25 protein-coding genes are annotated in these 40,415 nt (G+C 69.8%); 10 read left to right on the top strand and 15 right to left on the bottom strand.

Features of this window, described 5'->3' with window-relative positions; all coding sequences use genetic code 11:
• The coding region (locus CR470_RS10415) for a short-chain dehydrogenase (RefSeq protein ID WP_179892205.1) at positions 1–832 on the top strand (832 nt) is incomplete at its 5' end.
• Positions 833–862: 30 nt separating this feature from the next.
• Here CR470_RS10415 and CR470_RS10410 read toward each other — a convergent pair.
• Positions 863–2,371 carry an MFS transporter gene (locus CR470_RS10410; protein WP_097867290.1) on the bottom strand — a complete coding sequence of 503 codons (1,509 nt, stop codon included), beginning with the start codon at positions 2,369–2,371 and terminating at the stop codon, positions 863–865.
• Between the two features lie 18 nt (positions 2,372–2,389).
• Between CR470_RS10410 and CR470_RS10405 the strand changes: the two genes are divergently transcribed.
• The 3 genes from CR470_RS10405 to CR470_RS10395 all read left to right on the top strand — a co-directional run bounded on the left by CR470_RS10405 (position 2,390) and on the right by CR470_RS10395 (position 4,791).
• Complete coding sequence (locus tag CR470_RS10405) at positions 2,390–3,331, top strand: helix-turn-helix transcriptional regulator (protein ID WP_218923761.1); 942 nt, start codon at positions 2,390–2,392, stop codon at positions 3,329–3,331.
• Positions 3,332–3,409: 78 nt separating this feature from the next.
• On the top strand, positions 3,410–3,913 hold the full coding sequence (locus CR470_RS10400; RefSeq protein WP_257138555.1) for a MarR family winged helix-turn-helix transcriptional regulator: 504 nt from the start codon (positions 3,410–3,412) through the stop codon (positions 3,911–3,913).
• Entirely contained in the window at positions 3,910–4,791 is an 882-nt protein-coding gene (locus CR470_RS10395; RefSeq protein WP_097867281.1) for an SDR family NAD(P)-dependent oxidoreductase, read from the top strand. Before CR470_RS10400 ends, CR470_RS10395 begins: the two co-directional genes overlap by 4 nt.
• Positions 4,792–4,816: 25 nt before the next feature.
• Here CR470_RS10395 and CR470_RS10390 read toward each other — a convergent pair whose 3' ends face one another.
• Genes CR470_RS10390 through CR470_RS10375 form a run of 4 tightly spaced genes read right to left on the bottom strand, consistent with a single transcriptional unit; the run spans position 4,817 to position 10,393 of the window.
• Complete coding sequence (locus CR470_RS10390; RefSeq protein ID WP_179892204.1) at positions 4,817–7,309, bottom strand: beta-glucosidase; 2,493 nt, start codon at positions 7,307–7,309, stop codon at positions 4,817–4,819.
• The gene (locus CR470_RS10385; RefSeq protein ID WP_097867280.1) at positions 7,306–8,127 is read right to left on the bottom strand and encodes a carbohydrate ABC transporter permease; all 822 of its coding nucleotides are present in this window, start codon (positions 8,125–8,127) and stop codon (positions 7,306–7,308) included. The genes CR470_RS10390 and CR470_RS10385 overlap by 4 nt, the downstream gene beginning before the upstream one ends.
• Complete coding sequence (locus CR470_RS10380) at positions 8,124–9,059, bottom strand: carbohydrate ABC transporter permease (protein ID WP_257138554.1); 936 nt, start codon at positions 9,057–9,059, stop codon at positions 8,124–8,126. The genes CR470_RS10385 and CR470_RS10380 overlap by 4 nt, the downstream gene beginning before the upstream one ends.
• 32 nt (positions 9,060–9,091) lie before the next feature.
• Complete coding sequence (locus CR470_RS10375; protein ID WP_097867279.1) at positions 9,092–10,393, bottom strand: ABC transporter substrate-binding protein; 1,302 nt, start codon at positions 10,391–10,393, stop codon at positions 9,092–9,094.
• A gap of 140 nt (positions 10,394–10,533) precedes the next feature.
• Here CR470_RS10375 and CR470_RS10370 point away from each other — a divergent pair, with 140 nt between their 5' ends.
• Positions 10,534–11,565, top strand: a complete 1,032-nt coding sequence (locus tag CR470_RS10370; protein ID WP_097867278.1) for a LacI family DNA-binding transcriptional regulator — start codon at positions 10,534–10,536, stop codon at positions 11,563–11,565.
• A gap of 168 nt (positions 11,566–11,733) precedes the next feature.
• On the opposite strand, the gene CR470_RS10365 is transcribed toward CR470_RS10370, so the two are convergent.
• Together CR470_RS10365 and CR470_RS10360 are read right to left on the bottom strand one after the other, a co-directional pair.
• Entirely contained in the window at positions 11,734–13,116 is a 1,383-nt protein-coding gene (locus CR470_RS10365; RefSeq protein ID WP_179892203.1) for a cellulase family glycosylhydrolase, read from the bottom strand.
• Between the two features lie 41 nt (positions 13,117–13,157).
• Positions 13,158–15,755 (bottom strand): glycoside hydrolase family 9 protein, encoded by a 2,598-nt coding sequence (locus tag CR470_RS10360; RefSeq protein WP_179892206.1) that lies wholly within the window; start codon positions 15,753–15,755, stop codon positions 13,158–13,160.
• 638 nt (positions 15,756–16,393) lie between these two features.
• On the opposite strand from CR470_RS10360, the gene CR470_RS10355 reads away from it, so the two are divergent.
• Positions 16,394–17,488, top strand: coding sequence for a lytic polysaccharide monooxygenase (locus CR470_RS10355; RefSeq protein WP_097867277.1), 1,095 nt, complete (start codon positions 16,394–16,396; stop codon positions 17,486–17,488).
• 217 nt (positions 17,489–17,705) lie between these two features.
• Positions 17,706–18,719 (top strand): LacI family DNA-binding transcriptional regulator, encoded by a 1,014-nt coding sequence (locus CR470_RS10350; protein WP_097867276.1) that lies wholly within the window; start codon positions 17,706–17,708, stop codon positions 18,717–18,719.
• 72 nt (positions 18,720–18,791) lie between these two features.
• Here the strand turns inward: CR470_RS10350 and CR470_RS10345 are convergent, their stop codons facing one another.
• The 6 genes from CR470_RS10345 to CR470_RS10320 all read right to left on the bottom strand — a co-directional run bounded on the left by CR470_RS10345 (position 18,792) and on the right by CR470_RS10320 (position 29,179).
• Positions 18,792–21,068 carry a glycosyl hydrolase family 95 catalytic domain-containing protein gene (locus CR470_RS10345; RefSeq protein ID WP_097867275.1) on the bottom strand — a complete coding sequence of 759 codons (2,277 nt, stop codon included), beginning with the start codon at positions 21,066–21,068 and terminating at the stop codon, positions 18,792–18,794.
• Entirely contained in the window at positions 21,065–23,035 is a 1,971-nt protein-coding gene (locus CR470_RS10340) for a beta-galactosidase (protein WP_097867274.1), read from the bottom strand. Before CR470_RS10340 ends, CR470_RS10345 begins: the two co-directional genes overlap by 4 nt.
• Before the next feature lie 43 nt (positions 23,036–23,078).
• A complete protein-coding gene (locus tag CR470_RS10335; protein ID WP_097867273.1) occupies positions 23,079–25,322 on the bottom strand; it encodes a sialidase family protein in 2,244 nt (747 codons plus the stop codon).
• Positions 25,323–25,494: 172 nt separating this feature from the next.
• Positions 25,495–26,424, bottom strand: coding sequence for a carbohydrate ABC transporter permease (locus tag CR470_RS10330; RefSeq protein ID WP_097867272.1), 930 nt, complete (start codon positions 26,422–26,424; stop codon positions 25,495–25,497).
• A complete protein-coding gene (locus CR470_RS10325; RefSeq protein ID WP_179892202.1) occupies positions 26,421–27,476 on the bottom strand; it encodes an ABC transporter permease in 1,056 nt (351 codons plus the stop codon). The genes CR470_RS10330 and CR470_RS10325 overlap by 4 nt, the downstream gene beginning before the upstream one ends.
• A gap of 35 nt (positions 27,477–27,511) precedes the next feature.
• A complete protein-coding gene (locus tag CR470_RS10320) occupies positions 27,512–29,179 on the bottom strand; it encodes an extracellular solute-binding protein (RefSeq protein ID WP_097867271.1) in 1,668 nt (555 codons plus the stop codon).
• A gap of 365 nt (positions 29,180–29,544) precedes the next feature.
• On the opposite strand from CR470_RS10320, the gene CR470_RS10315 reads away from it, so the two are divergent.
• Positions 29,545–32,361: a glycoside hydrolase family 3 C-terminal domain-containing protein gene (locus CR470_RS10315; protein ID WP_097867283.1), complete on the top strand. Its 2,817-nt coding sequence runs from the start codon at positions 29,545–29,547 to the stop codon at positions 32,359–32,361.
• A gap of 108 nt (positions 32,362–32,469) precedes the next feature.
• Here the strand turns inward: CR470_RS10315 and yicI are convergent, their stop codons facing one another.
• On the bottom strand, positions 32,470–34,749 hold the full coding sequence (gene yicI, locus CR470_RS10310; protein ID WP_097867270.1) for an alpha-xylosidase: 2,280 nt from the start codon (positions 34,747–34,749) through the stop codon (positions 32,470–32,472).
• Positions 34,750–35,942: 1,193 nt separating this feature from the next.
• Here yicI and CR470_RS39475 point away from each other — a divergent pair.
• Entirely contained in the window at positions 35,943–36,119 is a 177-nt protein-coding gene (locus CR470_RS39475; RefSeq protein WP_179892201.1) for a hypothetical protein, read from the top strand.
• A gap of 340 nt (positions 36,120–36,459) precedes the next feature.
• Here the strand turns inward: CR470_RS39475 and CR470_RS10300 are convergent, their stop codons facing one another.
• A complete protein-coding gene (locus CR470_RS10300) occupies positions 36,460–37,926 on the bottom strand; it encodes a non-reducing end alpha-L-arabinofuranosidase family hydrolase (RefSeq protein ID WP_097867269.1) in 1,467 nt (488 codons plus the stop codon).
• 564 nt (positions 37,927–38,490) lie between these two features.
• On the opposite strand from CR470_RS10300, the gene CR470_RS10295 reads away from it, so the two are divergent.
• Entirely contained in the window at positions 38,491–39,924 is a 1,434-nt protein-coding gene (locus CR470_RS10295; RefSeq protein ID WP_097867268.1) for an endo-1,4-beta-xylanase, read from the top strand.
• Positions 39,925–40,415 lie beyond the last annotated feature (491 nt).

The raw sequence follows: 40,415 nt of genomic DNA, 5'->3' as shown, positions 1-40,415 counted from the left end.
GCTCGGCGCGGGCGGGCACACCGTCTCGCACGTCGCGGCGGACCTCGGCTCGCCGGCCGACGTCCGCTCGGCCGCCGTCGCGATCCGCGACCGCCTCGACCGCGGTGAGCTGGCGCCGCTGCGCGGCTTCGTGGGCAACGCCGGCACGCAGTACACGAACGCGCTGACCGAGGGACCCGACGGGTTCGAGGCCACCTTCGCCGTCAACGTGCTCGCCAACCACCTGTTCGTCCGGCTGCTCCAGGACCGCTTCACCGCTCCCGCCCGGATCGTGATCACCGCCAGCGACACCCACTTCGGCGACTTCAAGCACAACATGGGCATGGTGCCCGGCCCGGTCTGGAAGTCCCCCGGCATCCTCGCCCGCACGGGCGCCTTCCCCGAGCCGCACACCGCGGCCGCCGGGCGCACCGCGTACGCGACGAGCAAGCTGGCCGCGATCTATCTGGTCCACGAGTACGCGCGCCGGCTGCCGGCCGGGATCGACGCCGTCGCCTACAACCCGGGGTTCGTCCCCGGCACCGGCCTCGCCCGCAACGCGGGCCCCGCCTCCCGGTTCGCGATGCGCCGCGTCATGCCGGTGATGGCCCTCACCCCGTTCGCGACCAGCCGCAGCGCCGCGGGCCGCTACCTCGCCGACATCGTCCTCGGCACGACCCGGGCGCCGACCGGCTCCTACGTCGACCGCGGCCGTGCGGACCGCTCGTCGCGGGAGTCCTACGACCCGCGGCGCGAAGGGGAGCTCTGGGACGCCGCCGAGCGGTTCACCGCGGCGTACGCGGCCGGGGCGGACACGTGCTCGGACGACGTGCCGAGCGGTTCACCCCGATAGACCGGGCGGCGGCCGAACGGTCCGCCGCTGTCAGCGCCGGGGCAGGGCGAGCGCGCACAGGGCGAAGGCGATGGCGAACGCCGCCTGGACGAGCATGCAGATCGCCAGCGCGCTCGTGTAGGCCTGACCCGCCGGGGCTGTGGAACCGGCCAGGGCCGCCCCGAGCAGACCTCCGGCGACGGCGACGCCGAGGCCCATCGCGGCTTGCTGCGTGGTCTGAAGCACTCCGGACGCTGCTCCCGCCGATGCCGGAGGGACCTCGGCGATCATCGCTCCGACGAGCGGCCCGAACATGAGGGCCTGACCGACACCGACTCCGACGAGGAGCGCGGCGAACGCCCACGGGTTCAGACCGGCGCCCTGGACGCATACGGAGACGGCGGTGACGCTCAGGAGTGCGGCTTGGACGAGTCCGCCGATGGCGAGGAGCCTGCGGAACCCGAAACGGGGTGCGAGTCTGCCCGACCAGATCGACACGGTGAGGAAGCACAGGGAGAACGGCAGCAGCACGAGGGCCGCGTGCAGGGGGGACCACCCGAGACCCGTCTGCGTGGAGATCGCGTAGAGGAACGTGAACCCGCCGAACGCCGACTGGAGCATCAACGCCATCACCAGCCCGATCCGGTAGGAGCCGAGCCGGAACAGGGGCGGCGGTACGAGCGGAACGCGGTCACTGCGGTGCAGCCGCGACTGCCGCCGCCAGAACGCTGCGAACAGGACGGGCGTCGACCCCAGCAGCGCCCAGCACCAGACCGGCCAGCCCAGTGCGCCGCCCTGGGAGATCGGGATCATGAGTGCCAGCAGGGCGAGTCCGAGCAGGGCCGTCCCGATCAGGTCGAGCGACCGGTGGCCGGGGGCACGGGTGTCGGGGAGCCAGCGCAGCGCGGCGCCGAACGCGATCACGCCCATGAGCGTGCTCATCGCGAAGACCATGCGCCAGGGAGCGCCGAGCAGGGGGACGGACAGCAGCACGCCGCCGAGGACCTGACCGATCGCCGTGGCCCCGCCCGCCGTCGCACCGAACAGCGCGACAGCCCGGGCACGTTCGGTTCCCCGGGTGGACGCGGTGATCGTCGCCAGCACCTGCGGAACCATGGCCGCCGCGGAGACTCCGGTGAGGGCCCGCGCGGCGATCAGCACGGTGATGCTCGGGGCCAGGGTTGCGACCAGGGAGAACAGGGTGAACCCGGCCATACCGAGCAGGAAGAGCCGGCGTCGCCCGTACAGGTCCCCGAGCCTGCCCCCGAGGACCATCGGAATGGCGAACCCCGACGCGTACACCGACACCACCAACGACTGCTCGGCCGCCGTGGCGCCCAGAGACGCACCGATGTCGGGCACGGCGATACCCGCCGCCGCGAAACCGACCACCGACAGCAGCAGCGCCGACAGGGTCGTCAGGAGCCGGGCCGTCCCCAGCCCCGGAGGCGGAGGCTCGGACAGGCCCCGCGCGGGCGGCGGCGCGGCGCGGTCGTCCTCGCTGCCGGGTTCGCCCGTACGCGGAAGTGGACGGTCATGCGGTGCGGAAGATGTGGTCATGCCGTCGATCATCGAGCGATGCTTATCCTGGAACCAGGAGTCCGTTTATGGGGGTACTGCCACTACCTGGATACCCGGCTCTCCGTACAGGAGGATGAAGACATGACAGAGACCGGGCCCGCCGCGATCCGGCGGGAGGTCGGTGACTTCCTCCGCAGTCGGCGCGAACGGGTAACGCCGCAGCAGGTAGGTCTCCCGGCCACAGGGCGACGGCGGACACCCGGACTACGGCGCGAAGAGGTCGCCGTCCTCGCGGGGGTCGGCGTCACCTGGTACACCTGGCTCGAACAGGGCAGGCCCATCAACGTCAGCACACAGGTCCTGCAGGCGGTCGCCCGAGCCCTGCGACTGGATGACGCCGAGACGCGGCACCTGCACCGGCTCGCCGGATCACGTACGCCGAAAGCCGAGCCCTCCGCATGCGCCCCGGGGCTCATCGAGGCTTTTCAGCCTGTCCTGGACAAGCTCGATCCGTTCCCGGCGTGCCTGCAGACGCCGCTGTTCGATGTGGTGGCGTACAACCGTGCCTACCGGTTTCTGTTCACCGACATGGACCGCATCCCTCCCGGCGAACGCAACTGCGCGGTGCAGTTCTTCACCGACCCCGACTGGCGCAGCCGCTATGTCGACGTCGACCTGGTTGCCGCCCGGATGGTCGCGAGACTGCGCGCCGAGGCGGGCGCCGACATCGGCGCGCCCGCCGCTGCCGGAATCGTGGACGACCTCCGGGAACGATCAAAGGAATTCGCCCGGCTGTGGGCTCGTCACGACGTCCTGCCTCAGCAGTACGAGACGAAACGTCTGGACAGCCCTCTCGTCGGGCAGCTCCAGCTGAACTTCGTCGTCACCGGTGTGGCGGAGACGGGACACCGGATGACCGTGATGACGCCGGCGGACGAGTCCACCTCCCTGCGCCTGACCCGGATGGCAGGCCTCACGGTCACGCCCGAGCGCGCGTAACACCGCCTCGAACCCCGGACGGGGTGGCCGGAGAGCTCGGGGTGGCCGGAGAGCCTCCCGCGATACATGGAATGTCCCATGATTGGATTCTCCATGTATTGTGTGGCCATGGATGATCGAAAGCTGACCGAAGAGCTTTACGACTGCCTGTTCGCGATCCGCGTCCAGGTGCACGCCGAGCTCAAGGAGCTGGCCCGGGAAGTGGGGCTGACCGACACCCAGGCCGATGCGTTGTGGAGGCTGAGTCGCGGGCGGGAGATGACCGCGCGCCGTCTGGCCGACCTCCTGCAGTGCGACGCCTCCACCGCCACGTCCATGATCGACCGGCTGGAGAGGCGCGGCCTGGTCCGCCGTGTGCCCCACCCCACCGACCGCCGCGCGAAAGTCATCCAGCTCACCCCCGAGGGGTGCGCGCTGCGCGATCGCGTCGTCCAGCACACCACCGAGCACTCACCCTTCGCCCTCCTCGACCACGAGAGCAGGCTGCGCCTGCACACGCTTCTCCGCGAAGTGATCGACGGCCCCCGCCCGACAGGTGAGGCCGCCGGCGTCGAGGGCGCCATGAAAGAGGAGCAGCAATGAGCAGCGCGACCGCGGTCATCACGGGCGGAGCCTCGGGCCTGGGCCTGGTGACGGCACGCCACCTGATCAAGGCCGGTCAGAGCGTCGTCCTCGTCGGCCGGGACGCGACGCGCACCCGGGCCGCCGCCGACAGCCTGCGCGCCCTGGCCCCCGCGGGCAGTGACGCGGCACCGCCGAGGACGTACACCGCTGACCTGGAACAGTGGTCGCAGGTACAGGCACTGGCAGCGGGACTGGCCGCCGACGGACACCCGGTGGACGTCCTCATCAACAACGCCGGAGCGGCGTTCCCCCGGTACGAGCAGACGCCGGACGGCGTGGAGCGCACCTACGCGCTCAATCACCACGCCCCGTTCCTGCTCACCCACGCCCTCCTGGCCGCAGGAGTGCTCACGCCCGAAGCGCGGATCATCAACATGTCCTCGTTCGTGGAGAAGCGCGGCAAGCTCGATGCCACCGATCCGGATGTCGCGGGAACATCGTGGAGCAATCGCTTCTACAACCAGATCAACGTCTACGCGACGAGCAAGCTCGTCAGCCTCCTGGCCGCGCGAGAACTCGCGCACCGCCTGCCTGAGGGCATGAGCCTCTACAACGCCAATCCCGGCATGGTCAAGGGCACCGCGATGAACAGCAACGCCGGCGGTCTGATGCGGCTGACCGCCCCGCTGTTCCGTCCGTTCGCCATCACCCCGGACGAAGGCGTCCAGACCCCGGTATGGCTCGCCAACTCCTCCCCCGCACCGCGCCCCAACGGCGGCTTCTTCAGCGAGTCGCGGCCGGACACCCCCTCGCGCCTGGCACTGGACGACACTCTCGCCCGGACCGTCTACGCCAGAACCGCGGCCCTCCTCGGGGTGGAGGCCCTCACGAGGTAGGGCCGCGAAGCGGGGCTGAAAGTCCTCACCGCGGTGCGCCGGACCACGGCGTCCCCGTGAGGGTCTCCGTCGCGACGCTCATGTGCAGCCGACGGGTGTGGTCGACCGTTCGTACCGGCCCGGTCAGCGTGACCCGGGCCACGAGGCGCGCGTCGGTGCTCGACGCGCTCAGCAGCAGTTCGAGATCGCCCGGCTCGACGATCCGGTGGCCGTCGCGGCCCGTGAAGGACGCGAGGTCCGCCGGGACCTTCATCCGCACCCTGGCCGCCCGCCCGGGATCCAGGCCGAGGCGTACGTACCCGATGAGGCGCCGCACCGGCTGGACCACGGAGGCGACCGGGTCGTGCAGATACACCTGAACCACTTCGGTCCCCTCCCGCGCACCGGTGTTGCGGACGGTGCAGGAGAGCGTGAACTCCCCGTCCGTGGACGCCCGTCCGTGCTCCACGACGAGGTCGCTCCACTCGAAGGCGGTGTACGTCAGACCGTGGCCGAAGCCGTACGCCGGGGTCGGGTCGACACTGGACACATCGCTGGAGTGGCCCAGCCGAGCCGCCAGGTAGGTGGAGGGCTGGGAGCCCGGACGGCGTGGCACGCTGACGGGCAGTCGGCCGGACGGTTCGGTGCGGCCGCTGAGCACCGAGGCGATGGCCCTCGTTCCCTCCTCGCCGGGGAAGAACGACTGCACGACCGCGGCTGCCTCGTCCACCGCACGCCCGAGGGCGTAGGGGCGTCCGGCGAGCAGGGTGACGACGACGGGGGTGCCCGTGTCGAGGAGGGCGTCGAGCAGCTGCTGCTGGACTCCGGGAAGCGCCAGGTTCTCCGCGTCGCAGCCCTCCCCGCTCGTCCCCCGGCCGAAGAGACCGGCCCGGTCGCCGAGTGCGACGATCACGAGGTCGGCGCTCCTGGCCAGTTCGACGGCCTCGCCGAAGCCGCCGGCGTCCGGGCCATCGATGTCCGCACCCTGCGCGGAGAGGATCTCGCTGTCGGGGAACTCCGCCGCACATGCCTCGCGCAGGGTGGGGAGTTCGATGCCGAGCGGGGTCTCGGGATACTGGCCTCCGACGTGGACGGGAAAGGCGTAGCAGCCGAGGACGGCCGTCGGGGTGTCGGCGTTGGGCCCGATGAGTGCGATACGGGCAGGGGCTCCGGCGGCCGCGTCCGCCGCCAGGGGCAGGGTGCCGTCGTTGCGCAGGAGCACGACGGCCTGTTCGGCGACGCGGCGGGCGAGCGCGCGGTTCTCGTCGGTGTCGAGAGCGACGGTCCCGCGCAGCGCCTCCGAGTCCCCGTCCGCCGAGCCGTCCGCACCCGCGGCGCCCGCGAGCACCGGTGGCACCGGCCTCCAGTCCGCGTCCAGAAGGCCCAACCGGGCTTTCTGGGCCAGCACTCGGCGTACCGCACGGTCCACCAGCGCCTCCGGTACGAGGCCCTCGGCGATCGCGTCGGCCAGCGGGCTGCCGAAGGTCCTGACGGTCGGCAGTTCCACGTCCACACCCGCGCCGAGCGCGGCGCCGGCCGCTTCCCCGAAGGTCTCCACCACGCCGTGCAGCGTCTTCAGGAAAGCGATGCCGAAGTAGTCGGCGACCACGGTCCCGTCGAAGCCCCAGGTGTCACGGAGCAGGCCGGTCAGCAGAGGCCCGTCGGCCGCGGAGGGGATGCCGTCGGTGTCGGTGTAGGCGTGCATGACGGACCGTACGCCGCTTTCGCGTACGGCCATCTCGAACGGGGGCAGGATGATGTCGGCCCGCTCCCGCGTGCCCATGCCGACGGGGGCGAGATTGCGGCCCGCCCGTGAGGCGGAGTAACCGGCGAAGTGCTTGAGCGTGGCGACGATCCCGGCCGACTCCAGTCCCCGCACATAGGCGGTGGCGACCGTTCCCACCAGGTACGGGTCCTCGCCGATCGTCTCCTCGACACGGCCCCAGCGTGCGTCGCGTACGACGTCGAGGACAGGGGCGAGGCCCTGGTGCACGCCGACGGAGCGCAGGTCGCGGCCGATCGCGGCGGCCATCTCACGGACCAACTCCGGGTGGAAGGTGGCGCCCCAGGACAGCGGCACCGGGTAGGCGGTCGCGCCCCAGGTGGCGAAGCCGGCGAGGCATTCCTCGTGGGCGAGCGCCGGTATGCCGAAGCGGTTCGCTCCGGCGATGCGCTCCTGGGTGCGCGCCAGCGAGAGGGCGCCCACGGCCGGGTCGACGGGGGCCGTTCCGAACGGGCGGGTCAGCTGGCCCAGTCCGTGCGGAAGAAGGTCGTCGAGGTCGACGGCCTCCTCCATGTCGTGCTGGAACGGCGCGACTTCGGCGCCCTCGTCGGAAGCGCCCACCCAGACGCCGAAGAGCTGGGCCACCTTCTCCTGGAGGGTCATGGCGGCGATCAGGGTGTCGGCCCTGTCCTCGGGAGCGAGGGCGGGATCGCGCCAGGGCCCGGTGCGGTGGCCCGTGGCGCCGGACACCGGCGCCCGGGAGCCGGTGGCCTCGACGGGTGTCCGGACGCCGGTGTTGGCGATGTTGGCGGTCACTTTCCTCCCACTCCCATCAGCCCCTGTACCAGGGCGCGGCGAGCGAACAGATAGACGATCAGGATGGGGAGCATGGACAGGACGACCGCGGCGAGCAGGCCAGGGGTGTTGACTCCGTGCTCCGTCTGGAAGTCGTAGAGCCCCAAGGTGATCACCTTGGTCTCCGCCGACTGCGTCAGAACGAGGGGGAACAGGAAGCCGTTCCAGGCCTGGAGCGCGGAGAAGACGACGATCGTCGAGATCCCGCCCCTGGACAACGGCAGCACCAGCTGGAAGAAGACCCGTCGGGGCGAGGCGCCGTCCATCGTCATCGCCTCGTACAGATCGGGGGTGATGTCCCGCATCACTCCCGTCAGGATCAGGGCGCACACCGGCATGGCGAAGGCCGCCGTCGGCAGGATGACGCCGATGAGGTTGTCGTAGAGACCGGCCTCGCTGATGACGAAGAACATCGGGACGATGACCGCCTGCGAGGGGATCGCCAGGCCCAGGAGGAACAGCCGGAAGACCGTGGTGGTGGCGCGCCCCCGGCTCCTGACGATGGTGTACGCCAGCGGCGGGACGAGGAGCAGCACGATGCCCACCACGCACACGGTGACGATGACGGTGTTGAGGAAGTACTGCGCGAAGCCGCTGTTGAGGTCGTCGATGTAGTTGTCGAGCGTGAAGTGCTCGGGAAAGGACAGCGGGCCGTTCGCCGCGTAGTCGGGGCGCGTCTGGAACGTGGCGACGAGCATCACGTACAGCGGCAGCCCCACCACGAGGAGCCAGACCAGGGAGCCGAAACCGGCGACATGGTTGGGACGGTTCTTCCTCACAGTCCCTCCATGGTGCTGCGCATCTTGTCGTAGCCCGAGAGCCGCACCACGATCAGCGAGATGACCGTGGAGACGAGGACGAGGAGGAGGGCGATGGCGGAAGCCCCTCCGTAGTCGAAGCTCTTGAACGCCTTCTGGTACATGTAGTACGCGCTGATGGTGGTGTCGCTCCCCGGTCCGCCCTGGGTCAGGATGAGCACGGTGTCGAAGGTCGTGAGTCCGCCGACCACCATCAGGATCATCGAGGTGATGATCGCGTTGCGCAGCTGCGGCAGCGTGATGTGGAAGAACTGCCGCACCGTGCCCGCGCCGTCGATCTGCGCCGCCTGGTAGAGGACCTGCGGCACCGCGCGCGCCGCGCCCTGGTAGATCAGCGTGTGCAGGGGGGTGAACTGCCAGGTGCTGACGAAGACCAGGACGCCGATCGCGGTGGCCTGCTTCCCGAACAGGTTGCCGTCGCCGAAGAGCCAGGTGGCCTGCGCGGGGACGCCCATGTTGGGGTCGAGGGCGGCGCGCCACAGCACGGAAACGGCCGCGACGGACAGCAGCATCGGGACGAAGTAGATGGCGGACAGAACGGCCCGGTTGCGCTGGTGTCCCGCCGCCCAGACCCCGAGCAGAATGCTCAGCGGTGTCTGGACGGCGACCCCGAGCACCGTGAGCAGGACGCTCAGCCAGAGGCTCTTGATCATGACGGGGTCGTCGAGGAGCTTCCTCCAGTTGTCGAGGCCCGCGAACTCCGGGTCGCTCAGTCCGTCCCAGCTGGCGAAGGAGAGTACGGCGACCATGATGAGCGGGACGAGGGCGAAGAGGCCGAAGAAGACGGCGGCGGGGACCGCCCAGAGAAATCCCGGGCGGCCCGCTCCGATGCCGGACGAGCCGTCCTTCTTGACCGTCTCGCCGTCCGGGGAGGTGGCTGCGGTTCGGGTCATGTCGTGTGTTCCGGGTCCGGATCTCCGTGGGCTCACGAGGTCGGCAGCGCCTGCATGGCCTTGATGAAGGCGTCCTCGTCCATCGAGCCGTTGAAGAACTGCTGGAGGGACTGGTACATCGCGGTGGCCGCCGACTGCGGGTACGCCTGGTCCCAGGAGAGCTGGAACGCCGGGGCCGCCTTGACCATGTCGTACTGGAACTTCGCGAACCCGGGGCTGGCGGCGGTGTCCAGGAAGCCTTCGGTGTTCGTCGTGGTCGGCAGGTTGCCGATGGCGAGCTGCGCCTTGACGAATTGGTCCGAGTACATGAGCTTCAGGAACTCGGCGGCGGCCCGCGGGTGCTTCGTCTTCTTCAGCACGGAGTAGAAGTTGTTGGTGTTGCCGACGACGTTCGCCTGGTCGCCCTTGCCGCCTTCGACGGAGGGGAAGGCGCTGTATCCGAGGTCGCTCTTCGCGAACTCGGGGTGCGCGTCCTGCTGCGTCGAGTACTCCCACGAGCCCATCAGCTCGAAGCCGGCCCGGCCGGTCGCCAGGAGCGTGGGGGAACCCTGGTCGGTGAACTTCACCGAGTCGTAGTTGGTGCCGAACGCACCGGCGTCCACCAGCTCCCTGATCATGCTCAGCGCCTTCCGGCTGTCCGGGCTCGCCCAGGCGTCCTGGTCGCCGTCGAGGGCCTTCTGGAAGAGCTCCGGGCCGGCGATACGGTCGTACAGGTACTCGAACCACATCAGCGTCGGCCACCGGTCGCCGCCACCCAGCGCGATCGGGGTGACGCCGTCGGCCTTCAGCGCCTTGACCGCCGCCAGCAGGTCGGCCCAGGTCTTCGGGGGTTCGACGCCCGCCTTCTTGAGGACCTTGCCGTTGCTGAACAGCAGGACGGGCTGCGTGCCGCGCATGGGGACCCCGTAGGACGTGCCGTCGACCACCGCGCTGTTGAACACGGACGGCAGGAACTTCGCCTTGAGGTCGGGGTCCTCGGCGATGAAGGGGTCCAGCGGGAGGAGCAGGCCGGCGTCGACGAAGGGCTTGATGCTGCCGCCGCCCCAGTTGAAGAAGACATCCGGCGCCTGCTTGCTGTTGATGATCGTCTGCAGCTTGGCCTGGTAGTCGGCGCCCGGGATCGTGTCCAGGACGGCCTTCACCTTCGACGTCTTGTTGAAGGTGGCGACGATCTCCTTCTCCACCTTGTTCGCCGCGTCCCCGTAGACCAGGACGCGGAGGGTGTCGCCGCCGGCCGCATCCGGGTCCCCTCCGCATCCGGACAGGGACAGCACCAGGGCCAGTGCGGCACCACCGACGACAACGGTCCGCGAGAACCGTGCGCGTTGTTTCATCGGCACACCTTTCGAAACTTTTTCGATCCAACTACCGAAACTTCCTGAGTCCGGACGCTAGAACCCCTCATCTGGGGGGTCAACCCTCGGTCATGGCGTTATCAAAGCGTTACGCCTGGGCGTCAGCCGTCCCGTGCTTTATGCTCCTGGCCATGCGCGATGACGAGAGAACGGGCCGCATCACCCTGGCCCAGGTGGCCGAGCGGGCCGGCGTCTCCATTTCGACAGTTTCGAAGGTCCTCAACGGGCGGCAGGACGTGGCGACCCCCACGAGGGTCAAGGTGGAGCGTCTGCTGGAGGCCCATGCGTACCGGCGCACCACACGGTCGGCCAGCGAGACGCCGCTCATCGAGATCGTGTTCCACGAGCTGGAGAGCATCTGGGCGATGGAGCTGATCCGGGGGGTGGAGAACGTCGCCAAGGCCCACGGCGCCGGGGTCGTCCTCACCGAAAGCGGAACCCGCCACTCGCCCGGCCCCGACTGGATGGAGGCGATGCTCCAGCGTCGGCCGCTCGGTGTCGTCCTGGTCTTCTCGACCCTGCCCGACGAGGTGAAACAGCAGCTCAGGGCGCGTTCGATCCCCTGCGTCATCATCGACCCCGCGGGCGACCCCGACCCCGACGTGCCCTCGGTCGGCTCGGCCAACTGGAACGGTGGACTGGCCGCCACCCGGCACCTCATCGAGTGCGGGCACCGGCGCATCGGTGTCATCACCGGACCCGAGGACATGCTCTGCTCCCGCGCGCGGCTCGACGGCTACCGGTCGGCGATGACCATGGCAGGACTGGAGGTGGACCCCGGCCTCATCCTGTTCGGCGACTTCCACGTGGAGGGCGGATACGACCGCGCCGCCGAGATGTTGTCCCACCCCCAGCGGCCCACCGCGATCTTCGCGGGCAGCGACCTCCAGGCACTCGGCGTACTGGAAGCCGCCCGGGTGCAGGGCCTGCGCGTCCCCCACGACCTGTCGGTGGTCGGCTACGACGACGTGCCCATCGCCCGTTGGGCCAGCCCGGCCCTGACCACGGTCCACCAGCCGCTGCGCCAGATGGCGGAGGAGGCCGCGCAGATGCTGATGCGACTGCGGGCGCAGGAACCGGTGGCCACGCGGCTGGAGCTGGCCACGAGCCTGGTCGTACGCAAGAGCACGGCGTCGCCGCCCGGGAGCTGAGGGGCGGCTTGTGGAGCACCGAGGACGCGGTGGCGTGCGCTGGCCGGGGATCGCTGCCCGAACGCGAGACCGCGGCGGTCGGGGCCCCTCATGCCTCCCGCTCGGTTCGACGAAGGCCGACCACGGGCGGGGCTCCGGTCGTCCGGAGCCCCGCCCGTGGTCGGGTGGTCAGCCCGTGGGGAAGGAGTCGGGGGTGCTGATGCGGTTCTTGAGCAGCGCCCCCGATTCGGTCAGCACACCGCTGCTGCTGTAGTCACCGCCGTCGCAGGTGCCCGGTCTGAAGGCCGCGCTGCTCTCGTCCGCGTCGGAGTAGGTCCAGTTCGCGTAGCCGATCTTCAGCTGGTCGAGCAGGTCCAGCCAGGCCGTCGTGCTCGCCCGGTCCATCGCCCCTCCGCCGGTGGCGCTCACCGTGCCGAACTCGGTGACGAAGAGCGGCAGTCGCGAGGCGGCGCGGCTCAGCGTGGCGCGGTAGGAGTCCTGGTGACTCGCGGCGTAGAAGTGGAAGGCGTACATGATGTTGTCCGCTCGGACGGGGTTGTCGACGACCTCACTCTCGTTGGAGCCGTCCGAGACGCCCAGGGAGGACCAGCCGCGGGTGCCGACGATGATGACGGCGTCCGGGTCAGCGGCCCGGATCACCGGGATGACCTGCTCGGCGTAGTTCTTGATGGCCGTCCAGCTCACTCCGTTGGGCTCGTTGGCGATCTCGTAGATCACGTGCTTCTTGTCGGCGTTGCGGGCCGCGACGGACGCGAAGAACGTCTTGGCCCGGTCGAGGTTGTGGTTCGGATCGCCCGGCGTCAGGGTGTGGAAATCGATCATGGCGTACATGCCACGTGCCTCGGCCATGTCGACGAGGCCGTTCACCCGGCTGGTGAAGCCCGCCGGGTCGGTCTCGTAGCCGCCCTCCTGGACGTACATGGCCACGCGCAGCAGGTCCGACTTCCAGTCCTCCGCGAGCGCGTCCACGGACGCGGTGTTGTAGCACTTGCTGAACCACTGGATGCCGTGGGTGCTCATGCCCCGCAGCTGTACGGGACGGTCGTACTGGTTGCACAGGTGCACGCCGCAGACGTGGAGCTCGCCGTTGACGTCCACGGGGGTGCCGGTGCCCGGCAGGGGCGGGTCGACTGGCGGGGGCTCCTCCACGGAACCCGTACAGGCGACGCCGTTGAGCGTGAACGCCGTCGGCTTCGGGTTGGCGCCCGTGAAGGAACCCACCATCCCCAGATCGGCCGACGCACCGGTGGACAGGGTGCGGTTCCAGTCGACCCCCACTGCGGAGACCGCGGAACCGGACTGCGACCAGGTGGCGTTCCAGCCCTGGACGAGTCGCTGCCCCGCGTCGGGCATCGTGAACCTCAGGGTCCATCCGGTGACGGGGTCGCCCAGGTTGGTGACCTTCACCCCGGCCTGGAAACCCCCCGCCCACTGGCTGGTGACCGTGTAGTCGACCTTGCATCCGGTGGCGGCCACCGCTGGGGGGCTGAGCAGGGCGGTGAGGCCCAGGACCATGGCGCAGGTGGCCAGGAGGGCCAGGAAGCGTTTCACAGCGATTCTCCTCCTATGACGCGGTAGGACGGGCCGGCCGCTCACCGTCGCGATGTCGTCCCGCAGGCCTGGCCGTTCAGCCTGAAGACCTGGGGGTCGTGCACGAGGCCGGTGGGCCGGCCGTTGAAGCCGAACCGCACGGTGTCGCCGGGCGCGAGATCGGCGTTCCAGCTCAGGGCCTCGGCGGTGACCCGGGGCCCGGTCTGCCCGATGTCGGCGCGCCAGGCGTCGGTCACCCGCTGCTGGTCGGCGAACGTCCAGTCGAGCCGCCAGGGCTGGACGGGGCGGTCACCGGTGTTCTTCAGCACGACGTGGGTGGTGAAGCCGTTGCTCCAGCGCTGCGAGGTGTACGTCACCTCGCACCGCGTCCGCACGGGCTCACCGCCGCCCAGATCGTCCACGTAGGACGCGACCCAGGCGAGCGGGGCGTTCCAGTTGATGGTGATCTCGTTCGTGGCCCAGGACTCGATGTCGTCGATGTAGCACATCGCCGGTGCGCAGCCCTTCAGCTTGGCCTGCGCGACGGGGTCCTCGATGGAGGCGTTCGGTCCGCCGGCCAGGGATCCCGGTGCGGGGTTCGGCAGGGCCGGGTCGAGCTGGTTGGCCCAGAACCGGTGGTGCTGGTTGCGCGAGTCCCGCTCGCCGTACCCGGTGACATAGGACTGGTTCAGCGCGTTGCGGCCCAGCAGGTAGTCGAGTCCGCGCAGTACGGCGTCACGGTAGGCGGTCCTGCCGGTCAGGTCGTGGGCGGAGCCCAGGACGACCATGTTGTTGGCGACCTGGCTGTTCGAGCCCCATACGTAGTGCCCGTCGTCGGGGGCGTACGGGAGGCCGTACGCGGCCCCTGCCGAATCGGCCGCGTATCCGTCGGCGGCTTCGGTCACCATGCCGCGCACGATGGCGAGCTGATCGGCGGACAGCTTGCCCGGCACACGCGCGAGGTTCAGGGCGCCGAGCCCGGCTACCGAGCCCCAGGACATGCCGCCGCGCGGGAAGACCGCGTCGGTGTCACCGTGCAGCGGGGAGCGGAGGACTTCCTGACGGTAGCTGTCCTCACCGGTGGTGAGGAACAGTTCCGCCGCCGCCCAGTAGAACTCGTCCCTCACGTCGTCGTCGTTGTAGGCGCCGCCGCCCGTGGCGTCCTGCGGATCGGCGAGGATGTCCGGGTGGGCCATGGCCGCTGTCCACGCGGACCGCGCGGCCGACCGGCACTGCGCGGCGAAGTCCGCGTCGTAGACCTGGAAGAGGCGGGCGCACTGGGCGGCGGTGGCCGCCAGGTTGAGGGTGGCCGCCGTGGTCGGCGGATGCAGTTCCCGGGGCTGGGGGTCACGGTCCGGCCGGAGCGGCAGTCCGGTCCACGCCTTGTCGTGCAGCTTGTGGTGGGCCATACCGGCGAGCGGCTCCCCAGCGGGCACCTGCATCCGCATGAGGAACTCCAGCTCCCAGCGCGCCTCGTCGAGGATGTCGGGGGTGGCGTTCCCGTGCTCGGGCAGCCGGAGCTCGCCGTCGCCGAGCGGCCCGGCGTCGGCCGTCTCCTCGTACAGGGTCCGTTCGAACGTGGACATCAACTGGGCTACCGATATACCGCCGTTGACCACGTACTTGCCGTGGTCGCCGGCGTCGTACCAGCCCCCCGCCGCGTCGAGACGGTAGTCGCACACGCCCGGCTGGCAGGGCACGTCGTTGTCGCCCTGGTTGGGGCTCACGCCGAGGTGGCCGGCCGGCCGCGCGTACTGCTCGCCCACGATGTCCGCGTCGATCTCGATGCCGCTGCGGTTGTGGTAGAAGTACGCCAGCGCGTCGGTGCGCAGCGACGCGTAGAGGTCGTCACCGATGGCGAACGGCTCGCTCCTCTCGCCCGCGACCGTGACGGTGTATCCCTCCCCCGCGGTCGCCACCGCGCTGAAGTCGAAGGTGTGGACGTTGTGCCGCGAGGCGGTGTCCACGCCCGCCGGAGTGGTGGTGCCACCGGCCACGCGCGTACCGGCGGCCGATTCGAGTGTCCAGGGCAGCGGGTCGGTCCCGTCGGTGACGACGGTGCCGGCCTTGGGGCCGTGGGTGAGGTACCCGACCTGGTTGACCCGGACCGGGGAGCCGGTGTCCGGTTCGTACGGCGGCGGCGCGGTCCCGCCGCGCAGCGACACGTCGTCGACGCAGAAGGTGAGGGCCTCGGCGCTGCCCCCGATCTGGAAGGCGAGCTGCGCCGCGTCGTGGTCGGCTCCGGCCGTGAAGGTCTCCGTGACGCGTTCGGCGGTCGCCCCGACCGGCTGCGCGGTGGCGAGTTCCGTGGTCCACGGTTCGGTCGCCATCTGCACGTTGGTGTGGATGGTGACCGGCACGGTGGACGTCGCGGTGTAGCTCAGGGTGTATTCCTCGCCGGCGGTGAGGGCGAGCCCGTTCTGCCCGACGATGGCGTCCCACGCGTTGACCGTGCCCCCGGGGACGTCGGCACAGAGACGTCCGTCCGAGACGGCGACGGGACTGTTGGCCGTCGACCACCAGGGGGCGGTGCCCGCGGAGAAGTCCCCGTTGACGATGATCTCGGGGCTCTCGGATGCCTCGTTGACGGGTTGGGCCGCACCGGCGGGTGCGGCGAGTGCGCCCGCCAGCAGCCCGGCGGCGGCGACGGCGCCCACCAACACGCTGACGCGTCTGGAGCGGTCCGGTCGGCGGAGCGTGCGGGAGGGGCGGGTTACGAGTGGCTGATGTCGCGGCACACCGAAGTCCTTACGGGAGGGGGAAGGGCACACAGTGACGGGGCACCGGATTTACGTCCGGCAGAGTGCGGGCAATAGTGGGAGCGCTCCCAAAATCGGGGTCGCGAGGCGTGCCGTCAAGCGGTTGGACAGGATTCGCCGCGATGGGTTGTCAGGGACACAGCAACACTCTTACAGTCCGTGGTACCAACGGATGGGAGCGCTCCCAGCACGACGTGGCCGGGCGCTTCCCCTTCCGTGATCGCCCGCCCCATCCGGTCCCCCCTCCCGGAGAGGCCCCGCATGCGAGCGTCACCGCACTCCCCCAGCAGCACGCGCAGCCCGCTCATCACCCCTGTCGGCGTCGGTCCGACGCGGCCCGGTCGACGCCGGATCCCGCGTGTGCGGGACCGACGGCAACCGCCGCACACCAGGCACGGCGATCCCACCCGCCTCGCCACCGCGCCCGCCCCACGACAGCGCCCTCCTGATCCAGGCGCCCCCAGACTCCTCGCCCGACGGCGGCCGCAGGAGAGAGAACACGACCGGAAGACCATCCCCACACAGGCACAGGAGACCTCATGGCCCGACGCAAGAAGCTGTTCACCTCCCTGGCGGCGGTGCTCGCGACGCTGCTCGGCGGAATCGGCCTGACCTTGATGGGCCAGGGCGACGCGCAGGCGCACGGCGTCACGATGACGCCGGGATCACGTACCTACCTCTGCATGCTGGACGCCAGGACCGGCACCGGCGCCCTGGACCCGACCAACCCGGCGTGCAAGGCCGCGCTCGCCGAGAGCGGCGCGACCGCGCTGTACAACTGGTTCGCCGTGCTCGACTCCAACGCGGGCGGACGGGGGGAGGGGTACGTCCCGGACGGAAAGCTGTGCAGTGCCGGTGACCGGTCGCCGTACAACTTCACCGGTTACAACGCCCCACGCTCCGACTGGCCCCGGACGCACCTGACGTCCGGGGCAACCATCCAGGTCAAGCACAGCAACTGGGCGGCGCACCCGGGCTCCTTCCGGGTGTACCTGTCCAAGCCCGGCTACTCACCCAGCACCGAGCTGGGCTGGGACGACCTGGAGCTGATCGGGACGGTCACCGATCCGCCGCAGGCGGGCGGGGCGGGCACGGACGGCGGCCACTACTACTGGGACCTGGACCTGCCCTCGGGCCGCTCGGGTGACGCCGTCATGTTCATCCAGTGGGTGCGCTCGGACAGCCAGGAGAACTTCTTCTCCTGCTCCGACATCGTCTTCGACGGTGGCAACGGCGAGGTGACCGGCATCCGCGGCTCGGGCGGCACTCCGCATCCGACGCCCACCCCGACCCCGACACCCACTCCGACCCCGACCGATCCGCACACCGGGTGCATGGCGGTCTACAGCGTGACCAACTCCTGGAACGGCGGCTTCCAGGGTGCCGTCGAAGTCATGAACCACGGCACGACGGCGCGTGAGGGCTGGGCCGTGCGGTGGATGCCCGGCGTGGGCGCCCGGGTCAGCAGCGTGTGGAACGGTGCGCTGACCACGGCGCCCGACGGGGCGCTGACTGTCAGGAACCTCGACCACAACCGCACCATCGCTCCGGAGGGCAGCACCACCTTCGGGTTCACCGCGACCTCGACCGGCAACGACTTCCCGGTCGGTTCGATCGGCTGCGTCACTCCGTAGTCGCCGAGGCACGACAGCGCCGGTTCCCGCATCGCGCGGGAGCCGGCGCTGTCGTGCGTGGGGCATCCGCACGTCAGGCGCCGAAAGGCTCCAGCAGTGTCGAAGCGCTTCGATGACCAGCTCTGGACAGAGGCCTCGGGCCGGATTACTGTTCTGGCAACCTGCGGTTTAATCGAAAAGTGCACGATCGAAGCGCTTCCCAATCCTGGAGATCCTGATGGTCACCCTTGCCGACGTGGCGCAGCATGCCGGAGTTTCCGCCAGCACGGTCAGCTATGTCCTCAGTGGCAAGCGAACCATCTCCGAGGTCACCAAGCGCCGGGTGGAACGCAGCATCACGGAACTGGGCTACCACCCCAACGCGGGAGCCAGAGCACTGGCGAGCAGCAGATCCAACATCATCGCGCTGATGATGCCGTTGCGCACGGACATGTACGTCCCGGTGATGATGGAGATCGCCATCGCCGTCGCCACCAACGCCCGGGAGCACGGCTTCGACGTTCTGATGCTCACCGGCGAGGAGGGACCCACCGCCGTGCGCCGCGTGGTCGCCAGCGGCCTTGTGGACGCCATCATCCTGATGGACGTGGAACTGGACGACGCCCGGCTCCCCGTGCTGCGTGAGAGCGGCCGGCCCGCGGTGCTCATCGGTCTGCCCTCCCAGACCACCGGTTTCACCTGCGTCGATCTGGACTTCACCGAGGCCGGCGCCCTGTGTGTGGAGCACCTGGCCGAGTTGGGGCACCGGGAGATCGCCGTGATCGGCGAGGCTCCGGCCGTGTACGAGCGGAAGGCCGGCTTCGCGGAGCGTACGATCGACGGCCTGCGCGCCCGCGCGCACCGGCTCGGGCTGCGTGTGCTGCACCGTCCGTGCGAGGGCACGTACGCCTCGATGGCGAGCGCCGTCGGGCAGATCTTCACCGAACGCCCCGATGTCACGGGCTTCGTCGTGCACAACGAGCAGGCGGTGGAACCGCTGCTCAGCCTGTTGCGCCAGAACAGGCGGGCGGTGCCCGAGGACATCTCGGTCGTCGCCGTGTGCCCCGAGCAGGTCGCCCTCCAGGGCTCGGTCCGTCTGACCTCCGTCACCATCCCCGCGCGGGAGATGGCGCGTCAGGCCGTCGACCGCCTCATCGCCAGGATCGAGGGAAAGGCCGACGACGAGGTCGTTCTCCTCAAGCCGGAGCTCGTCGTCCGCGCGAGCAGCGGGTCGGCGCCCGTCAGGGGATGACGGGCGCGGTCCCCCGGTGCTCGCCGAACCGGTACGCGGTGCGTCGCGTGGGGTTGCTCCCACGGGGTGGGGTCATCTCCTGCCGGGGAGGGAGAGCACGTGTTTCTCGGCGGCGACGAGGGTCAGTGGGCAGGGGACGCCTCCCGCGACCACGTCGATCGTGCGGTCGCTCGACGGCCACAGCACCGCGGTGGCGTGCTCTTGGGACCACCGCAGGTCGAGTCGGGCCCCGAAACGCGTTCGGATGCCTCGCAAGGTGCCTTCGGCGCACTCGCGCGGCACGGCGGGCAGCAGCACCAGCCGGCCGGGGGACGACTGGACCAGGCACTCGATGAGCACCGCGGGCAGGGCGTGCGCGGCGTCCGCGTTGTACACGTCCCGCCCCGGGTAGTGGGCGCTCATGAGTGAGTCGTGGAAGTAGTCGCCGTGCAGCACGTGGCGGAGTGCTCGGCCCGCCCGTTCCTCGTCGCGCAGCCGGGCGGCGACGAGGGCGGTGTGCAGGCGGCCGTGCGCCGAGTCGTTCTCGGTGCCGCGTAGTTCGAGCGCACGGTGGGCGGCCGCCGCCAGGGCGGGCGTGTCGTGGGGGTTGATCTCGTCGAGCGGCCACACCGGGTAGAGGTGGCTGATGTGCCGATGGTCGTAGGTGTCCTCCAGCTCAGGACCGGCCCATTCGGCAAGTGCTCCGTCCTCGTTGACCCGGTACGGAGGAAGCCTGGCCGCGAGGGCTCGCCAGTGCGGGGCTCGGGGATGATCGGGCCGGAAGTCGGCGGCGGTGGTCAGGGCGTGCCGGGCGGCGGCGATGTCCATGGTGGCGTCGACGGTGCCCCAGCTGGCGTTGGCGGGGCGGTTCTCGGGCGAGTACGAGGGGACCACCGCCACGGGGGCGTCGGGACCGCGGCTGACCAGGAAGTCCTCGTAGAACTCGGCCACCTCGACCAGGGCGAGCGGGAGCCAGGGGCCGGGCAGGCCACCGGTGAGGACGTCGTCGACCAGGGGGTGGAGCAGCCAGTCGGCGCCCGCGGTCCACAGGTGCAGGGGGTAGGCGCGTTCGAAGTGCCGGGTGTGGCCGCTCTCCCCGTCGGTGTGGGAGGGCGCGACGACCCCGCGTGCGCCGAAGAGCTCACGAGCGTTGTCGCGCCAGTCGGCCAGTTGACCGCGTACGAGTTCCGCGTGGGCCCGGGACACCTCGGGCAGCGCCCCGGCGGCGGCGGACGCCACCTGCAGGTTGAGGTTGGCGTTGGTGGTGAAGGCGCCGGACCAGGCGGTGTTCCAGTCGCCCGTCCAGAGGCCGGTGAGACGCGGCGGCAGCATGCCGCTGGACGACAGGAGGTGGTAGCGGCCCGCCGCGAAGAGGCGTTCGAGAAGCGCCGGGCTGTCAGGACGGCGCAGCAGCGCGGTGCCCGGCAGTTCCCTCTCCGCCGGGTCCGTCGTCAAGGTGAGTTCGGCACGGAGGTAGGCACCACGGTGAGCAGGCAGGTGTCCGGCCAGAAGCCGCGAGTACGCCAGGTCGACGGCATTGCGCTCGTGCGGGCGGGGAGGGGCGGTCCTGTCCACGCCGACCGGGTCCGCTTCGAGCAGGGCGCCCAGCGCACAGCCGTGCGCGGGGCCGGGGTCGATTCCGGCAGGATGCCGCTCCACCCGGGTCAGCAGCAGTATCGCGGAGGCTCCGGTGACCCGCAGCAGGTCACCGGCCGCGTCCGCCCGGCCGTCGGGGACGACCACGAGGGTCGTCCCCGTGAAGGCGGTCCGTCCGTTCCCGTACTCGGTGCGCAGGCTCAGTACCGCCCGGGTTTCCGGGTGCCCGTTCTTCTCGCACACGACCGAGCGGGAGAAGCGCAGCCCGTCAGGCAGCCCGGGCAGGCGCTCGTCGAGGCGGACCTCGGCGCTCAGTCCGCCGGGCCGGCCGGACACCCGGTGGACGATCACGTCGTCGGTGCGTGAGACGAAGACGTCGCTGCGCCAGCCGCCGTCCATCGCGCTCACCTGCCCGCTGGTGAAGTCCACCTGCCTGCGGTATCCCGGTTCCCCTGCCGCGTCGCCGCGTCGTACGCGGACCTGGAAGGCGGGGTGGAAGGGCTGCACCCACACGTGCGGGTACCCGGCGCCGAACTCCTCCGCCGCCCTGGTGTCGCCCGCCAGCAGGGCGGCCTGAAGAGCGGGGAGTCCGGCGGCGAGCGCCGGAGGGCCGAGCGCTTCGCTGCCGTTGGGACGGACCAGGGTGTGGTGGTTCACGACGACGCGTTCGTCGGCCGGGTCTCCGAACACCATCGCGCCGTGTCGGCCGTTGCCGCTGAGGAAGGCGTCCTCCCACCGTCCGGCGGGCCGCGGCTCCCACGTCCCGTGTCTCACGCCAGGACCGCCACGCCGTGGCGCTCCAGGCGCACGGAACCGTCCACCCGGTCGCCCGTGATCAGGTCCCGGCACGGGCCCGGCACGTCGACGTCGATCGGCCCGGGGGCGTGGTTGAGCAGGAAGAGCACGTCACCGCGGCGGATCGCTTCGAGGCCGGGTGGCCGGTTCTCCAGGACGGGACGGGCGCCCGCCTCGCACGCCACGTGGGCGAGCAGTTCGCGCAGGGCTGTCGGCTCGGGCAGTGTGGAGACGTACCAGGCACGCCCGTGGCGCAGCACGGCGGGCATGCCGACGAGCTCACCGCTTCGGTAGGTGGCGACGGTCTCAGCCGCGGACAGCTCCAGTTCCTCCGACCAGAGGGTCCCCTCGAAGGGGTGGACGCCCTCGCATGCCACCTTCTCGCCCGCCGGCAGCGGCCACCACTCGTGGACGAGACGGATACCGAACAGATCGCGCAGGCGTTCGTCCATGCCGCCGGGGCGGATACGGTCGTCCTGGTCCGCGGCACCGGTCATGAACCCGCAGACGAGTGTGCCCCCGCCGCGTACGTAGGCGACGAGGTTGTCCACAGCGGTGTCGGTCAGCAGATACAGGTGCGGAACGACGATGAGGCGGTAGGCGTCCAGGTCGTGTTCGGGGTGGGCGAAGTCGGTGGTGACACCGGCCTCCCACAGGGCGCGGTGCCAGGCGCGTACGACGGTGGGGTAGTGCACCTCGCAGGAGAGGCGGCCCTCCTGTTCGTCGGCCCACCAGGAGTTCCAGTCGTGGAGGATCGCCACCTCCGAGGTTACGTGTGTGCCGGCGACCCGCTCTCCCAGCCGGGACAGTTCGGCACCGATCTGTTTGACCTCCTGGTAGGCGCGGCCGTGTTCACCGGCGTGGGAGACCATGGCCGAGTGGAACTTCTCCGCTCCCTGTCGCGACTGTCTCCACTGGAAGTGGCAGACGGCGTCCGCACCGCGGGCGACGGCCTGGAGAGACCAGAGCCTGCCCAGGCCACGGGGCTTGGGCACGTTGACATCGCGGAAGTTCACCGCGCCCGCCGCCTGCTCCATCACCATCCACGGTCCGCGGGCCTGCGAGCGGGTCATGTCCTGGATCATGGCTCCGTACTGGCCGGCGTGCGGGTCGGTGGGGTCCGGGTAGATGTCGACGGAGACGACGTCCTCCTCCTGGGCCCACCTCCATGCGTCCTGGCCGGTCCAGAACGGCATGAAGTTGGTGGTGACGGGGATGTGGGGGGTGCGCGCGGCGACGATGTCGCGCTCGGCGGTGTAGCACTCCAGGAGGGCGTCGGAGGTGAACCGCCTGAAGTCGAGCGTGCAGGCGGGGTTGCGCAGGTACTGGGCCTTGCGCGGTGGGATGACCTGCTCCCATGTGTCGTAGCGCTGGCTCCAGAAGGCGGTGCCCCAGGCCTCGTTGAGGGCGTCGATCGTGGTGTACCCGCGGCGCAGCCAGCGGCGGAAGTGCCGTGCCGTCTCGTCGCACCAGCAGAAGGTGCAGTACTCGTTGTTGATGTGCCACATGCGCAGGGCCGGGTGGTCGCCGTAACGCTCGGCGAGGTCCTTCGTGATGGCCGTCGCGTAGGCCCGGTAGACGGGTGAGCTGGGGCAGAAGTGCTGGCGTGATCCGTACCAGATCGTGGATCCGTCCTCGCCGCGCGGCAGTGTGTCGGGGTGGAGGGACCCCATCCACGCCGGCGGTGAGGCGGTGGGGGTGGCGAGAACGGCCCCGATTCCGTGCTGGTGCAGCAGGTCCATGAGCCGGTCGAGCCAGCCGAGGTGGCGTTCTCCCGGGCGGGGTTCGATCGTCGCCCAGGAGAACACCCCGATGGTGACGGAGGTGACCTCGGCCTCCTTCATCAGCCGCATGTCCTCGGGCCACATCTCCTCGGGCCACTGCTCCGGGTTGTAGTCGCCGCCGAGGAGGACGCGGGATCGGGTGGCGTCGTTGAGAGAGGGCATGCGAGGACTCGCTTCGTCTCGGAGGTCGGAGTCGTCGGAGAGGTCAGACGGGGTCGGCGTACTGGACGCCGCGGCCGTTCGTGCCGAGGTAGACGCGGCCGTGGATGCGGGGATCGCCGGTGATCGTCTCGCCGATCCAGCCCCATTGGTGGGCGTCGTCGTTGACGCGGGTCCAGGAGGCGCCCTCGTCGTCGGAACGCAGGACGGCGGTGATCTGGTCGGTGGCGCCGACCTGGAAGATCGTCGGGTGGTCCGCGCCGGCCGCCGCCTTGCCGAAGCCCAGGGTGTAGGAGGCCCAGCAGCTGTCGACCTTGGTGAAGGTGGCGCCGCCGTCGACGGATCGGTACAGGCCGTTCCACTTCGCCGAGAGCCAGAGGTGACCGCTTCGGCCGGGGGTGACGGCCAGGCGGAACTGGCTGTCGCCCGCCGGCAGGCCGGTGGCGGCGGCGGTGAAGGTCCGTCCGCCGTCGACCGAGCGCACGACGGTACCGTTCACCGTGTCGTAGGCGTAGAAGCGGCGCGGGTCCCACGGGTCGGCGACCGGCGTGCCGCCTCGGGGGAAGGTGGGCACCTCCGCCCAGGTGGCGCCGTTGTCGGTCGAGCGGTGAGTGGCGTACGTGGAGCCGTCCCAGTGGACGAACGACCACAGCAGGGTGTCGCCGTCCGCGCTGGTCGCGATGGGGCCGGGAGCCGTGCTCGCGATGTCCGGCTGGCTCGCGAAGGGCTTCCAGCTCTGGCCGCCGTCGCCGGACCAGGCGCCGTTGCCGCTCGATGACCATCCCGTCCGCACGACGTAGGAGGGCCGGCGGTCCGCCATCGCCAGGCCGGTGGAGGTGCCGAAGAGCGGGTTGGTGGCCATGCCGCGGGGAGGCGAGGCGGTGAGGGAGTCGTGGTACATGACACCGATGTCGGCCAGACCGCTGATCAGGTGTGCTCCGCCTTCGGGAGGGGAGATCAGCTGCCGTACGGCGCTTTCCTCCAGGCCGCGGATCTCGGGAGCCCAGTGGACCAGGTCGCGCGTGCCGTAGAGGGTGGCGCCGGTTCCGTAGACGATGTGGCGGGAGTCGAAGGGGTCGATGGCGACCGCCTGGATCCACCAGCCGAACTTGGGCCTGGGCTCGCCCCACCGCAGGTAAGGAGTCTCGGAGACGTCCAGGACGGCACGGTCCTTCAGGGATTCCCAGGTGCGTCCGCCGTTCGTGGAGCGGAAGACCGTGTCGATGTCCGCCCAGCGGTTGTTGGTGGTGACCACCAGGGTGCCGGGCCGCTGGGAGTCGACCGCGACACCCCCGTATCCGAACGTGTCGGGTGATCCGTCCGAGGTGGTGCCACCGGGCCGGACCGGGGTGATATCGCTCCAGGCTCCCGTGACGGTGTTCAGGGCGTGCACGCTGCCGTCGCTCTGCCCGTTGGGCCCGGGGGCGTCGGCGTAGGTGACGTGGAGCGTGCGGATCGCGGTGTCGTACGCGGCCCGGACGGGCACGCGGGCCGCCACGCCTTCCGGCTGTCCCGGGACGGGCTCCCAGGTGGCGCCGGAACGCCTGCGGTACAGGGCGGATCCGCCGTCGGCCCATCCCGCGTACAGCGTCCGTCCCGCGGCGACGAGGAGGGTGATCCCCTGTCCGTCCGCCACCGGCTCGGGTCCGAACCCGGCCCGCGCCCAGGTGGCGCCGCGGTCGGCGGACTTCCACAGGCCGTCGTGACGGGTGCCGAGCCAGAGGGTGTCGCTGTCGGCGGGGTCGACGACGAGTCGCTCGCCGGTGCCGCGCCCGTCCTCGTTGGCCCCGAGCTTCACCGGCAGATCGGTACGCGCCCAGGTGGCCCCCCGGTCTTCCGAGCGCAGCACGGCTCCGTCTTCCGACCAGCTCTGCGCGTACGTCCCGACGGCGAGGTAGAGGCGGTCGGGATGGTGGGGATCGACGGCCATGGCCTCGACGCCCAGCAGGTTCCAGTCGTCCCAGCCGAGGTGGTCGGTGAGAGGGACCCACGCCCGCGTGCGGCTGTCCCATCGGTATGCGCCACCGATGTCGGTGCGGGCGTAGGCGAGTCCCTTGACGCGGGGGTGGAAGAGGACGCCGGTGACGAAACCGGTGCCGCCGATGACCGCGGTACGCCAGCGATGCCGCTGGGCGGCACCGGCCGCATCGGAGGGCTCCGGGGCGGTGTCGGGGGTCACCGGTGCGGCGACGGCGCCGGCCGCGGACAGCGCGGGCCAGGCCGTCAGACCCGTGAGCACACCGGCGGTGAGGACCGTGCGCCTGCCGGGCTGATGTTCGCGTATGGACATGACGAAACCCTCTCTTCGTGGGGCCGTTGCGGTGCGGAGCGGTGTGTCCTCCCGCGGTCGGGGACGGACGGACACGGCGGAGATGAGGGGCTGCGCGGCGGACGGCGGCTCGGGCGGAGGAAGCCACCGGGCCGCCGGGCGACGGCGTCGTGGACCGGAGACGCCATGGGTGTCAGCCCTTGACCGCGCCCGTCAGCATGCCCTTCTTGAAGTGCCTCTGGACGAACGGCGACAGCACGGCCACCGGCAGCAGCGCGAGCACCATGACAGCCATCTGGATCGACAGGGGCGAGAGCCGGCCGGTGTTGATGGCCTGCGCCAGGCCCGTGGGGCGTTCCTGCTTGAGAACCAGCTGCATCATCACGTTCTGCAGCGGCATCATGTTCTGGTCGCTCAGATAGATCGACGCGTTGAACCAGGCGCTCCAGTAGCCGACGGCGTAGAAGAGCGCGATCACGGCGAGGACCGCGCGCGACAGCGGCATGATGATCGTCCACAGGATGCGGACGTCGCCGGCGCCGTCGATGCGGGCGCTGTCGAGGAGCTCGGGTGCGACGCTCATGAAGAAGGACCGCAGGACGAGGATGTTGAAGACGCTGACCGCGCTGGGAAGGATCAGGGACATGTAGGTGTCGGTCAGCCCGAGCCCTTGCACCAGCAGGTAGGTGGGGATGAGACCCGCGCCGAAGAACAGGGTGGCGAGAAGGGTCACCAACAGGGGCCTGTGCAGCAGTGATCCGCTGCGTGAGAGGCCGTAGGCGCACAGGACGGACACGGTCATGCTGAAGACCGTGCCGGTGGTCGTGACTCCCACGCTCACCAGCGCCGCTCGGGTGACCTGGCCTCCGCCGAGCAGTTCCTGGTAGGCCACGAAAGTGATCTCGCGAGGGACGACGACGAGCCCGCCGGCCTGCGTGATGGTCTTCACCGAGGACATGCTGGTGACGATCACGATCCACAGGGGAAAGAGGATCGCCGCGCAGGCGAGTACGAGCACCGTGCCCTTCGCCGCCAGACCTGCCCGGCGCGGCTCCTCCTCCCACACCGGCCTCAGCCGGCCGCGGGTTGCCCCGGGACGCGTGGAACCCCCCACGGTGCTCATCGCTTGTACACCCCCTGCTCGCCCATCATGTGGGCGACCTTGTTGGCCGCCAGTACGAGACCGAGGCCGATGATTCCCTTGATGATTCCGACCGCTGCCGCGTAGCTGAAGTCCCCGTACTGGATACCGACGTTCCAGACGTAGGTGTCGAGGACTTCGGCAGCGGCCGGGCCGACCGCGGTGCGCTGGAGGAGGATCTGCTCGAATCCGACGGTCAGGGCATTGCCCACCTGCAGCACCAGCAGCAGGGCGACCACGGGACGCAGGGCCGGCAGCGTCACGTGCCACATCCGCCGCCACCGCGAGGCGCCGTCCATCGCGGCCGCCTCGTACAGGTCGGGGCTGATGACGGAGAGCGCCGCGAGGAAGACGATGACGCCCCAGCCCGCGTCCTTCCAGACCATCTCGAAGGTGACCAGGAACGAGAACAGGCCGGGATCGGTCATCAGGTCGATGCCCTCGTAGCCGTGCTCGCGCAAGGTCTGGGCCAGCATGCCGGCACCGCCGAACATCTGCTGGAAGATGGTGACGACCAGCACCCAGGAGAAGAAGTGGGGCAGATACAGCACCGCCTGCGCGACGGCGCGGACCCGGGGCCGGACGAAGCTGTTGATGAGCAGCGCGAGCAGGATCGGCACGGGGAAGAACAGGGTGAGCTGCACCAGGAAGATCGTCAGGGTGTTCTCCAGCGCCTGCCAGAAGAGCCGGTCCTCCAGCATGCGGCCGAAGTGCTCGACGCCCACCCATGGACTCTCGCGGATCGCCTGCAGGGCGTCGTCCCCGAGGTAGGGGTCGTAGTCCTGGAACGCCACCACGTTGCCGAGCAGAGGCACGTAGTTGAAGACCAGGACGAGCAGGACCGCGGGGAGGGTCATCAGGATCAGCGTCCGGTCGCGACGCAGTCTGATACTCCAGTCGATGCCCCGGGAGGCGCGGGAGGGGGCGTCCGCCCGCCTCGCTGTGTCCGTGTCCTCGGCCGGGCCGGAGCGGGCCGGCACCTTCTTGCTGTCGTCAGCGGCGCGTTCCGGGCCCGCCACCTTGCTCTGCGGCACGTTCTCTCTCCCTGTTCCCCCTCGGGCCGGTGCGGTCAGGACGCCTGGTCGCCGGCGTCGTCCAGGAGCTTCCGGTACCAGTCGCGCAGTTGGTCACCACCGCGGGAGCGCCAGTCCGACACGGCCTGCTGCATGTCGCTGATCTTCTTCCGGCCGCGCACGATGTCCTTCTCCAGGTCCTCGAACTGGCTGCTGAGCTCGGCCCAGCGGTTCGGCTCCTGGACCTGCATGCCGTAGAAGAGGGGCCGGGTGACGAACGCCCCCATGCGCTGCTGCCAGCGGACCATCCCTTCGGCCACGTCAGGGTGGTTGGGGTAGGCGAAGAACTGCTGAGGGCTCGCGACGTACTCGTAGGTCGCGAAGACCTCGTTGTTGCCGGCCTCGGTCTTGGTGATCTCGTCGCCCTTGAGCGTGTGGTGGAGCCCTTCCACGCCGTACGCCTTGAGGCGCTGTTCCTTGGTGCCGTACGGGGCCGCCGTGTAGTTGGCGATGGCGAGAACGTCTCGGATCGTCTTCTCGTCGGCGTTCTTGTTGACGAACGCCCAGATGTTGGAGGGCGACCCGGCGTGGAGACGGGGCTCGCCGCCGTCGTGGTGGAAGTAGTCCATGGCGGCCATGGAGAAACCCGGGCTGTCGCCCCGCTGGACGACGGTCTTGCCGTACCAGTCGGAGATGTCCGCGTTGTACATCCACACCCGGCCGGCGGTGAAGAGGTTGCCGATGTCTCCGCTCTCGGCCTTGGCGTCCGGGTGCACGAATCCGGCGGAGTAGAGGGAGCGGGACCACTCAAGGGCTTCGAGGTACTCGGGGGTCTCGATCCGGTGGACCAGCTCGTCCTCGACGAGCTTCCAGCAGACGGGCTTCTCGTCGAGGACACCGAAGAACTTGTACGCGGCCCAGGTCATGTCGCCGCAGGCCCAGACCCTGCTCCTGGCGGAGGTGATCTCCTTGGCGAGGTCGAAGAACTCCTGGGTGGTGGTGGGCGGCTCGTACCCCTTGGCCTTGAAAAGGTCGGACCGGTAGAAGGGCGCGATATTGGGGATGTCGCTGGCCGGCATGGGCAGGCCGCGGAGCTTGCCGCCGAAGACGGCCCGCTGCCAGGCGTTGGTGGGGATCGCCGCCAGGTTCGGGTAGTCCTTGACCTTGTCGCCCGACAGGTACGGGCCGAGGTCGGCGAACTTGTGGTTGATGGCGCTGGGTATCTTGCCGCCCAACTCCCAGGCGGGAACCACGACGACGTCCGGGACGGCGCTGGAGGCGAGGACGGCTCCGAGCTTCTGCCCGTAGGTGTTGCCGTCCTGGTTCTGCCAGTTCACCTTCACGCCGATGGCCTCGTCCATCGCCGACCAGTACGGGTTGTCGTCCTTGGGGGACGTCCCCCAGAGCGGAGCCATGATCGTGACGGTGCTGCCCTTGCCGAGCTTCTCGGGCACGGAGACGGCCAGTTTCGAGGCCGGCAGCGCGGAGGTGAAGGCCACGGCCGACCCGTTCGTGCTCGGCACGTCCGGCTTCACGACGTCGGACCCGACGAAGGCCGGGAGGACGCTCCGAAGCTTCTTCCCCGTGGTGGCCCCGTCGGCGCGGCTGCCGCCGGACGAACCGCTGCACGCGCTGAGCAGTGGCACACCGCCGGCGACGGCGATCGCGGCGGCCGCGGTGGAGCCGAGGAACGTTCTCCGGCTGGGAGCCTTGGTGTCGGGCATGGCAGAGCCCCTTTCGTCACGCGAGCAGCCGGCGGGCGTTCGAGAGCGGCCGTACGCATGCGGGTCGGCGGATGAGGCGAGCGGGGACACGCGAAACGGGGAGTGGTCGACCGACCCGCTTCGTCGAAGCGCTTCGATGTTGCAGCGAGGTTAAGTGAGGAAGACAAGCCGTTCAAGAGTCGCCCCGGAATTCTTTCGTTTCGCTTCTGTTGCTGACCCTGCGACAGTGCCCCCTCATCCCCGGTGAGCACCTGGCGGCGGCGATGGCGTCTTGACACTCCCCCACGAGCACCTTCAGCATCGAAGCGCTTCGAGTCCGGCGTCACTGTTCAGATCGCTCACCCTTGGGGAACTCTGTGACCGACATGCGGCCGTCCTTCCATGACGCCAGCCTCTCCCTCGACGAGCGCGTCGACGACCTGCTCGGGCGGCTCACGCGCGACGAGCGGATCGCGATGGTGCACCAGTTCGCGCCCGCCGTCGAACGCTTGGGCATCGAGGCGTTCCGTACCGGGCAGGAGGCCCTGCACGGCGTCGCGTGGATGGGACCCGCCACCGTCTTCCCGCAGGCCGTGGGGCTGGGAGCCACGTGGAACGAGGGCCTCGTCCGCCGGGTCGGTGAGGCCGTCGGCGAGGAGGTCCGTGCCATGCGGGCGAAGGATCCGAGGGTCGGGCTCAACGTGTGGGCCCCCACGGTCAACCTGCTGAGACACCCGCTGTGGGGCCGCAACGAAGAGGGGTACTCCGAAGACCCCCGGCTGACGTCCGCCATCGCTGTCGCCTACACCCGCGGGCTGCGCGGCGACCACCCCGTCTACTGGCGCACCGCACCGGTGCTCAAGCACTGGCTGGCCCACAACAACGAGACCGGCCGGGACACCAGCTCCTCCTCGATCCGCCCCCGGGTCCTGCACGAGTACGACCTCCGGGCCTTCCGCCCCGCGGTGGAAGCGGGGGCCGTCGCCGGGGTGATGCCCTCGTACAACCTCGTCAACGGCAGGCCGAACCACCTCTCCCCCCTGCTCGAAACACAGCTGCGGACCTGGACCGACCAGCCCCTGGTGGTCTGCTCCGACGCCGGCGCACCCTCCAATCTGGTCGACTCCGAGGACTACTACGACACCCATGAGGAAGCCGTGGCCGCCGCCCTGCGCGCCGGCGTCGACAGCTTCACGGACCACGGCCAGGACTCCTCCGTCACCGTCGGGCGCGTTCGCGGGGCACTCGACCGGGGGCTGCTCGATGACGAGACCGTCGACGAGGCCGTACGCCGGCTGCTGCGGATGCGCTTCTGCCTCGGGGAGTTCGACCCCGAGCTGGACCCGTACGCGAAGGCCACGGCGTTCGACACTCCGGAGCACAGGTCGCTCGCGCGGGAGGCCGCGGAGCAGGCCGTCGTACTGCTCAAGAACGACGGCCTGCTGCCGCTGGCCGAAGGCACTCGCATCGCCCTGGTCGGGCTGCTCGCCGACGAGTGCAAGCTGGACTGGTACAGCGGCACGCTGATCCACCGCTCCACGCCCCTGGACGGGCTGCGCGAGCGCTTCGGCACAGCCGACATCTCCTTCGCCGAAGGCGCCGACCGGGTGCGGCTGCGCACAGCGGCGGGCTGGGTGTGTGTCCCGTCCCCCTCGACGTCGGCAACGGTGCGAGGAGCCGAAGGAGCGCTCGACCCGGCGCTGCTGAGTGGTCGCACCGATCTCGCGCCGCTGACGGTCGGCGGCGAGCCGACGGCGTTCTCCGCGGTGGACTGGGGGCACGGGCTGCTGACCTTCCGGGCCCCCGACGGTGCCTATGTGTCGGTCGCCGAGGACGGCCTCCTGCGCGCGTCGGCCGACCAGCCCGGGGGCTGGGTGGTGCGCGAGACGTTCCGTCCGGAGGAACACGGGGGTGGCCACCTCCTCAAGCATGTCGGCACGGGCCGGTACGTGTCCGTGGCCGCCGAAGGCCTGAAGGTTGCCGAGGAGGGCGATGTTTTCGACATCGTGACCGTGAGCCGCGGTGTGGACGACGTGGCCGCGGCGGCCGCGGCCGCCGACGTGGTCGTCGTCGCCGTCGGCAACGACCCGCACATCAACGGCCGCGAGACCGAGGACCGCACCACGCTGCGCCTGCCCGACCACCAGACCCGGCTGTGGCGCGCGGCCCACGCCGCGAACCCCCGTACGGTGCTGGCCGTCGTCTCGTCGTATCCGTACGCGCTGACCGACGCGGATGCCCTCCTTCCCGCCCTGCTCTGGACCGCCCACGCGGGACAGGCCGCGGGCACCGCGCTCGCCCGGGTGCTGGGCGGCGACGTGTCGCCGGCGGGACGGCTTCCGCAGACCTGGTACACCTCCGACGCCGAACTGCCCGACCTGCTGGACTACGACATCATCGGCAGCCGCCAGACCTACCTCTACTACAAAGGCACCCCCCTCTATCCGTTCGGCCACGGCCTCTCCTACAGCTCCTTCGCCTACGGCCATCTGTCGACCGCGCGTGTCGGCGACACCCTCCGGGTGTCCTTCACCGTGACCAACAGCGGAACGCGTGACGCGGACGAAGTCGCCCAGGTCTACGTCCGGGCGCCGGATTCGGCCGTCCCCAGGCCGCGGCGGCAGCTCCTCGCCCACCGCAGGGTGCGCCTCGCCTCCGGGGCGGCACAGCGGCTGGAGTTCGAGGTGCCCGTCGAGGCACTCGGCTTCTGGGATGTCTCCCGTGGCCGCTGGACGGTCGACCCGGGCCGGCGCGTCATCCTCGTCGGCGCCTCCAGCGCGGACATCCGGCTCACCTCCGACCTGGTCATCGAGGGTGAGGAAACCGCTCCGCGTCCCCTGCCGGCCGGCGGCCTCGATGCCGCGGACTACGACGAACAGCGCGGCACCGTGATCGTGGACCGGACCAGGGTGACCGGCGACGCAGTGACGGCCACGGACGGCCTCACCGGCGAACTGGTCTTCCGGGACTGCGACTTCGAAGACGGGGTCGCCACCGTGTCGGCGGAGATGGCCGCGACCGGTCCGGCCACGGTGGAACTGCGGCTGTCCGACGGAACGTTCCTCGCGTCCTGCACGCCCATCGCCGACGGCCCGTACACCTATGCCGCCACCACCGCCGGTCTCTCGCTGTCCGGCGTGCACGATCTGCACGTCCGGCTGCGCGGCCCGGTACGGCTCGCGAGACTCTCCTTCACCGGCTGAGACCACAGTGAGAGCAGCCCGGCACCTCCACCCAGGTACCGGGCTGCGCCGTGTTCGCCCTCGTCCACGGCGTCGGGCCGGGGCACGGTCGGCCCGGGAAGCGGCTCGTCAGGGCAGGGACACGCCCACTTCACCGGCGCCCCGCGCACAGCCGCCACCGGCCACCTCCACCCGGTAGGGACGATCCGTCCCCACAGCACGCACGCGCAGGCCGTCCCGGTCCTGTACGAGGTGGAAGACCGCCGCCACCCGGCCCGTGAGGTCGGGCACCGTGACCGAACGGCGCAAGGGCGTGCCGTCCGAAGCCGGATGGACGCGCAAGGTCAGCTCGTCCAGCCAGTCGGAGTCCGGCTTCCGGTCGTCCGCGCCGAGGGGCAGTACCGCTCCCGCCCGCACGAAGAGCGGCAGGCTGTCGAAGCCGTGCCTTTCCCGCCGCCACACCGGGCCGGCCACCGTCTCACCGGTCAGCAGATGAGTCCAGGTCCCCCTCGGCAGGTAGTACTCCACCTCGCCGTTCGCGGTGAAGACGGGCGCGACGAGGAGGTCCGGGCCGAGCATGTACTGCCGGTCCAGGGTGCGGCAGGCGGGGTCCTCGGGGAATTCGAGGAGCATGGGGCGCATAACGGGGACGCCGGTGGCGTGGGCCTCGACGGCCACCCCGTAGAGGTAGGGCATGAGCCGGTGCTTGAGCAGGGTGAACTGCCGCGCGACGTCGACGGCCTCCTCACCGAACTCCCACGGCACCCGGTAGGACACGTTGCCGTGCAGCCGGCTGTGCGAGGAGAGCAGGCCGAAGGCGAGCCATCGCTTGAACACGTCCGGGTCCGGGGTGCCCTCGAAGCCGCCGATGTCGTGGCTCCAGAAGCCGAAGCCGCTCAGGGACAGGGAAAGCCCGCCGCGCAGCGACTCGGCCATGGCCTCGAAGGAAGCGAAGCAGTCGCCACCCCAGTGAACGGGGAACTGCTGCCCGCCGGCGGTCGCGGAACGGGCGAAGAGGACGGCCTCACCGGTACCGCGCTCCGCCTCCAGAAGCTCGAAGACGGTCTTGTTGTAGAGGTGGGCGTAGTAGTTGTGCATCCGCTCGGGGTCGGAGCCGTCGTGCCAGACGACGTCCGTCGGCACGCGCTCCCCGAAGTCCGTCTTGAAGCAGTCGACGCCCTGGTCGAGCAGTGGCCTCAGTTTGTTCTGGAACCAGACCCGGGCCTCGGGGTTGGTGAAGTCGACCAAGGCCATGCCGGGCTGCCAGAGGTCCCACTGCCAGATGTCGCCATTCGGCCGCCGGACCAGGTACCCACGAGCGGCGCCCTCCGCGAACAGCGTCGACTTCTGCGCGATGTACGGGTTGATCCACATACTGATCTTCAGCCCGCGGGCCTTCAGCCGGGTGAGCATGCCCTCCGGGTCGGGGAAGGTCTGGGGATCCCACTGGAAATCCGACCACTGGTACGCGCGCATCCAGAAGCAGTCGAAGTGGAAGACGGAGAGCGGGATGTTCCGCTTCTCCATGCCCTCGACGAATGACGTGACGGTGGCCTCGTCGTAGGCGGTGCAGAAGGAGGTGGTGAGCCAGAGGCCGAACGACCAGGCGGGTGGCAGGGCGGGGCGACCGGTGAGGGCGGTGTAGCGGGCCAGCACCTCCTTGGGGGTCGGTCCCGCGACGACGTAGTACTCCAGGGTCTGGTCCTCGACGCTGAACTGGACCTGGCCGACCGACTCCGATCCGACCTCGAAGGACACCTTGCCGGGGTGGTTGACGAAGACGCCGTAGCCGCGCGAGGAGAGGTAGAACGGGATGTTCTTGTACGCCAGCTCGCTGCTGGTACCGCCGTCGGCCTGCCAGATGTCGACGGTCTGGCCGTTCTTGACGAAGGGCGTGAAGCGCTCGCCGAGACCGTAGACCTGCTCACCGACGCCGAGGGCGAGCTGGACGGCCATGTGGTGGGCGCCCTCGGGGGTGGTCACGAAGGCGGTGCCCCTACGCTCGGCGGCGGTCAGCCGTCGGCCGCGTTCGTCCATGAAGTCGAGCCTCCACGGCTTCCCGGTGTCGAGGCGCAGAGTGAGCGGTCCGCTGCGCAATTCGACGAGATCGCCCTCACGCCGGGTGCTTCCCGCGCCGGCCCGCGTCCCCTCGCCCGGCAGCTCGAAGTCGGGCCCGGGGTGCCGCTTGCCCGCGTGATGGGTGACGCGTACGCCGATGACCCCTGCTGCCGGCGAGAAGAACTCGGTGGTGATGAGGGCGGAGTTGAGGGTGTCCCCGCGATGGCGCACGGGCGTGACAGCCGCGTAGGCCGTGATGTGGTCGGCGCTGACATGGAGATCGCGTACTTCGGTGGCGTACGAGGCGCGGACGCCCTCGCGCATCAGCCAGAAGCCGTCGCTGAACTTCATCCGGTGTTCCTTGGTGTGAGGGTGGCGTGATCAGGCGAGGGGTACGGGGCCGAGTCGGTGCGGCACGGCGTTGACCCGCTTCCGACCGGGACTCCGCTTCGGAGCGGGCGAACCGCGCAAGGCGTTTGGGCCGGTGGACCCGTCGGCGGCCATCGGATGCGCCGGGCCGCTCGTGGGAACACCGCCGCGGGCGGCCCCACGCGCGGGCCGACGCGATGGGGGGACCAGGGACCGGCGCGTCCCGCAGATCGACGACGCGCATAGAGCCGCACGCGCCGTCCTCCCCTCGATGGAGGGGTTCCCCGAGGGGCGTGGGCACCGATGTCCCGCATCTGGACTCCCTGCATCGAATCGCTTCGACGAGTTACGTATGCGTTGCCGTCCGACACCGTTCCAACAAACGCCCCTGTGGTCAAGACATTCGCATACGTCCAGGCACCTCACAGGTGTGCCGACTACCCGTATGACTCGATTCGCCCCGCACAGTGTCGAAGCGCTTCACGACGTTCCGCGTACCGGCCGTATCGATGACCTTGCCGGGGTTGCCCCACCGGGCGTATTCCGTGGCGGTGGTCGCCGGCCCGCCCGGGTCCTGGATGCGGATGGTGGTGCCGGATGTCAGGTCGGCGGTGAGGTCGATCCCTCCCCCACCACTCGCCACAACCACGCCGGTCACCGAACAGCGACCCGGGCTTGGTCGGCTGCTCCGGGTGTTCAACCACCGCTTCCGGGGCACCGTTCGTGTTGCTCGGTGACGCGCAGGACTCCTTCACCGGCGAGAACGGCGGCGCCGGCGCCTTCCTCGACACGTACCTCCCCGTCCGCCCCGCCTACCGCCTTCTACCGCGCCGGATACATGCTCCGCCAGCAGGGCTGCGCCGCACTCGCCGACCTGTACGCGGAAGCAGGCGACCAACTGACCCAGCAAGTGGCCCTCGTCGGGGTCGGCGGCCTCACGGGGTGGAGGCGACAGGCGCTTCCGCGCGATCCGTACGGTGGCAGGCCCATGACGGGCGAGGACTTGTGGGAAACATGGATCAACGAACATCCGACGTCGGTTCCAGTCGGCTCTGGAGTCGGACCAGAGAGAGCTGTTCCTCCGTACGCTCGGGCACCGACTGGGAATCTCGGCGCGCGAGATCTTCGTCGGTGACACTCCGGACAGCCTGGGGCAGGCCCGCGCCTGCAACAGGATGATGATCGCCATCTGGTCGCAGCTCGACGCCGCCAAGTCGGCAGGCGCTGCGGGGTATCCGGACGCAGAATTCCTCTCGATCCTCTTGAGCAAGGCCGACACCGCGGATGCCCGGCCATATCTGCGGAGCGCGTTGGAAAACGCGCTGACCTTCGTCGACGGCACCGGCCAGTAGCAGCGCGTCCCGCCCGCGCACAGTGATCGGGTGTCATGCCGGAAGCCCCACCGGCATCCGGCGGTTTCCGGGGATCGCCGCCACACGTGCCCGGTTGTGTCAGGCGGCGAGTAGTTGATGCAGGCGCTCGGCTGGGGTTTCCCGGCCGAGCGCTTCGCGTGGGCGTCCGTTGAGTTCGGCGGCGACGGCGAATCGGTCGGGCTGCTGGGGGGTAGACGTCGACCACCCCCGCGCGCCGTCGCCGTACGAGCGCTGACGTTGTCGGCAGACCGGGCGGGCCCGGCTTTCCGCCGAGCCCGCCGCGACGGCCCCGTACCGGAGCCGGACATGTGTCACGTCGTCAGCGCTGCAGCGTCAGCAGACCGGGGCGGTAGGGCAGGAGGCCGTAGTCGCCGCCGGAGTCGGGGCTGCGCCCCTGGTAGAGAAACTGCAGATTGCAGGGATCGACGGTCATGGTCTGGTCGGGGCTTGAGCGGATCAGTTCGCCGTGGCTGATGTCGTTGGTCCAGGTGGCGCCACTGTTGGCCTTGCCGGCGAAGGGGTTGCTCTCGGTCGCCGCCTGGGGTGTCCACGCGCCGTTCGGACTGGTTGCCGTGAACGAGCGGAAGTAGCGACCCTGCGAGCCGATCGCCTCGACGATCATGAGGTAGCGGTTCTGGCCCTGCAGCTTGTAGACCTGCGGGGCTTCGAACAGGTTGTTCGTCGTATCGCTCATGATCACTGTCGAGGTCGCACCGAAGCTGCCCGGGAAGTTCCCGATCGGCATGCTGGCCCGGTAGATCTTGCCGTTGTCGCCGGCGAAGAACAGGTACATGTTCGTACCGTCACCGATGAGCGTCTGGTCGATGGGGCCTGTTCCGGAGTCGGGGATGCTTCCGGAGAAGAGCACCTGCGGGGATGACCAGCCGTTCGGGTCGGTGGGATCGCTCGACGTCCGGTAGGAGAAGGCGGACCCGCCCCACTGGTAGGCGAGCACCCAGATACTCTTCGGCGCGAAGTAGAAGAGCGTGGGCGCGACGGTGGAAGCTGACATCGCGTTCTGGTCGGCCGAGGCCATCTCCGACCAATCGGAGAACAGGCCGAAGTTCATCGAACCCCAGCGCGTCCCCGTGTCGTGCGTCGTCGCATGGACGAGCTGTTTGCCCTCGTAGGGGACGACGGTGAAGTCCTTCAACGAGACCCACCCCGGCTTGGGCTGCGCCAACGGGCCCGATGACGCCCAGCGGTAGGTCCCCGGAAGATCGCACGGGCCGGTGTTGCCACCGCCGACCTTGACGAGCTGCCACTGCTGGTTGGTGCCGCCCCAGTCGTCGTACTGGACGGTGTTCGCGTTGTCGGCGGTGGAGGCACCTTGTACCTCGAGGGCCTTGCCGCTGTGGCGCGAGATGAACCTCACGTAGCCGTCCGAGCTGTCGGCCAGTCGCCATTGCTGGTTGGCGGCGTTCAGGTCGGTCCACTGGACGATCGATCCGCCGTTCGCGGTGGACCAGTTGTGGACGTCCAGCACCTTGCCCGAGTGGCGGGACTTGATGCGGTAGTAGCCGCCCCCGGAATCGACGAACTGCCACTGCTGCTGGCTCTGATCGTTCCTGGTCCACTGAGTGATGCGGGCGCCGTCGGCGGTCGCCATGTTGTAGACGTCCAGGGCCTTGCCACTGTTGCGATTGACCAGCACGTACGAGGCGTTGGGGTCCACGGTCGCCGCCTCGGCGGGCTGGGCGCCGAGGAAGGTGGCCACGAGCAACAACGGCGCAAGGACCGCGAGCAGGCGTCTTGACCAGGTCGGGGACGAGTGGCGGTACCACATGAGCTGCGCCTCCTAGGAGCTGGGCTGAGGTGACCCTGATGAACAGCGGAGCGGAAGTACCGTGGGTCCGGAATGGTTTCGAAAGTTTCGAGGATTCCCCGATACTTTGACGCCACAAGCTAGGGATGCGGGGTTCTCCGGTCAAGGCTTGCCACTGATCTGGCCATAAAGAGCGCCTCCCCTTCGGGCCTGACAAGCGATCGCGCCGAGCGGACCTCTCCTGAGTGCGCGCCTGCAGTTCGCCACCCCAAGGTGTAGGTACGGAGGAGGAAGTCCGAGCAAGCAGCGTCCGCGCACGCGCCCCGACCGCGACCCCACGGCGTTCCCCGGCGGCGGCGCCGGGGCTGAATTCCTACGCACCAGGGTGTCAGAAAGTTTCGTATCGCCAATCGAAACTTCTCCTGCGGGGAGTATTGACGGCCCATCACCGATGCCTCAATCATCCCTGTCTGAGGAACTGACCGTGGTCCGAGATACCGAACGTCGGCCTCGGCCTTCTGTTCTGCACGGCAGATCCGCGCACCGCATCAGTCCTTTCGTGATTTCCACCTTGGAGGCACAGTCATGGGCTCCTACGCCCCTCCCGGACCCGTTGTCCGCCGGAAAGCTCGCAGTCTGCTGTTGGCGCTGGTCGTCGGCGTCCTCGGTGCGTCCGCCGCGCTGGTCGCGCCACCGGAAGCACACGCCGCCGAGAACACGCTGGGCGCCGCGGCGGCGCAGAGCGGCCGCTATTTCGGCACCGCCATCGCCTCGGGCAGGCTGGGCGACTCGACGTACACGTCGATCGCGAACCGTGAGTTCAACATGGTGACGGCCGAGAACGAGATGAAGATCGACGCCACCGAACCGCAGCGCGGCCAGTTCAACTTCAGCTCCGCCGACCGCGTCTACAACTGGGCGGTGCAGAACGGCAAGGAGGTACGTGGCCACACCCTGGCCTGGCACTCCCAGCAGCCCGGCTGGATGCAGAGCCTCAGCGGCAACGATCTGCGCCAGGCGATGATCGGCCACATCAACGGCGTGATGGCCCACTACAAGGGCAAGATCGTCCAGTGGGACGTCGTGAACGAGGCCTTCGCCGACGGAAGTTCGGGAGCCCGACGCGACTCCAACCTGCAGCGCAGCGGCAACGACTGGATCGAGGTCGCCTTCCGCACCGCGCGCGCCGCCGACCCGTCCGCCAAGCTCTGCTACAACGACTACAACGTCGAGAACTGGACCTGGGCCAAGACCCAGGCCATGTACTCCATGGTCCGGGACTTCAAGCAGCGCGGCGTGCCGATTGACTGCGTCGGCTTCCAGGCGCACTTCAACAGCGGCAGCCCCTACAACAGCAACTTCCGCACCACGCTGCAGAACTTCGCCGCCCTCGGAGTCGACGTGGCCATCACCGAGCTGGACATCCAGGGCGCCTCGCCCACGACCTACGCCAACGTGACCAACGACTGCCTGGCCGTCGAGCGCTGCCTCGGCGTCACGGTCTGGGGTGTGCGCGACAGCGACTCCTGGCGACCGGAGCACACACCGCTGCTGTTCAACAACGACGGTAGCAAGAAGGCCGCCTACTCGGCCGTCCTCAACGCACTCAACGCCGGCGACACAACTGAGCCCCCGGCGGGTTCCGGACAGATCAAGGGCGTCGGTTCGAGCCGCTGCCTGGATGTGCCCAACGCCAGCACCGAAGACGGCACCCAGCTCCAGCTGTGGGACTGCGGCAGCGGCACCAACCAGCAGTGGGTGGCCACCGACTCGGGTGAGTTCCGGGTCTACGGCAACAAATGCCTGGACGCCGCCGGCACGAGCAACGGCAGCAAGGTCCAGATCTACAGCTGCTGGGGCGGCGACAACCAGAAGTGGCGCGTCAACTCCGACGGATCCATCGTCGGCGTCCAGTCCGGCCTCTGCCTCGACGCCGTCGGGACCGGCACCGCCAACGGCACCCAGATCCAGCTCTACTCCTGCTCGAACGGCAGTAACCAGCGCTGGACCCTCACCTGACGGGACCTGCCACAGACGAAGGGACGAACCGATGACGGCCTGCGGTGCCGTTCTCCCGCCCTCCAGGAAGACATCGTTGACGGACCCGGGTCGTCGCAGTGAATCCGGGGTCCGCCGAGGCGGCGGCGGTAGGTAGGACGCCCAGCCTACGCCCCCGAGAGGCGGCCCCGTCGGTGGTGCGGCTGATCAGCATTTCCCACCTGCGTGGTCCTGGCCCGGCCGGGGATGGCACGGGCAGCAGGTCCTGCCGGTTCGCGGGCGGCGCACACGACTGCGCCGCCCGCCTCATCCGGCGGGAGGCCGAAAACACCTTCGCCCCTGTCCAAACAAGGCAGGGGCGAAGGCGCCCTTGTGCCGCGATCGTGAGCGGGGTTCCGTCCTCTCCCAGGCTCCTAGGTTCTGTCGTCAAATGTCACGCCCACATCAGGAGTGATGCGAGGGTGACGGCTGCTTCATAGGACTCGGCGGTCTTGTCGTACCGGGTGGCGATC

Origin of the sequence: Streptomyces sp. rh34 (genome assembly GCF_002551245.1) — a bacterium.
In the GTDB taxonomy this organism is placed as follows: Bacteria; Actinomycetota; Actinomycetes; order Streptomycetales; family Streptomycetaceae; genus Streptomyces.
Note: the sequence above shows the minus strand (reverse complement) of the source record. Positions and strands in the feature narration are given on the sequence as shown.

What these genes read in the sequence shown, in the direction of transcription:
- CR470_RS10370 (WP_097867278.1), top strand. Translation starts at nt 10,534, where the DNA reads ATGCTCCTGGCCATGCGCGATGACGAGAGAACGGGCCGCATCACCCTG.
- CR470_RS10315 (WP_097867283.1), top strand. Translation starts at nt 29,545, where the DNA reads ATGCGGCCGTCCTTCCATGACGCCAGCCTCTCCCTCGACGAGCGCGTC.
- CR470_RS10380 (WP_257138554.1), bottom strand. Translation starts at nt 9,059, where the DNA reads ATGACCCGAACCGCAGCCACCTCCCCGGACGGCGAGACGGTCAAGAAG.
- CR470_RS10355 (WP_097867277.1), top strand. Translation starts at nt 16,394, where the DNA reads ATGGCCCGACGCAAGAAGCTGTTCACCTCCCTGGCGGCGGTGCTCGCG.
- CR470_RS10340 (WP_097867274.1), bottom strand. Translation starts at nt 23,035, where the DNA reads ATGCCCTCTCTCAACGACGCCACCCGATCCCGCGTCCTCCTCGGCGGC.
- yicI (WP_097867270.1), bottom strand. Translation starts at nt 34,749, where the DNA reads ATGAAGTTCAGCGACGGCTTCTGGCTGATGCGCGAGGGCGTCCGCGCC.
- CR470_RS39475 (WP_179892201.1), top strand. Translation starts at nt 35,943, where the DNA reads ATGATGATCGCCATCTGGTCGCAGCTCGACGCCGCCAAGTCGGCAGGC.
- CR470_RS10295 (WP_097867268.1), top strand. Translation starts at nt 38,491, where the DNA reads ATGGGCTCCTACGCCCCTCCCGGACCCGTTGTCCGCCGGAAAGCTCGC.
- CR470_RS10300 (WP_097867269.1), bottom strand. Translation starts at nt 37,926, where the DNA reads ATGTGGTACCGCCACTCGTCCCCGACCTGGTCAAGACGCCTGCTCGCG.
- CR470_RS10405 (WP_218923761.1), top strand. Translation starts at nt 2,390, where the DNA reads ATGCTTATCCTGGAACCAGGAGTCCGTTTATGGGGGTACTGCCACTAC.
- CR470_RS10395 (WP_097867281.1), top strand. Translation starts at nt 3,910, where the DNA reads ATGAGCAGCGCGACCGCGGTCATCACGGGCGGAGCCTCGGGCCTGGGC.
- CR470_RS10330 (WP_097867272.1), bottom strand. Translation starts at nt 26,424, where the DNA reads ATGAGCACCGTGGGGGGTTCCACGCGTCCCGGGGCAACCCGCGGCCGG.
- CR470_RS10375 (WP_097867279.1), bottom strand. Translation starts at nt 10,393, where the DNA reads ATGAAACAACGCGCACGGTTCTCGCGGACCGTTGTCGTCGGTGGTGCC.
- CR470_RS10320 (WP_097867271.1), bottom strand. Translation starts at nt 29,179, where the DNA reads ATGCCCGACACCAAGGCTCCCAGCCGGAGAACGTTCCTCGGCTCCACC.
- CR470_RS10410 (WP_097867290.1), bottom strand. Translation starts at nt 2,371, where the DNA reads ATGACCACATCTTCCGCACCGCATGACCGTCCACTTCCGCGTACGGGC.
- CR470_RS10400 (WP_257138555.1), top strand. Translation starts at nt 3,410, where the DNA reads ATGATTGGATTCTCCATGTATTGTGTGGCCATGGATGATCGAAAGCTG.
- CR470_RS10350 (WP_097867276.1), top strand. Translation starts at nt 17,706, where the DNA reads ATGGTCACCCTTGCCGACGTGGCGCAGCATGCCGGAGTTTCCGCCAGC.
- CR470_RS10335 (WP_097867273.1), bottom strand. Translation starts at nt 25,322, where the DNA reads ATGTCCATACGCGAACATCAGCCCGGCAGGCGCACGGTCCTCACCGCC.